Here is a 55,314-nt window from a genome sequence, read left to right as displayed (position 1 = left end):
CACACCCGTTCCCATACCGAACACGGAAGTTAAGCTCTTCAGCGCCGATGGTAGTTGGGGGTTTCCCCCTGTGAGAGTAGGACGCCGCCAAGCTTCTATAAAGATCAGTTCCAGTCGGAACTGGTCTTTTTTGTTTTTTAAGAAAAGGAACAAACACTCGATCTGACATGGATACATATACTAAACTACCATCTAAAACATTCTTAATTTTGTATACAATTGAAAGCGCTAGGGCATACTGAAGCTATAAGTGGAGGTGTCACAATGAGCAAAAAAGAGCGAGAAGCGATTTGTTTGATTTGTGAAGAGAAAAAAACAAAGGGAATTTATTTATATCATCAGTTTTTGTGCCGAGAATGTGAGAGAAAGTTAATTTCTACATCGACCTCGGATCCTAGCTATGCCGATTATGTTAGAAAGCTAAAAAATCTTCATACGCCGCCTTTGTATTCATAGACCATTAGATGGTCTTTTTTTATGAGCTATGGAGGATTGGGCCTGTTTTTTGGAACTTAGTTTGGACATCATCCGTAATTAATAATAAGATAAACAGAGAGCCTGATTATTCATAGGAGTCGATGAACATGAAATCAATCTTTTATACATTTATATGGGCCATCCTCTCTACTTTTTTTTCGCTTGTGATTTTAACCGTCAGTATTGGGGTTTTCCATCATCATGTTGGATTATCGATACTGTATGCGATGATGGGGTGGGGCGTGATGTTTGCAGGGAGCAGATGGGTTGCTTTCCAGTTGTTTTTAAAGAAACACGGACTGTCTCGTAGTGATTATGTATATATCAAACAGCATTTAAAAGAAGCAGGACAAAAGCTCGTACGTTTAAAGAAGGCTTTATTTGCTGTGAAGAACGTACAGACGATCAAACATAATTATGAAATTCTCCGACTTGCACGACGAATCTATACGATTACAAAAAAAGAGCCGACCCGGTTTTATGATGCACAACGTTTTTATTTTGAAAGCTTGGATTCTGTCGTTGAACTAACTGAAAAATATGCACTATTGTATAACCAGCCTGATCGCAGTCATGAGCTGGAAATGACACTAAGCCAAACTCGAGTGACGCTGACAGAACTGCAAAAGCAATTGACGAATGATTTGCAGCAAGTATTAGGAAGAGACATAGAAGCCCTTCATATTGAGCTTGAAGTGGCAGATAAAATGATAAAGAAATAATGAAAGGAGTCAAACGTAATGAAACCAGAAGATCACATCCCAACAGCACCTGCTTCCACTACAGATCTTCAGTTTCAGGTGTTTGATACCTTATCTGATGAGGAGAAACAAGTAGCCATACAGCGTGCTGAGCAGATCCCTGACAATCCGCAAAAGCTGCTTTTCTTTGGTACACGTGTTCAGGAACGATTATTGGAACAATCACAACAAATGATGAAATATGTTGAGAAAAAAGATATCGATCAAATAGGAGACGTGCTTGAGGCCTTTTTGCACCAGCTGCATGTAGTAGAACCGGAGGACTTACTGCCAAAGAAGCAGGGCTTTTTTTCGAAGTTATTTCGGCGGGAGAAGCGTTCTACTCAGGAAATCATATCGCGTTTTCAACATGCAAAATCACAGATCGAGAGATTATCAGCAAGGCTTCGTTACGCAAAAGGCGGATTAATTTCGGATCATATGTTATTAGAGCGTTTATTTGAAGAAAATCAAACTTTTTTCCAAGAGATGACGCTGCAGGTTGCAGCAGTTGAAGCGAAAATGACCACTTTAGAGAAGCAGATCATATCAGAACCGGAGCAGATTGGTAATCGGACTATAGAGGAGCAATTGATGAGTCAGGAAGTCAATGCAGAAGAATATATGGAGAGGTTGAAAGAACGGAAATATGATTTGCTGCTAAGCCGGCAAATTGCGTTGCAATGTAATGCCCAAATTCGAATGATCCAGCATACGAATCATACATTGGCCAATCACATTCAATCAACAGTTTCTGCATCTATTCCTCTATGGATCAACCAAATGTCGATTGCATTAACGCATATTCAACAGCGTGCCAATTCAGCTCTTGAGAATCGAATCCAAAAAACATATGAAAAGGTATCAAAGCAGCAGGGGGAGCTTCTTGAAGAGGCAGCTTTTGCACCTATAGATACGTTGAAAAAGGTTCAACGCCAATTAGCTGAAACCCTACAGGAAACGTTACAGGTAAAAGAGCATGGAAGCCAAGAGCGAGCCCAATTGAAAAACAGCATGTATGAGGCAGAACAGCAGCTGGCGAATCACCAGCCAATAAAGGAATGAGAATCCATCTTTCGGTTCCCTTGTATGAACGTTATAATAGACATAAGATATCGTTAAAGTGAAAAGGGTCGATTTGTTTGAAAACACCTTTATATACAGCATTAGCACAACATGCGGAAAAGAAACCTTATTCTTTCCATGTTCCAGGACATCACAATGGAGATGTCTTTTTTGATGAGGCACGGACTTATTATGACTCAATTCTTCAGCTGGATGTAACAGAACTTGAAGGATTAGATGATCTCCATCATCCAACTGGTGTGATTCAAGAGGCTGAACATTTATTGGCAAAGCTATATGGTTCAGATCAAAGCTTTTTTCTTGTGAATGGGACAACTGTCGGAAATTTAGCGATGGTGATGGCAGCCTGTCGTGCGGGAGATGAGATTTTCGTCCAGCGAAATTGTCATAAGTCTGTTTACCATGCAATTGAGCTTGCAGGAGCAACGCCTATTATGGTAGAAGCTGAGATAGATCAACACCTGCATGTTCCAACACATGTGACGGATGAAACAGTCAAAAAAGCCATTGCCAAACATCCTAATTGCCGGGCGATCGTTTTGACTTATCCAAACTACTACGGACATGCAGCTGATTTATCAAAGCTGATTGATATGTGCCACGAAGCAGGCATGATCGTTTTAGTTGATGAGGCACATGGTGCACATTTTGTATTAGGCGGCGCTTTTCCTCCATCTGCTCTTTCCTATGGAGCTGACGTGGTGGTACAATCAGCACATAAAACCCTTCCGGCCATGACGATGGGATCCTACCTTCATCTACAGGGGGAGCGAATGGATGCAAAACGTTTGAAAACATTCCTCGCGATGCTTCAAAGCAGTTCTCCATCCTATCCAATTATGGCCTCATTAGATGTGGCAAGAGCTTATGTCGAGGAGATCAAGAAAAAAGAGATCTTGGATGGAATCATGAAAGGGCTGGCAGAGCTGAAAAATGAGTTCAACCGTATACCTCAACTTGAAGTGGTCGAGTCTGAATTGCTTTCTAACGATCCATTAAAATGTGTGATTCGTTCAACAAAAGGGCTGACTGGCTATGAACTAAAACGAGTACTTGAATCAGTGGAGGTTCACCCAGAGCTTGCCGACGAACATCAGGTTTTACTTGTCTTTGGTTTAGAACAGAAGAAGGATATACCTTTTAAACGAATAGAGCAGGCCCTTAATCAAAGCAATTCATTGCTCAAAGGAAAAGATCATTTCCTAAGAGAGGCGCTGGCTGATGACAACGAGGAGCATAGACAGGATATAGAAGCCGTCCCATTTGAACATGCAGCAGGACGGGTTAGTGCAGAATCGGTGATTCCATATCCACCGGGTATTCCTTTGATCGTTAAGGGAGAGCGTATTGAAATCGATCAGATTGCGGCTTTAAGCCGTTTGCTTGGACATCAGGTTCATGTTCAAGCCAGTCAGGTGATTCATCAGAGAAAATTATATGTTTATATAGAAGAGGAGACACTATGAGCGGTATGTTTATTACGTTTGAAGGGCCAGAGGGTGCCGGAAAAACGACAGTGATTCGAAAAGTGTATGAAGAAATGGAACGCCAAGGATATGCAGTGATGGCGACACGTGAGCCTGGCGGCATTGACATTGCAGAGCAGATTCGTGAAGTCATTTTAAATGAAAAAAACACAAAAATGGATGCGAAAACAGAAGCTTTGCTGTATGCAGCCGCAAGAAGGCAGCATTTGGCTGAGAAGGTAGAACCGGCATTACAGCGCGGGCAGACAGTTTTATGTGATCGTTTTGTTGATAGCTCCCTTGCTTATCAAGGCTATGCGAGAGGGCTTGGGATTGAAGAAGTAAAGTCAATTAACGACTTTGCTATCAATGGCACGATGCCGCAAATGACCATTTATTTTTCAATTACACCTGAGGAAGGGCTAAAGCGAATTAATGCCAATCAGGGGAGAGAAAAGAATCGATTAGACATGGAGACGCTGAATTTCCATCAGCTTGTCAGAGAAGGCTATGAACTGCTTATTGCTCAATCGCCAGAACGATTTCGTGTAGTGGATGCGTCTCAGCCGATGCAGGCTGTCTATGAAGAAGTCCTTCAATTGATTCAGGACACATTAAAGCAAAATCAAATATGACCTAATTCCCAATCGTTGTTATAATATAGAGGAAGACATCGGCATGTCATCTGTGCCTAAAATAAAGGAGGCCAATCAAATGAAATTAATTGTTGCCGTTGTACAGGACCAAGATAGCAGCAAGTTGTTGAAAATATTGACTGAACATCATTTCGGCGTGACAAAATTAGCTTCAACTGGTGGGTTTTTAAAGTCTGGGAATACGACTTTTATTATTGGTTGTGATGATGTCCGAGTGGATAAAGCATTACAGCTTATAAAAGAAAATTGCCGTAAACGTGATCAAATGATCGCGCCTGTATCCCCAATGGGTGGAAATGCAGATTCATACGTACCATACCCTGTTGAGGTTGAAGTTGGCGGAGCTACTGTTTTTATTCTGCCAGTTGAACAATTTCATCAATTTTAAGGATGGGTTGCTGTGAAAATTAATCAAGATATGCGGCTGCGTCTAGAAAAGCGTGAACTTCAAGCATTGAAAGGAAACCAAACATCTGCTTCCTTTAAAGCTTCGATGGAGACGCAAAGCGGCAAACTGCGCTTAGAACAGCTGACGGTCATGCTCAGTGATATCGAAGTGTTCGGTAAAAAGCTCGCAAAGTCACGAAACCTAAAGGATTTGGCTAGGTTTAAAGGACTGGTGAAGCGCTTTGTGAAAGAGACAGTCGATAATGGTTTAAATATAGAAACATCAAGGAGCTTTGACATTTATGGCAACACACGTACACTTGCTTTGGTCAAAGCCTTAGATGAAAAGCTGATTGAATTAACCGAGGAAATGATGGATCAAGAGAAACCATCTATTGATTTGCTTGAACGTATTGGAGAAATAAAAGGTTTATTGATTAACCTTTACACATAGAGAGTGATAACATGGCAATTAGCTGGGATGACATGAATGATTTGCAGCCGCGCGTCATGCGGCTGATTTTTAATAGTATTGATAAAGACCGACTTGCGCATGCCTACTTATTTGAAGGAAAAAAAGGAACCGGAAAACTGGATGCAGCGATGCTTTTGGCTAAGAGCTTTTTTTGTTTGGAATCAGGAGTGAAACCATGTGAATCCTGTCAAAACTGCAAAAGGATTGCATCAGGAAACCATCCCGATTTACATCTTGTGCAGCCAGATGGCCAATCAATTAAGAAGGCGCAAGTGCAGGCATTGCAAGAGGAATTTACAAAAGCAGGTGTAGAATCTCACCGGAAAATGTATATTATTCTTCATGCGGACAAAATGACGGTCAATGCCGCGAACAGTTTATTGAAGTTCCTAGAGGAGCCTAATCGGGAAACGATGGCGGTTTTAATCACTGAGCAATCGCATAAAATGCTGGATACGATTATTTCAAGATGTCAGATGCTCAGCTTTCAGCCGCTGCAGCCACAATCCTTAGAGCAGCAGCTTTTACAAGAAGGCGTATCTCAGCATCTCGCAAGGCTTTTGTCGAATTTAACCAATAATTTAGCAGAAGCACTCGAATTAAGTCGAAATGATCAGTTTGCAGAGTCTAGAGCGAAAGTGATAAAATTGTATGAAGTCTTACACCAGCGAAAAGAACATGCATTTTTTTATATACAGGATCAATGGATGCCTTTTTTCAAAGAGAAAGACCTTCAAGAAACAGGTCTGGATATGCTTTTATTTATATATCGTGATGTATTGTCGATTCAAATAGGAAATGAAGATAAAGTCATTTATCAAGACTTATTCCAGACAATGAAGCAGCATGCGCTGCATTCCACACAGCAGATGGTGACCAGCCAGATCCTTGCTGTATTAGAAGCGAAAAAGAGACTTCAATCCAACGTGAATGCCCAAGGGCTGATGGAGCAATTGGTGTTGATGTTGCAGGAGGGATAAGCTTGTACAACGTAATTGGTGTTCGCTTTAAAAAAGCGGGCAAAATCTATTATTTCGATCCTAATGGATTTCATATAGAAAATGATAGTTGTGTCATTGTAGAAACGGTTAGAGGGGTTGAGTACGGACAAGTGGTCATCGCCAACAAAAAAGTAGATGAACACGATGTGGTTCTCCCTCTGCGTAAAGTCATTCGTGTAGCAGACGAACGTGACCGGCTCATCGTTGAGGAAAACAAAGAAGCAGCGATGACAGCCTTTGATACATGTCTTCAGAAAGTAAGTGAACATGGGCTGGAAATGAAATTGGTTGATGTTGAATTTACATTTGACCGAAACAAGGTCATCTTCTACTTCACAGCAGATGGGAGAGTTGATTTCCGTGAGCTAGTGAAGGATCTTGCATCAATCTTCAAAACGAGAATTGAACTTCGCCAGATTGGCGTAAGAGACGAGGCAAAAATGCTTGGCGGCATTGGTCCTTGCGGGCGAATGCTTTGCTGTTCGACATTCTTAGGAGACTTTGAACCAGTGTCGATTAAGATGGCAAAGGATCAAAACTTGTCGTTAAATCCGACAAAAATTTCAGGCCTATGCGGACGTTTGATGTGCTGCTTGAAATATGAGAATGATGAGTATGAAACAGCGAAGGAACAATTACCGGATATCGGCGAAACGATTCAGACGTCTAATGGCTCTGCAAAGGTAGTAGGGCTCAATATTTTAGAACGAATTTTGCAAGTCGAATTAACCGGGCAAGAAAAAGTGATAGAATATACATGGGAAGAATTATTACAAGAAGGCGTTGTATCTGCACAAACAACTGAGTAACGAGGTGTGCCACCTTGGATAAAAAGGAACTATTTGATACGGTGATTAATTTAGAAGAACAAATCGGTTCTCTTTATCGCCAGTTAGGTGATTTGAAAAATCATATCGGTGAAGTGATTGAAGAAAATCATCAGCTGCAGATGGAGAATCAGCACTTGCGTGAACGTCTGGATCAGTCCGATCGAGACAAATCGTCTGAGGCAGAGAATGATTCTGCCCAGAAGCCAAGTCATTCTGATATAGGAGAAGGTCATGATAACCTGGCCCGGTTATATCAGGAGGGCTTCCATATTTGTAATGTACATTATGGGAGCATTCGTAAAGAGGGAGACTGTTTGTTCTGTCTGTCATTTTTAAATAAAAAATGAGAAAAGGCTTCCGCTGAATCGGGAGCCTTTTTCACAGGAAAAGAAAGGATACATCATGGTTTCGTTAAGAGAAGATGAACGGTTAGATTACCTGCTCGCCGAAGATATGAAGATTATTCAAAGTAAAACTGTGTTTGCCTTTTCATTGGACGCAGTGTTATTAGCTAAATTTGCGTATGTGCCAATCCAAAAAGGAGAGATCATTGATCTTTGTACCGGAAATGGCATCGTGCCATTACTGCTTTCAACTCGTTCTAAGGCCTCGATTACGGGGGTTGAAATCCAAGAACGGCTGTTTGATATGGCAAAAAGAAGTGTGGAGTATAATCAACTTGCGCACCAGATCGAATTGATTCATGGTGATTTGAATGATATGCCGGAACGCTACGGTAACCATAAAGTTGATGTAATTACATGTAACCCGCCATATTTTAAGACACCCTCTAAGGATGAAATCAATGAAAATGAATATTTGGCGATTGCACGGCATGAAATTCATTGTACATTAGAAGATGTCATTCGTGTTTCTTCAACGCTGCTAAAGCAAGGGGGGAAACTGGCGATGGTTCATCGACCAGGACGGCTGCTTGAGATTGTGGAATTAATGAAGAAATACCGAATAGAGCCAAAACGAATTCAATTTGTTTATCCCAAACAAGGGAAAGAAGCCAATACCATCTTGGTAGAGGGTATAAAAGATGGAAAACCAGATCTGAAAATTCTCCCGCCTCTTTTTGTTTATGGGGAAGATCAGGAGTATACAGATGAAATCAGGACGATACTGTATGGAGAAGCATAATCATTATTTCTATGTATTAAAATGTGCAGATGGCAGCCTGTATGCGGGTTATACAAATGATTTAAAAAAAAGATTGATGACCCACAATAGTGGAAAGGGAGCAAAGTATACAAGAGCGAGACGGCCGGTTGAGCTTTTTTATCATGAATGTTTTGCAACCAAAAGAGAAGCCATGCAGCAAGAATATCGTTTCAAAACGTGGACGCGGAAAAAGAAAGACATTTATATAGAAGAAATGCGAATGGAAAAGGAGGCGGCACATGAAAAAGACACAGAAAAGCTTTGATGGTCAATCTGATATGGGCATTCTTTATCTCGTTCCAACCCCGATTGGAAATCTAGAAGATATGACGTTCCGAGCGATACAAACATTAAAAGATGTAGACCATATTGCCGCAGAAGATACAAGGCAAACGAAAAAGCTTTGTCATGTATACGAGATTGATACACCATTAACGAGTTATCATGAGCATAACAAAGACAGCAGCGGCCACAAGTTAATCGAATGGCTAAAAGAAGGGAAAAATATCGCACTCGTGAGTGATGCTGGTTTACCGACGATTTCAGATCCAGGGGCTGAAGTGGTTCGAGATTTTACTAGCATCGGAGGCTATGTCATTCCGTTACCTGGCGCAAATGCTGCACTAACGGCACTCATTGCATCAGGAATCGCACCTCAGCCATTTTTCTTTTACGGTTTTCTCGACCGTCAAAAAAAAGAAAAGAAAAAGCAGCTTGAAGCCTTGAAGAAACGCCAAGAAACGATCATTTTCTATGAAGCACCCCATCGATTAAAAGAAACGCTGACTTTGATAAAGGAAGTGTGGGGGAACCGGAACATCGCCATTACGAGAGAACTGACGAAAAAATTCGAAGAGTTTATTCGTGGAGATTTAGAGTCTGTGATGACATGGGCTGCGGAGAATCAAATCCGAGGTGAGTTCTGTCTTGTGGTACAAGGAAATGATCAAGCTGAAGAAGAGATGAATGAAGAAGCATGGTGGACGTCCTTATCTGAAAAAGAACATGTGATCCATTACATAGAAGAAGGATTAACGTCGAAGGAAGCCATTAAGCGTACAGCTGTCGAACGTGGTGTGCCAAAGCGCACGATATACGATGCCTATCATATTGAACAATAAAGAAAGGTTCTTGCAAACGGTGCAAGAACCTTTTTTATATGAACCTTATTTTTGTGATTGAAGTTGGTTTTGGATTTCGTTAATGATTTGCTCTGCACCTTCACGGCTAAGAACTAATTTACCATTAGCAAGTTTAAGGTTATCGTCTGATACTTCACCTGTTACTTGGCAAGTCATGTTTGGTTTATATTTTTTTAAGATAATTTTTTCATCATCAACATAAATTTCCAAAGCGTCTTTTTCAGCGATTCCTAGCGTACGGCGAAGTTCGATTGGAATCACCACGCGCCCTAATTCGTCAACTTTACGTACAATACCTGTAGATTTCATCTTCATTCTCCTCCCAAAAAGTTCTTATTCTTAAAATAATATTATCTTCGTCATTATTCGACAAATTCCTTACATTCCTAGCATAACAAGGTTTCCATAAATCGTCAATCATTTTGTTTACTATTGTTTGTAAAATATGACTCTTAAAGTCAAAAGACCTTGAAACTACTGGTGTATAAGGATTTTGTAGGCTTTTCCTATGAAAATATAAGAAATGACGAGATCAGATTAACAAGACTTTTGCCCTAATTTAGCCAATTGTAAATCTGGAAATAGATTTAATACGACAATATTCGACAAAATGTCGACGGGTTTGTCGTTTTTTTCGAAAAACTCATCTTTTTCGATCATTTCATCTTGTTCTATGTATATATGCTTGATCTTAAAGGCTAAGATGGTATCATAGAGAAAGCACAAGTGCAAAATTAAATGAATTGATCTGACACATTTTCATGTAATGATGATAACCGCTCTCGTCCATTGGGCGGGAGTTTTTGACATTTACACACACGCAGGAGGTTCCGACATGCCGGAAAAGAAAAAAACGTTTTATCTGACAACACCTATTTACTATCCGAGCGGAAAATTACATATTGGACATGCTTATACGACAGTAGCAGGAGATGCTATGGCTCGTTATAAACGTCTTCAAGGCTATGATGTGATGTATTTAACAGGTACAGATGAGCACGGACAAAAAATTCAGCAAAAAGCTGAAGAACAAAATATCACACCGATCGAGTATTTAGATCCAGTCGTTGAAGACATTAAATCATTATGGAAGAAACTCGACATTTCGAATGATGACTTCATCCGTACAACAGAAAAAAGACATACGAAAATCATTGAGCAAGTCTTCCAAAAATTGCTTGATCAAGGCGATATTTATTTAGATCAATATGAGGGCTGGTACAGTATTCCTGATGAGACATTCTATACGGAAACACAGCTTGTTGATGTTGAGCGTAATGAGAAAGGGGAAGTCATTGGCGGGAAAAGCCCTGACAGCGGCCACCCTGTTGAATTAATTAAAGAGGAATCATATTTCTTCCGTATGAGTAAGTATGCGGACCGTTTGCTCGATTATTACGAAAAGAATCCATCGTTTATTCAGCCTGAATCAAGAAAGAATGAAATGATTAATAACTTCATTAAACCAGGTTTAGAGGATTTAGCAGTATCAAGAACAACCTTTGATTGGGGAATTAAAGTTCCTAACAATCCAAAGCACGTCATTTATGTATGGATTGATGCGTTATTCAACTATTTAACTGCGATTGGCTATGGAACAGATCAAGATGAAAAATATAAAAAATATTGGCCAGCCAACGTACATCTCGTAGGAAAAGAAATTGTACGCTTCCATACGATTTATTGGCCGATTATGTTGATGGCATTAGATCTGCCTCTGCCGAAACAAATTTTCGCACACGGCTGGCTGCTCATGAAAGATGGCAAAATGTCTAAATCAAAAGGGAATGTGGTAGATCCGGTCACATTAATTGATCGCTATGGCCTCGATGCCCTTCGTTATTACCTGCTTCGCGAAGTACCATTTGGTGCAGATGGTGTGTTTACACCAGAAGGATTCGTGGAACGTGTAAACTATGACCTTGCCAATGATTTAGGTAACTTGCTTAATCGTACAGTTGCGATGGTCCAAAAATATTTTGACGGCACATTAAGCAGCTATAAAGGTCCTGTTAATGAGTTCGATGAAGAGCTGAAAGCAGTAGCTGAACAAACAGTCAAAGCCTATGAAGAAGCGATGGAAAATCTTGAATTCTCTGTGGCTCTTTCAAATGTTTGGACATTAATCAGCAGAACCAATAAATATATTGATCAAACAGCCCCGTGGGTGCTGGCAAAGGATGAAACAAAACGAAAAGAATTGCATTCTGTTATGTATCATTTAGCAGAATCACTTCGAATCACTGCAGTACTCTTAACGCCGTTCCTAACGAAAACACCTGAGAAAATCTTCTTCCAGCTTGGAATTGAAGAAGAGAAGCTCAAAAGCTGGGATAGTATCCTATCATTTGGTGCGATTCAACAAGCAACGGTACAAAAAGGAGAGCCTTTATTCCCGCGTTTAGAGGTTGAAGAAGAAGTAGCCTACATTAAAGAAAAAATGCAGGGAAGTGCACCTAAGGTAGAAGAAGAGAAAGTAGAAATCGAAGAAACGGAATTACCTGAGCTGGGAGCAGAAATTGCATTTGATGATTTCTCAAAAGTTGATCTTCGAGTTGCACAGGTATTGGAAGCAGCCCCAGTGAAAAAAGCGGATCGTCTTTTAAAGCTTCAGCTTGATTTTGGATTTGAAAAAAGACAAATCGTCTCTGGGATTGCCAAGCACTATCAACCAGAAGAATTAGTAGGGAAAAAGCTTGTTTGCGTAGCAAATCTTACCCCAGTTAAACTCAGAGGGGAAATTTCCCAGGGAATGATTTTAACTGGAGAAACAGGCGGGAAATTGCAGGTTCTTGAAGTAGATCAAACTCTAGCAAATGGAACAAAAATTTTATAAATCAACAAAGGTGTTCCACGTGTAACATTTCGTCGAACACCTTTTGTTTTTTAGCAGAATTGTCGAAAGGAGCAATCAACCATGTTATTTGATACACATGCCCACTTGAATGCAGAACAATACAATGAAGACTTAGAACAGGTGATCGAAAGAGCAAAAAGCGAAAAAGTTGAGAAAATCGTGGTGGTAGGGTTTGACCGCCCAACAATTACGAGAGCGATGGAATTAATTGAGGAGTATGATTTCATATATGCAGCTATCGGCTGGCATCCAGTCGATGCTATTGATATGACAGATGAGGATTTGGCTTGGATCAAAGATTTATCTCAACACGAAAAAGTGGTTGCGATTGGAGAAATGGGTCTGGATTACTATTGGGACAAGTCGCCAAAAGATGTGCAAAAGGAAGTCTTTAGACGCCAAATTGCTCTTGCGAAGGAAGTGAAGCTTCCAATCGTTATTCATAATCGTGACGCAACGGAAGATGTTGTGACGATTTTAAAGGAAGAGGGAGCAGCTGAAGTTGGAGGTATTATGCACTGCTTTACTGGCAGTCTAGAAACTGCAAAAGCGTGTATGGAGATGAACTTTTATATTTCATTCGGTGGACCCGTGACATTTAAAAATGCCAAAAAGCCAAAGGAAGTTGTAAAGGAGATACCGAGTGACAAACTTTTGATTGAAACAGACTGCCCATACTTAACGCCAGTGCCATTTAGAGGGAAACGTAATGAGCCAAGTTATGTCAAATATATTGCAGAACAGATTGCGGAGCTGAGAGAAATCAGATTTGAAGAGCTTGCTGAATTGACAACAAAAAATGCAAAAAAAGTTTTCCGTATAAACTGACAGTATATGATGTCAATCCTTGTTTAAGCTTGTCCAATTGTGAAACATAACGAAAAAGTTCTACACGTTTGCGCCTCCTCATAGGATAAGTTGTCGATAAGTCTTTCTTCCCTTCCTTCCATAAATCTCCCATAATAGGTTTACAATCGAGCATTTTTGTACAGTGGGTGGAAGGGTTGACAGGTTTTGAGATACTCTATATAATCTCTCCGAGGAGAAGGAGGCGTTTTTCATCGTACAAAAAATGAAAAATCTGTTTTCTGTGAAGCTAGGAAAAGGCAAGGTTTTATTACTAGTTGTTTGCTTGCTTTTAGCTGGAACTGGAACGGCTTACGGTGCGCATGAGCTCACTAAGCAGTCTATTACCATTTCAATCAATGGTAAAGAGAAGACAATTCGTACACATGAAGAGACAGTAGCTCAGCTGCTTTCAGACCTTGGCATAAGGACCAAGGCGGAGGATCATATCTCTCCAAGTCTAAATACAAAGATTCAAGACAACATGAACATTGTGTATGATGCGGCTATACCGGTTCATCTGACCCTAGATGGGAAAGAGAAAACGATATGGACAACAGATCAGACGGTTGGAGCATTATTGAAGAATGAGAAGATAGATATTGGGAAGCACGATCAAGTAACTCCAGGAAAGAATGACAAGTTAACAAAGGATATGAATCTTGTGGTTCAGCAGGCCTTCCAGGTCAGCTTAAATGATGGAGGAAAAGATAAAAAAGTGTGGACCACTTCGACTACGGTCGCTGACTTTTTAAAGCAACACGAGCTAAAGCTCAAGAAGCACGATAAGATCAAGCCTGCGTTACATAGTAACCTTTCTAAAAAGAGCGCAGATATAAAGATCACTCGGGTGGAAAAAGTCACCGATGTAGTGGAAGAGAAAATTGCTTTTGATACCAAACATAAAAAGGATCATTCTCTTGAAAAAGGGAAAGAGAAGGTACTTAAAAAAGGTGAAGAAGGTAAATTGAAGAAGCACTATGCCATTGTGAAAGAAAACGGCAAAGTGGTGTCTAAAGAATTGATTAAAGAAGTGACCGAAAAAGATAGTAAGGACCGATTAGTGGCTATTGGTACACAAGTGGCCAAAAAGGAGCCTACAGCGTCCCCTGCGGTTTCACGAAGCAATGAATCGTCAGGAAAAGAATTTTATGTGGCGTCAACAGCCTATACAGCGAGCTGTGCTGGATGTACGGGCAGAACGTCTACAGGCTTTAATTTAAAAGCAAATCCGGGTGCAAAGGTCATAGCAGTTGATCCGAGTGTCATTCCGCTGGGCTCAAAAGTGTATGTGGAAGGCTATGGATATGCCGTTGCATCAGACACTGGATCTGCTATAAAAGGGAATAAAATTGATGTGTTCGTCCCAAGTAAGTCGGCAGCTTATCAATGGGGAAATAAACGAGTGAAGATTAGAGTACTCAAATAAACACATCAAATCATTTATATGAACAGAGGGCTTTGCGCACCCTCTGTTTTTTTGGTTATAATAGAAGCACTGTTTTCTAATTAATTAGACGCAAAAGCAGCATGAAAGGTTTCGTTTTTTTAACCAAAAAATGTAGATTGTTTTTGCAAGCGGAGGAATACATGAAAATCAAAGAAATCATTGTGGTGGAGGGTCGTGATGACACTGCCAGAGTGAAGATGGCGGTTGATGCAGATACGATCGAAACAAACGGATCCGCCATTGGCGATACAGTCATTCAACAAGTGCGTCTTGCGCAGGAGACGAGAGGGGTCATTATTTTAACAGATCCTGATTTTCCTGGTGAGAAGATCCGTAAAACCATCGCAGAGGCAGTTCCTGGCTGTAAGCACGCTTTTTTGCCAAAACATCTTGCGAAGGCGAAGCGGGATAAAGGAATTGGTGTCGAGCATGCTTCCTTGGACAGTATTCGGGAATGTCTTGCCCATGTCCATGAAGAAATGGAAGAATCGGAAAGTGACATTACATTAGACGACTTATTTGACGCAGGCCTTATCGGTGGCGAAGCATCGAAACGCCGCCGCGAACGACTAGGAGTGCTTTTAAATATAGGATATACCAATGCGAAGCAGCTGCAAAAGCGCCTTCACATGTTCCAAATAACCAAACATGATTTTATTGCGGCCTTAAAGACCGTCATGCAGGAGGAAGCCGATGAATAAAGATATTGCGACACCCGTCAGAACGAAGGAAATACTGAAGAAGTACGGTTTCTCTTTTAAAAAGAGCTTAGGGCAGAACTTCTTAATTGATACAAATATTTTAGATCGCATTGTTGATCACGCGGAGGTTACAGATGAGACCGGCGTCATTGAAATTGGGCCTGGTATCGGCGCATTGACAGAGCAGCTCGCTAAACGTGCAAAGAAAGTCACCGCTTTTGAAATCGATCAGCGTTTATTGCCTATTTTAAACGATACGCTCTCTCCATATGATAATGTCACGATCATTCATCAAGATGTATTAAAGGCGGATGTGAGAAAGGTCATCGAGGAAAATTTTGCTGATTGTAAAGAAGTGATGGTCGTAGCCAACCTTCCATATTATGTGACAACACCGATTATTATGAAATTGCTTGAAGAAAACCTTCCATTGAAAGGGATTGTGGTCATGCTGCAAAAAGAAGTAGCAGATCGTATGGCAGCTGCCCCTTCATCTAAGGAATACAATTCACTGTCTATTGCAGTTCAATTTTATACGGAAGCAAAAACGGTGATGGTTGTGCCTAAAACGGTTTTTGTTCCTCAGCCAAATGTCGATTCGGCTGTGATTAAGCTGACTGTTCGTGAAACGCCTGCTGTCTCAGTAGAAAATGATGCGTTTTTCTTTCAATTGATCCGAGCGAGCTTTGGCCAGCGCCGGAAAACATTGATGAATAATTTGATGAATAATCTACCTGATGGAAAAAAACATAAAGCGATCATCGAAGAAGCACTTCAAACAGCAGATATTGATGGAAAGCGCCGCGGAGAATCATTATCCATTGAGGAATTTGCCCGTTTGTCGAATGTTTTACAAAAAGCCCTATCGTAAGGGCTTTTTTCTTTTGTTTTTCACCACTTCAACTGTTCGGGCATAGGCTAGAAAGAACAGCATATATGAAAGACGATCATGTGTAGTGCAAGACGATACCAACAGGATATGAGCCTGATTGTGGAGTGAACAGCATGCAATTTCAAATAGGAGATATGGTGACGAGGGCATCCTATCAAATGGATATTATGTTTCGAATCATTCGAATTGATGAGACAGATCAGCACGAAGCCACTGCCATATTGCATGGGAATGAAGTAAGGCTGATTGCTGATGCTAAGATGTCGGATCTCGTCTTAATTCAAAAAGAGGAGCAGCTGACAAGGGAGAAGGACGACGAACGGAAAATTAACGAATCGCTCGACTTACTAAGACAGGATTATCAGCTGCTGCGTGAAAAACAAGAGTATTATACTTCTGGACAATATCAGCATCAGGAGCAGTATTTTCACATGCCTGGAAAGGTCCTTCATTTAGATGGAGATGCTTCATACTTAAAGAAATGCTTAGATGTATATGAACGAATTGGTGTGCCTGTATATGGAGTGCATTGTCATGAGAAGAAAATGCCAAGCGTGATCGATTCGTTACTTGATCAATATCGGCCTGATATTTTGGTCATTACAGGGCATGATGCGTATTCCAAGCAAAAGGGCGGCGTAAATGATATCGGTGCCTATCGCCATTCTCGTCATTTCGTTGAGACGGTTCAAAAAGCAAGAAAGAAAATTCCTCATTTAGATCAGCTTGTGATCTTTGCAGGCGCCTGTCAATCTCATTTCGAATCATTGATCCAAGCAGGTGCCAATTTTGCAAGCTCACCTTCACGTGTGAACATCCATGCGCTCGATCCCGTCTATATCGTTGCGAAGATCAGCTTCACTCCATTTGTAGATCGAATCAACGTGTGGGATGTGCTTCGTAATACATTAACAAGAGAAAAAGGCCTTGGAGGCATCGAGACGAAGGGTGTTTTAAGGGTAGGTATGCCATATAAAAAAGACCATGAATCGACATAACCCGACTGATTTCAGTCTGGTTTTTTTTATGTGTAAAAAGAAATTTCAAACGGATACATAATTCACCGGAATTTGAGAAAAATAGGGAGGAGAAAAGGTAGAAGTTTGTCAAAATTATTTTGTTGACAATGGCTCGTGTTGGTTGATATAATTTAATTTTTATTTGACAAAAATGGGCCGTTGTTGTATAATTATCTCAGTGAGGTGGATGCAATGGCGAAGACTTTGTCCGACATCAAAAGATCGCTTGATGGTAACTTAGGTAAACGTTTGACGTTAAAGGCTAACGGAGGCCGCCGTAAAACAATTGAGCGTTCGGGCATTTTAGCTGAAACGTACCCTTCTGTATTTGTGATTCAATTAGATCAAGATGAGAATTCGTTTGAAAGAGTTTCTTACAGTTATGCAGATATACTGACTGAGACGGTCGAATTAACGTTCGATGATGCCGCTAGCTCAGTCGCCTATTAATGGGCAGTGAACTTCTTGTTTACTGCTTTTTGTTTTGCCTTTTTTTCTGAATGGGAGTCTGTCCATTTTTTGAAAGGGGTAAAAGAAAGGATTCGATACAAAATAAGAAAGCCACAAAAGCAGTGGCACTGATTCGAATTCTCGACTAAAGGGGCTGTTTCGTTTGGGTAGACGCCGAGGCATTATGTCAGATGAGTTCAAATACGAGCTGGCGAAGGATCTTGGATTTTATGATACCGTCAAAAATGGAGGCTGGGGAGAAATTCGTGCGCGTGACGCAGGGAATATGGTCAAACGTGCCATCGAATTAGCTCAGCAGCACATGGCTCAGGAAGAGAATCAACGATAGAAAAATGGTCAGGGATACCTCAGGTGTCTCTGGCTTTTTTTGTTGAAAAAGTGAGTGTGCTGGGCGTAAAAGCCAATATTCATCAGATCCATCAAATGTGATACAATATTGATACTTATGTTTAGATGGAGAAGTAGGTGAAATGTTTGCGTATTTTAGAAAAAGCACCGGCAAAAATTAATCTCTCACTTGATGTCCATGGAAAAAGACCGGATGGATATCACGAAGTAGAGATGGTGATGACAACAATAGACCTTGCAGATCGACTTGAGCTGACGGAGCTGGATAAAGACGAAATCCGTGTATCATCTCATAATCGATTTGTGCCAGATGATCAGCGTAACTTGGCTTATCAGGCGGCTAAATTACTCAAAACAAGGTTCGGTATTCAAAAAGGAGTATCGATTGTCATCACAAAAGCAATTCCTGTTGCAGCAGGTTTAGCTGGAGGCAGCAGTGATGCTGCAGCAGCGCTTCGCGGTTTAAACCGTTTGTGGAAGTTGAATCTCACGTTAGATGAACTGGCTGAGCTTGGAGCGGAGATCGGCTCAGATGTGTCTTTTTGTGTACACGGAGGCACAGCACTAGCGACAGGACGTGGAGAAAAACTGAAGCATATCGCGACACCGCCGCATTGCTGGGTGATTTTAGCGAAGCCGGTGATTGGGGTATCTACAGCTGAAGTTTATAGACAATATGACGCAAGCAAAGTAGAACACCCAAATGTACAGCGTATGATTGAAGCCATTGAGGCGAAAGATTATAAAGAGATGTGCGGCTCACTCGGTAATGTTCTGGAGTCTGTGACATTAAAGATGTATCCAGAAGTAGATATGATCAAAAGACAGATGAAGCGTTTCGGTGCTGATGCTGTATTAATGAGTGGAAGCGGCCCAACGGTATTTGGCTTGATTCAATATGAATCGAAGGTACAAAGAATATATAACGGACTGAGAGGATTTTGTGATCAAGTATACGCTGTCCGCATGATCGGCGAACAAAATGCCCTTGATTAAATCCGTATATTAAGTTATATTATTCATAAATTATTCGGGTTCTGGGGGGTAAGTTCATGAAGTTTCGTCGAAGCGGCAGATTGGTGGACTTAACAAATTATTTGTTAGCCCACCCGCACGTACTAGTACCTTTAACTTTTTTTGCAGAACGTTATCAATCTGCAAAGTCCTCCATTAGTGAAGACTTAACGATTATCAAACAGACCTTCGAACAGCAGGGAATAGGCACATTGCTTACTGTACCTGGCGCTGCTGGCGGAGTGAAATATATTCCAAAAATACACCTAAAAGAAGCAGATGACGTAGTAAACGATATCGGAGAGGCATTATCAACTCCTGAACGTGTACTTCCTGGCGGTTATTTATATTTAACCGATGTTTTAGGCAATCCATCGATACTTGCGAAAATCGGTAAGCTGTTTGCGACCATCTTTGCGGACCGTGCGATTGATGTCGTCATGACCGTTGCGACAAAAGGTATTCCGATTGCCTATTCTGTTGCGGGTTATTTAAATGTGCCTGTTGTGATCGTTAGAAAAGATAATAAGGTAACCGAAGGATCAACTGTCAGTATTAATTATGCGTCAGGTTCTTCTAACCGAATTCAAACCATGTCCCTTGCAAAGCGAAGCTTAGATAAAGGCTCCAATGTGTTGATCATTGATGACTTTATGAAAGCGGGCGGAACCATTAACGGCATGATGAATTTGCTTGAGGAATTTAATGCAAATGTTGCAGGGATCGGTGTTCTTTTAGAAGATGAAGGCGTAGATGAACGTCTTGTCGATGAATATGTCTCGTTGTTAAAGCTTTCTACCATTGATATGAAGCAAAAAATCATTGAGATCAATGAAGGCAATTTCCACGAGTTTTTTCATTCGAAAGCGTAAGCTTTGATTAAACATGTATTTGAATGGGAGAGATTAATATGACAAAAGTTGTTCAAACCAAACATGCACCAGCAGCCATTGGACCTTACTCTCAAGGAATTATTGTCAATAACATGTTTTACAGCTCAGGGCAAATTCCATTAACCCCAGCTGGAGATTTTGTAAATGGAGATATTAAAGAACAAACACATCAAGTATTCCGTAATCTTGAGGCTGTACTTGAAGCAGCAGGTGCTTCCTTTGAAACAGTCGTGAAAGCAACTGTTTTCATTAAAGATATGGAACAATTCGCTGAAGTGAATGAAGTGTACGGTGAGTATTTCCATACACATAAGCCAGCTCGTTCATGTGTGGAAGTGGCAAGACTTCCAAAGGATGCGCTTGTAGAAATAGAAGTAGTTGCATTAGTTAAATAAACAGGCACTCTCAATGAAAGCCGTTTGGTTTCATCATATGCAGGGAAAGACATCATCATGATGTCTTTTTTTATGCTGAGAATGTAAGCGTCGTCACGAATATGACAAATAATGTATTAATATCCCGATATTTCAAAAAAGTTTAAAAAAAGAGCAGGAGAATCACCACGATCGTTGAATACCTAAGTAATGCTTTTATATTGGGAAAAGGTGGTGAACTACTGTGGAAGTTACTGACGTAAGATTACGCCGCGTGAATACCGATGGTCGCATGAGGGCGATTGCATCCATCACGCTGGACCACGAATTTGTTGTTCATGATATTCGTGTGATTGATGGAAACAATGGGTTGTTTGTAGCAATGCCTAGCAAACGCACGCCTGATGGAGAGTTTCGCGATATTGCACATCCAATTAATTCAAGCACTCGGGGTAAAATCCAAGATGCTGTATTAAATGAATATCATCGCTTAGGCGAAGAGGAAGAAACAATTGAATATGAAGAAGCTGGAGCTTCTTAATCATACGTGAACCTAAAAAGACGGCTTTAAGAGAAAATGAATGTTTTCTTTTAAATGCTGTCTTTTTTGCGTTCTTTCTCTTGTTTCTTAAGTCTTTCATCTGTTAGAAAATTATTGTACTTCCTTATGTATCCTTGAAATCACTCTTTATTTAGGATATATTTTTCTATGGATAATAGGGATATTGGAGGCCAATCAATGGATAAGCGGTTCGCAGTGATTTTAGCAGCGGGAAAAGGAACGAGAATGAAGTCAAAGCTATATAAAGTACTTCATCCAGTTTGCGGAAAGCCAATGGTCGAGCATGTGGCAGATGAAGCGTTAAAGCTTTCTTTAGCCAAGCTGGTGACGATTGTCGGTCATGGTGCAGAGGACGTGAAAGAGCAGCTTGGAGACAGAAGTGAGTATGCACTTCAAGAAGAACAGCTGGGAACAGCCCATGCCGTCAAACAAGCAAAGTCGTTCCTCGCGCAGGAAAAGGGAACAACCATTGTCATTTGTGGTGATACGCCATTATTGACAGCGGAAACAATGGAAGCCATGTTAAGCGAGCATCAAAAACATCAAGCGAAAGTCACTATTTTAACAGCACATGCGGATGATCCGACAGGCTATGGCCGTATTATTCGTGACGAAACAGGTGCTGTCGTGAAAATTGTGGAGCATAAAGATGCGAACGATGCAGAGCGTCAAGTGAATGAAATTAATACAGGGACTTATTGCTTTTCAAATGAAGATCTCTTCCGTGTGATTGAGCAAGTGTCGAATGAAAATGCACAGGGTGAATACTACTTGCCAGACGTTATTGAAATTCTAAAAAATGAAGGGCAAACAGTTGCAGCTTATCAAACACCGCATTTTGAAGAAACACTTGGAGTTAACGATCGTATCGCTCTATCACAAGCAGAGCAATTCATGAAGCGACGTATTAATCATCAGCATATGAAGAATGGTGTGACCTTGATTGATCCTGAGAACACGTATATTTCGCCAGATGCTGTCATCGGTGAAGATACAGTTATTTATCCTGGGACGGTCATCAAAGGGAATGTAAAAATCGGTGCAGACGCCACGATTGGGCCAAACACTGAAATTGTTGACAGCATCATCGGAGATCGAACAGTCATTAAGCAATCTGTCGTCTGCGATAGTGAGGTTGGAGTTGATGTGACAATTGGACCGTTTGCTCATATTCGCCCGTTGTCGAAAATTGGCGATGAAGTAAAAATCGGGAATTTTGTCGAAATCAAGAAAACAGTTTTCGGAGACCGCAGCAAAGCATCTCATCTAAGCTACATTGGAGACGCAGAGGTCGGAACTGATGTAAACCTTGGCTGTGGTTCCATTACAGTCAACTATGATGGGAAAAACAAATTCTTAACGAAGATTGAAGACGGCGCATTTATTGGCTGTAATTCAAATCTGGTTGCACCAGTCACTGTCGGAAAAGGGGCATATGTTGCAGCCGGTTCAACGGTTACAGAAGATGTACCGCAGGATGCATTGTCTATTGCTAGAGCAAGACAAGTCAATAAAGAAGATTATGTGAAAAATATTCATAAAAAATAATCCAAATACCCGGAGGTTTACCATACCATGTCTAATCGTTATGCTGATGCGAATTTAAAGATATTCTCTTTGAATTCAAACCCTGAACTTGCCAAAGAAATTGCCGATCGTATCGGAGTTGATGTAGGAAAGAGCTCTGTTAAACGCTTTAGTGACGGTGAAGTCCAAATCAATATTGAAGAAAGTATCCGCGGCTGTGATTGTTATGTCATTCAATCAACAAGTGCGCCAGTCAATGAGCATATTATGGAACTGCTCATTATGGTGGATGCACTAAAACGCGCTTCTGCGAAAACTGTCAATATTGTGATCCCTTATTACGGATATGCACGTCAAGATCGTAAGGCAAAACCTCGTGAGCCAATCACTGCGAAGCTTTTTGCGAACTTGCTTGAAACAGCAGGTGCTACACGTGTGATTGCACTTGATCTTCATGCGCCGCAAATCCAAGGTTTCTTCGATATTCCAATCGATAACTTAATGGCTGTACCAATCTTAACAAACTATTTCGAACAGAAGAACTTGAATGATATCGTTGTTGTGTCTCCTGACCACGGTGGTGTGACACGTGCGCGTAAAATGGCAGACCGCCTGAAAGCGCCAATCGCAATTATCGACAAACGCCGTCCAAAGCCAAACGTTGCTGAAGTCATGAACATTATTGGTAACATTGAAGGCAAAACGGCGATTCTGATCGATGATATCATTGATACAGCTGGTACTATTACACTTGCAGCAAATGCGCTAGTCGAAAATGGAGCAGCTGAAGTATATGCTTGCTGTACGCACCCAGTATTGTCTGGACCAGCAGTAGAACGCATCACAAACTCTAAAATTAAAGAATTGGTTGTGACAAACAGTATTCAATTAACTGATGACAAGAAAGTTGGAAAATTCATTCCGCTTTCGGTTGGGCCTTTGCTTGCAGAAGCCATCATCCGTGTACATGAAGAAGAATCTGTGAGCTACCTTTTCAGCTAATTTTCTGATTAAAAAAGGCCCTAGGCATCAAGCTTGGGGTCTTTTTGCTATCATCATTCACGGCAAATAGGTTTAAAATGATTCGGTTATGGGTAATTATGAGAGTAGTGACAAAAAAGAAATAGGATGGTGCTGAATATGGCAACTTTAAAAGCAAATAAAAGAACTGATTTCAAACGTTCCACACTGCAAAAAATCCGTCATTCAGGACACGTTCCTGGTGTCATATACGGAAAAAATACAGACAGCCTGGCTGTTTCATTAGACAGCATCGATTTATTAAAAACCTTACGTGATGAAGGGAAGAATACAATTATCACCTTAGATGTGGGTGGTGAAACGAAATCTGTGATGGTGACAGAATTACAAACAGATCCGTTGAAAAACGAGCTTGTCCATGCTGATTTCCAAGTCGTTGACTTACAGCGTGAAATTGAGGCAGATGTACCAATACAGCTGATTGGCGAGTCTAAAGGGGTAAAAGATGGCGGTGTGCTTCAGCAGCCACTATTTGAACTATCTGTTACAGCCAAACCAAAAGATATCCCGCAGAATATTGAAGCTGATATTACAAACTTAGAAGTCAATGATGTCTTAACAGTTGCTGATCTGCCTGTTCAGTCATCTTATCAAATCAATAACGATCCAGAAGAAGTCGTTGCTTCCATTCTGCCGCCTCAGCAATCAGAGGTTCCTGAGCCGGATAGCGAAGAAGAGCCGCAAGAGCCTGAGGCCATTAAAGAAAAGGATGACGATGGAGAATAACTGGTCATTTAAAGACGTAACCCTCCCGCGGTTGCGTCTTTTGTGCTAGAATGAAAAGAATTCATACGTTTTTACATGAGGCAATCTGATTGGCTCATTTTTTAGGCGTGTGCTGTGTGACAAAGGAGGTTATTGGTTTCATGATTGCATTCGTTGGATTAGGCAATCCAGGAAAAGAATATGAAAAAACAAGACATAATGTCGGGTTTATGACAATAGATGAATTATCGAAAAAATGGGACATTCCTTTAAATCAATCAAAATTCCATGGACAATTTGGAACTGGGTTTGTTTCGGGGCAAAAGGTTCTACTTGTAAAGCCGCTTACATATATGAACTTATCAGGAGAATGTGTGCGTCCGCTGATGGACTATTACGATATTCCCCTCGAACATTTGAAAGTGATCTATGATGATCTTGATTTGCCAACTGGGCGGATTCGCCTACGTACAAAAGGAAGTGCAGGCGGGCATAATGGAATCAAATCATTGATTCAGCATTTAGGTTCACCTGAATTTGACCGATTCCGTATCGGCATTGGACGTCCTCAAAACGGCATGAAGGTCGTTGATTACGTGCTAGGACGTTTCTCAGAAGAAGAACAGCCTGACATCGCATCAGCCATTCAATCGTCTGTCGAGGCTTGTGAAGCGGCTTTAAAAAAGCCATTTTTAGAAGTGATGAATGATTTTAACAAGAAGGTATAAGAATGATAAGCGAAGCACATACTGATCATAAAATCTCAGCATGGGAGGATCACGTATGGCTTTGCATTATTACTGCCGCCACTGTGGTGTAAAGGTTGGCAGTCTAGATGAATCCGCTGTCCAAAGTGAAGCACTTGGATTTCATCACTTAACAAATGAGGAAAGAAACGATATGATTTCTTATAGGGAAAATGGTGATTTACATGTACAAACCATTTGTGAGGATTGCCAAGAGGCGCTCGAAAGAAATCCTGATTACCATCAGTATCATACTTTTATTCAATAAAAAAGCTTTGGTGTAGATATTAGACCAAAGCGTTTTTCTGTTTTAAACAAACAGGGAGGAGGAGCCAAATGAAAAACATACAATCATTTATCAAACAAAGTGATGATTTTCAGTCCATTTTTAATGGGCTAAAGGAAGGGTTAAAAGAACAGCTGCTTGCCGGACTATCAGGCTCCGTCAGATCTTTATTTACAGCCGCGATATCAGACGAACTGAAGCGGCCAATGTTTATTGTGACTCACAATTTATATCAGGCGCAGAAAGTTACAGATGATCTAGCAAGTGTGATGCCGGATCGCTCGGTCCTTCTTTATCCTGTCAATGAACTCATCGCTTCAGAAATTGCAGTGGCCAGTCCTGAGCTGAGAGCACAGCGTTTGGATGTCTTGAATCGACTTGCGAATGGAGAAAACCCCATTATCGTCACTCCCGCTGCTGCGGTGCGCAGGATGCTTCCGCCAGTTGAGCTCTGGAAGGAGAGTCAGGTCCATTTAAAGATCGGTGAAGAAATTGATTTGGAGGCGTTTTCAAAACAACTCGTACAAATTGGTTATGACCGGACGTCGATGGTTGCAGCGCCCGGAGACTTTAGTGTGCGCGGAGGAATCATCGACATCTATGCGTTAACGGAAGATCATCCAATCCGTATTGAACTGTTTGATACAGAAGTAGACTCGATTCGAACGTTTCATTCAGATACACAGCGTTCATTAGAAACCCTTCAAGAAATCAAAATAGGTCCTGCAAAAGAGTTAATTGTGAGAGGTCCTGAACGAGTGAGAGCCATTGAACAGCTTGATCAAGGGCTGGCGAAGAGCTTAAAGAAATTCAACTCAGATCAGCAAAAAGAACTGCTTCATCAAAATATATCTGCTGATCGCGAGAAGCTGCTAGAAGGCATCGTGACACAGGAAATGACGAAGTACTTGTCCTATTTCTATGAAAAGCCTGCTAGTTTGCTAGATTACACATCGCAGGATACGATTATTATTTTAGATGAAATCAGCAGAATTCAGGAGATGGAAGAACAGCTTGAACAGGAAGAAGCCGATTGGACAATTAGTCTGCTTGAAGAAGGCAATATTCTTCATGATTTATCTCTATCTTTCCCGTTCCAAGAACTGATCAATCAGCAATCGAGATCCATTCTGTACTACTCTTTGTTCCTGAGACATGTCCAGCAGACAAATCCGCAAAATATCGTCAATGTATCTAGTAAGCAAATGCAGAATTTCCACGGACAGATGAATGTGCTGGCGAGTGAAATTGAACGCTATAAAAAACAGCAGTACACGGTTGTCTTCTTAGGTGCTGATGAAGAGCGGACAGAAAAGCTGTCGTCTGTTCTGCATGATTATGACATTGAAGCCGCTCTTGCTAAACCGGACGCTGAGCTTGTGAGCGGACAGGTGTATATTTTACAAGGTGAGCTGCAAACAGGCTTTGAACTGCCGTTATCAAAAATTGCTGTAATCACAGAAGGTGAACTCTTCAAGAAACGTGTGAAAAAACAGGCGCGTAAGCAAAAGCTGACCAATGCAGAGCGGATCAAGAGCTATTCAGAGCTTCAAGTCGGTGATTATGTGGTGCACATTAACCACGGGATCGGTAAATATTTAGGAATTGAAACGCTTGAAATCGGCGGCATTCATAAAGATTATTTAAATATTCATTATCAAGGAAGCGACAAGCTTTATGTACCGGTTGAACAAATTGATCAGGTGCAGAAATATGTAGGATCAGAAGGTAAAGAACCAAAGCTGTACAAACTAGGCGGCAGCGATTGGAAACGCGTGAAGAAAAAAGTCGAAACATCTGTACAGGACATCGCAGATGATCTGATTAAACTGTACGCAGAACGCGAGGCAAGCAAAGGATATGCTTTCTCGCCTGATCATGAGATGCAGCGCCAGTTTGAATCTGCGTTCCCTTACCAGGAAACAGATGATCAAATCCGTTCGATTCACGAAATTAAACAGGATATGGAGCGGGAACGTCCAATGGACCGTCTGCTTTGTGGAGATGTGGGTTACGGAAAAACGGAGGTGGCTATTCGTGCGGCCTTCAAAGCGATTGCTGACGGGAAGCAGGTAGCCCTGCTTGTTCCGACAACCATCTTAGCACAGCAGCATTTTGACACAATCATGGACCGATTCCAAGACTACCCTGTCAAAATTGCGCAGCTGAGCCGTTTCCGTACAAGAAAAGAGACAACTGAAACGTTAAAAGGGCTGAAAAACGGAACGATCGATATGGTTATCGGCACACACCGCCTTCTTTCAAAAGACATCGTCTACAAGGATTTAGGACTGTTGATCATTGATGAGGAACAGCGTTTTGGTGTGACGCATAAAGAGAAAATTAAGCAGATGAAAGCCAATATCGACGTACTGACATTAACGGCTACCCCAATTCCGCGTACGCTTCATATGTCCATGCTTGGCGTACGGGATTTATCAGTGATTGAAACACCGCCTGAAAACCGTTTCCCTGTTCAAACCTATGTGGTTGAGTACAATGGCGCTCTAGTCAGAGAAGCGATAGAGCGAGAATTAGCACGCGGCGGTCAAGTGTACTTCCTTTACAACCGTGTTGAGGATATTGAACGAAAAGCAGATGAAATCTCCATGCTAGTCCCAGACGCAAAAGTCAGTTATGCGCACGGGAAAATGAGTGAGAACGAGCTGGAATCAGTGATGATCAATTTCCTTGAAGGTGAATCAGATGTATTGGTTAGTACCACCATCATTGAAACGGGAGTCGATATTCCAAATGTGAACACACTCATCGTCCACGATGCCGATAAAATGGGGCTTTCTCAGCTGTACCAGCTAAGAGGACGAGTCGGGCGTTCGAACCGTGTTGCTTATGCTTATTTCACGTATCGAAAAGATAAAGTTCTTTCTGAAGTTGCGGAGAAAAGACTTCAAGCTATTAAAGAATTCACAGAGCTCGGATCTGGGTTTAAAATTGCGATGCGTGATTTAACAATTCGAGGAGCAGGGAACTTACTTGGTGCTCAGCAGCATGGCTTCATTGATTCGGTTGGATTCGACCTCTATTCTCAAATGCTGAAAGAAGCCATTGAGGAAAGAAGAGGCGATACAACGGCTCAAGATAAATTCGAGCCAGAAATTGATCTGCAAATTGATGCTTACATCCCAGACACTTATATTTCGGATGGCAAGCAAAAGATTGAAATGTATAAACAGTTCAGAGCAATTGGATCGATTGAAGAGAGAAAAGAGCTTCAGGATGAAATGATCGACCGATTTGGTGAATATCCGCAAGAAGTGGCTGACTTGTTTACGATTGCGACAATGAAGGTGTACGCTGTCCAGGAACGTGTCGAGCTGATCAAGATGGAGAAAGGCATTGTCAGAATGACTCTTGATGAGAAAGCAAGCAGTGAAATCGACGGTCAAAAATTATTTGAGCTCGGCAGTAAATATGGACGTGAAATCGGGTTAGGAATGGAAGGCAGCAAGCTGATTATTTCTGTCCAAACGAAAGGCAAGAAGACGGAGGAATGGCTTGAGGTTGTTCTTAACATGCTTCGAGGCCTTCAAGATGTGAAAAAAGAAACCATTCCATCTTCATAAAATTTTGTTTGTCTCTCGTGTATATTACGTTTGATGTGACGGATACTAAACTCAGGGTCAAGTGGTGAATGTTGCATAAAGTGGACGCTTTTGTTCCATTCACCCAACACATCATCAAACGAAAGAGAGGCAGCAGTGAATGAAAGCAACTGGAATTGTACGCCGCATCGATGATTTAGGTAGAGTGGTTATTCCGAAGGAGATTCGCAGAACATTGCGCATCCGGGAAGGAGATCCGCTTGAGATTTTCGTCGACCGCGATGGAGAAGTGATTTTGAAGAAGTATTCGCCGATTAGTGAGCTAGGAGACTTTGCGAAGGAATATGCTGATGCATTATTCGACAGTTTGGGTCATTCCATCCTGATCTGTGATCGAGATACGTATATTGCTGTATCCGGCAGTTCGAAAAAAGAGTACTTGAACAAATCCATCAGTGATTTACTTGAACGAACAATGGATCAGCGTAATTCTGTGTTAGAAGAAAATAAAAAAGAAATTCAACTTGTCGATGGTATTGATGATGACGTATCTGCTTATACCATTGCACCTATTGTTGCGAACGGAGATCCAATTGGCGCCGTCGTCTTATTTTCTAAAGAGCGTTCAATGGGGGAAGTGGAGCATAAAGCGGCAGAAACGGCAGCTGGCTTCTTAGCCCGTCAAATGGAACATTAGGTCTAATAACTCTATATCATCTTGATAAAATGAAAGAATGCCGATGAAATCATTTGATTTTGTCGGCTTTTTATATGGGATGAAACAAAACGAGACATGTGCCGTCTACTCCTTAGAAAGAAACGCCTTTTCATTCACGTATGTTATAATGAGTGCGTTTAACTGTAGATTTATTTTAAAGGAGTCATCCATGAAAAATGCTGTGAATCAGCCGCATTGGCTTTTCCAGGGTGCGGTGATTTTGACCATCGCAGGCTTGTTATCAAAGATATTAAGTGCCGTTTACCGTGTCCCGTTTCAAAACATCGTAGGGGACACAGGGTTTTATATTTATCAGCAGGTATATCCTTTCCTTGGCATTGCCATCATGCTTGGTACAACAGGTTTTCCTGTCATGGTGTCCAAGCTTTTGAGTGAGCATGGGGAAGAGAATCGACGGATCATTACAAGGGTATCCTTGGTCTATATCACTTTACTGAGCCTAGTCTTATTTCTTTGTCTTTACATAGGAGCAGGCACAATTGCGAGTCTTATGGCAGACAGTCAATTAATTCTGCTCATCCAGATGAGTGCTTTTGTGTTTCTATTTCTGCCGTTCACTGTGATGCTGAGGGGAGTTTTTCAGAGTGACGGTCTGATGCTTCCAACAGCTGTTTCTCAATTGGTTGAGCAGCTCATCAGGGTAGGTGTCCTGCTTGTTTTATCCTTCTATTTCGTGAGGCACGGCTATTCGCTTTATGAAACAGGGGCGGGTGCGGTGTTCTCTTCTATCGTAGGAAGTGCGGCCTCGCTCATTTTGCTTCTTTTCCTTTGGCTGACCTATCGAAAGCAGTCTGCTACAAGTATGTCAGGCAAACAGGCGACACTTCGAAAAAAAGATGTTATGAAGAGTTTGGTGCTGTATACATTGACGATTTGTGTCAGCGGTTTGCTCATTTTATGGATGCAAATGATTGATGCTTTTCATCTGTATGCGTTGCTGCGCAGCGAGGGTCTCAGTGAAGCGGCGGCAAAGGCGGCGAAAGGTGTATATGACCGAGGCCAGCCTTTCTTACAGCTCGGAACGGTGTTTGCCATCAGCATCGGAACCTCTCTTGTACCATTTTTATCGGCAGCCATGAGGAATGGAGAGCATGAAACGATACGGCAAAAAGTTCGCTCATCGGTTAAGACCACGTCAGTATTAGGGATAGGGTCAGCGGTTGGACTGATTTGTATTTTAGCACCAGTCAATACAATGCTTTTTCGTAATGACTTAGGCACCGATGCTTTGCAAATATTCTGTATATCGATCGTCTTTACGTCGATTGCCATTACGCAGGCGGCTTTACTGCAAGGGCTCGGGCATACTGTATATCCTGCTGTTGTGGTGGTTCTCAGCGTGCTGGTGAAATGGATTCTAACGATTGCGCTTGTACCGTTATTTGGCATCCACGGTGCCGCATGGTCAACTGTATGTGGTTTTCTCACAGCAGCCGTGCTCAATGCCGTTTATTTGAAGCATAAAGGATGGATTTCGTTGAGAGAGCTGTTCCCGGTGAAAATTCTTTTATCAGCCGCCTTCATGGCTGTGGTCTTAATAGGATATCAGGCTCTGTTTTCATGGGTGATTCCCTTTGAAAAACGTCCGTTTTCCGTTTTAGAGAGCCTGACATCAGTTTTTATTGGTGGTTTCGCCTTTTTATATAGTATTCTTAAGCTAGAAGTATTTACGGACGAGGAATGGAGACTCATTCCATTAGGAGAAAAGATTTTATATTTTAAACAGATGAGAGGGAATCAAAATGGCAGGTAAGATTACCGTCGTCGGTCTCGGGGCAGGCGACATGGATCAGCTGACGCTCGGTGTATATAAGCAGCTGAAGCAGGCGAAAGAAGTATTTATGAGAACGCAGGATCATCCGCTTACCGCAGAGTTAATGCAGGAGGTCCCATCTCTCACCTTTTTTGATGAAATTTATGAAAAGCATGATCAGTTTGATCAGGTGTATCAGGAAATTACCGAAATATTATTTGCAGAGGCAGCGGAAAAAGACATTGTGTATGCTGTACCTGGTCATCCATTTGTGGCAGAAAAGACCGTACAGCTGCTCGTCGCTGGGCAGAAAGAGCGCGGGATTGAGGTGTCTGTCGCTGGTGGACAAAGCTTTCTAGATGCGACATTCAACTCCTTGCAGATTGACCCCATCGAGGGATTACAATTCGTTGATGCAGGGGATATGAGAGCGGATGATCTGAAATTAACCCAGCACGTCCTGATTTGTCAGGTATATGATCAGATGACAGCTTCGAATGTGAAACTCACGCTGATGGAAAAGCTCCCCGACGATTATGAAGTTTATATTGTGACTGCAGCTGGAAGCGGTCAGGAACAGATTACTGCCGTTCCTTTATTTGAACTTGATCGAGATGTGTCGATAAATAACTTAACGAGTGTTTATGTTCCTCCAATTCAAGATGAACAGCTGCTTTATCAACAATTTGACACCTTCCGTGACGTCATACGTACATTAAGAGGTCCGGGCGGCTGTCCATGGGATCAAAAACAAACCAATGAATCACTCAAACCATATTTAATTGAAGAATGCTATGAACTGCTTGAAGCGATAGATGAAGATGACCCAGATCATATGGTGGAAGAGCTTGGCGATGTGCTGCTGCAGGTGTTACTTCACGCTCAAATTGGCGAAGATGACGGTTATTTCTCAATTGATGACGTCATTCAGCATGTCACAGAAAAAATGATTCGGCGCCACCCCCATGTGTTTGGTGACACGAATGTTTCTGAGGCAGCAGATGTGGTGGCCAACTGGGAAAAAATCAAACAGCAGGAGAAGCCAGAGCGGACCGGTTCTATTTTGCAATCGATTCCGGCGACACTTCCGGCACTAACAAAGGCATATAAGCTCCAAAAGAAAGCTGCCAAAGTAGGCTTTGATTGGGCAGATGTTCAAGATATTTGGAACAAATACGAAGAAGAAAAGCAGGAATTTCTCGTTGAAGTGGCAGAGAAGACGGACGAAGGTGCAACGAAGCAGATGAAAGATGAATTTGGAGATCTTTTGTTTGTTCTCGTCAATATTGGCAGGTTCTATCACCTAGAGCCTGAAACGGCACTCGCTTCTGCCAACACAAAATTCATACGGCGCTTTCAGCATATCGAACAAAAAGCAAAGGACATGGGCCGTTCATTAGATGACTTAACGCTAGAGGAAATGGACGATCTATGGAACGATGCGAAACGCATAGAAAGAGGTGAACACACATGAGACTAGATAAATTTTTAAAAGTGTCCCGTTTAATTAAAAGAAGAACATTGGCAAAAGAAGTAGCTGATCAAGGCAGGATATCTATTAACGGAACACAGGCGAAAGCAAGCTCTGACGTGAAAGAAGGAGATGAGCTGCAAATCCGTTTTGGTCAAAAACTAGTGACTGTTCAAGTCAACGAGTTAAAGGACACGACGAAAAAAGAAGAAGCGGCTGGCATGTATACTGTGCTAAAAGAAGAAAAAACAGCAGAATAGGGCTTGTTCTAAAAGACCCTCTTATCACATACAATGCAGTAACATGCAAGTATGAGATATGGGGGATGTATAGATGAATCAATATTATAATCAACCTCAAGGTACGAAGCTGTCATCAGACGCGGAGCACAATGTCACAATGCGAAACAGAAAGCATTTAGATATTACTGGTGTCAAACAAGTGGAAAGCTTTGATAGTGAGGAATTTCTGCTGGAGACGGTCATGGGGATTCTCGCCATCCGCGGAGAAAATCTGCAAATGAAAAACCTAGACGTCGAAAAGGGCGTTGTGTCGATCAAAGGGCGTGTCTTTGATTTAATCTATGTTGATGAGCAGCACGGGGAGAAAGCTAAAGGATTTTTTAGCAAGCTGTTTAAATGACGCTGACAGTCCAGTTTTATACGATGCTTTCCATGGCGGCGATGGGCATCTGGCTGGGCGCATCGCTTGATACGTACAAGCTGTTTGTGAACCGGGAAAAAACAGCAAAATGGCTTTTGGTTATCCACGATCTCCTTTTTTGGATGGTACAGGGTCTCTTATTCTTTTACGTCCTGTTGCTGACAAATGAGGGAGAATTTAGGCTTTATATTTTTCTAGCCGTTGCTCTAGGTTTCTCGATGTATCAGGCATTGATGAAACATTTGTATCTCAAGATTCTCAAGTTTATCATGATGTGTGTATATCAGACTGTTCTCTTCCTAAAAAGGCTGGTCATGTCGGTTGTCTTCCAGCCGATCCGCTGGATGATCACATTGGTCATAAGTGCTTTTCTATTCTTGCTCCACTCGCTCTTACGTCTAGTTCGTTTTACGTTTCGGCTCGTGTGGAAGGTGCTGTCGATTGTTTGTTATCCGCTCATCTGGTTACTCAATGTGACCATTATTCATCGGATTCCCGAAAAATGGCGAACATCAATGAGATTGTTTTTCTCAAAAGGAGCAGGAATTTTACAAGGGGCCAAGAAATTATCTGGTACCATCAAAACGAAATGGAAACAATTCTGGACAAAGTAAGAGAGGAGGCCTTCAATCTTGAACAAGAGAAAAAGAAATATCGCACAAATTCAAAATGATTACCAAAAACAAATGGAACAGCAAGCGCAGCGCTTAAAACGCAAACGTCGCGGACTCCTTAGAAGGCTTACCGTGTTTGGTGTAATCGTGCTCATGTTTGCTGTCTTGGTGACAAGTGCCCTCTGGTCGCAATCGTCTTCACTAAAGGAAAAAGAAGAGAAGAAGGTTGCGCTCGAAAAAGAGTTGAAGCAATTAAAAACAAAGCAGGAAGATATTTCTGATGAAATTAAGAAGCTGAAAAGCAAGGAATACGTACTCGAACTGGCACGACGGGACTATTATATGTCCAAAAAAGGCGAAAAAATCTTTGATGTGGGCAATAAGAGCGATTAGCCTTGTTGACACTTAAAATTCAGTTTATGTATAATTGAACAAATGAGATTTTTTTATAAGTCTAAGGAGGAGCACTTTTTTTATGTCGATTGAAGTTGGCAGCAAGTTACAAGGGAAAGTTACGGGCATTACAAATTTTGGAGCTTTTGTGGAGTTGCCAGGCGGTTCAACTGGTCTCGTTCATATCAGTGAGGTAGCCGATAACTATGTAAAAGATATTAATGAGCATTTAAAAGTCGGTGAACAAGTTGAAGTGAAAGTGATTAACGTTGAAAAAGACGGTAAAATCGGCTTGTCCATTAAAAAAGCAAAAGATCGTCCTCAACAACAATCAAGACCAAGCAGAAATGATTTCCGTCCGAAGGAATCGTTTGAACAAAAAATGAACAAATTCTTAAAAGATAGCGAAGATCGCTTAACATCTTTAAAACGTAACACGGAATCAAAACGTGGGGGGCGCGGAGCAAGAAGAGGTTAACTTGTTGCTGCTTTCTATATATTTTCACAACAAAGCATCTGCTGTTCAGCAGGTGCTTTTTTTCATGATCCATCCGACATTTTTTGAGATTTCGTCATTTAATTTAAAACTTTCTATTGACGGACAAGCGAATCCTTTGTATTATAGTTCTTGTGCTTCTTAGCGCATTTTCATTATGGCGGTGTAGCTCAGCTGGCTAGAGCGTACGGTTCATACCCGTGAGGTCGGGGGTTCGATCCCCTCCGCCGCTATCCTTTTAACTAGAACATAAAGCAAGGCCCGTTGGTCAAGCGGTTAAGACACCGCCCTTTCACGGCGGTAACACGGGTTCGAATCCCGTACGGGTCATCTTCGAAACAGCTTTCTATAGGAAAGCTGTTTTTTTGTGCCTTCGTAAAATTCTGATGAAAGACATCGACTTTCATGAAAGTATGCCTCTTTGACGAATAAAGCGTCGAACGTTTTATGGAAACGACAACTTCTTTTGACAAAATTTCATTTTCACCTTCGCTATAATGACAAGCAACGAATATCAGGTGGGGGATGAGAAGATGGAAAAACTAGAAAGAAGAACTGATTTAACAGGAGCGGGGTTTGAAAGAATCAGTGCGGGGTTAAAAAAGATGAAAAATCTGTTTCTTCATCACACGCATTCTCTTTTTTTCTATAAAGGGTTTATTTATGTTGTTCTAGGCTTTTTATTAGGACGAGCCTTTATATTATCTGAAATTATGCCGTTTGCTCTGCCTTTCTTTGGCTCCATGCTGCTTATTAAAAGAGATAAGGCGATGCTTGCTTGTCTAGCATTACTCGCTGGGGCGATGACGATATCACCTCAAAATGCATTGTTTGTGTTTGCGTCGCTGCTCATGTTTCTCCTTATGTCAAAGGTGGTTTCATTCATCATCAAAGACCCAGTGAAAACATTACCGGTTGTCATTGTTCTCTCAATGCTGATCACCCGAGGAGCGTTTGTTTACTTAGAGCAAGGTGCTGTGCAAAGTTATGATTACGTCATGGCGGGTGTCGAAGCAGGACTTGCCTTCATTTTGACTCTGATTTTTCTTCAAAGCCTGCCGATTTTTACAGTCAGGAAAATTAAACACTCTTTAAAGGTCGAAGAAATTATTTGTTTTATGATTTTAATTGCCTCAGTTTTAACTGGTCTTGCTGGGATCACATTTCAAGGAATGCAGGCAGAGCATATTTTGTCACGTTATGTAGTGCTGACATTTGCCTTTATTGGCGGAGCCAGTATTGGTTGTACGGTCGGTGTTGTGACAGGATTAATTCTTGGTCTCGCTAACATCGGAAACCTTTATCAGATGAGTCTTCTTGCCTTTTCAGGCTTATTAGGCGGATTGCTGAAAGAAGGGAAGAAAGCAGGGGCAGCCATCGGCTTAATTGTGGGTTCCTTACTCATTTCACTGTACGGGGAAGGGTCAGCAGGTCTCATGACCACACTGTATGAATCACTTATAGCGGTTGCGCTCTTTTTACTCACGCCGCAATCAGTTACTTCCAAGGTAGCGAAATACATTCCTGGTACGGTAGAGCATGTACAAGAGCAGCAGCAATATGCTCGGAAGGTACGAGACGTGACAGCAAAAAAGGTAGATCAGTTCTCTCATGTATTTCATGCGCTGTCTGAGAGTTTTGCGACATTTTACGAATCCATTCCTGAAGAGAAGAAGCAGGAAGAGGATGTAGATCTTTTTTTAAGTACGATCACAGAACGATCCTGTCAAACGTGCTATAAGAAAAATAAATGCTGGGTGCAGAACTTTGATACAACCTATGAACTAATGAAACAAGTTATGCATGAATCTGATGAAAAAACGTATGAGCATAACCGGAAATTGAAAAAGAAATTTAGTCAGCACTGCTCAAAATCAAAACATGTTGAGGAATTGATCGAAGAGGAGATCGCTTACTATAAAGCCAACCAGACACTGAAGAAAAAAGTCCAAGACAGCAGGCGTCTTGTGGCTGAACAGCTGATGGGGGTCTCACAAGTGATGGAGGATTTTTCCCGGGAAATAAAACGAGAAAGAGAGCAGCATTTTATTCAGGAAGAGCAGATGATAGAAGCACTTCAGCACTTTGGCATTGAAATTCAGCAAGTTGAAATCTATAGCTTGGAGCAGGGAAATGTCGATATTGAAATGAGAATCCCATATTGCCAAGGGCATGGGGAATGTGAAAAAATCATTGCGCCAATGCTTTCAGATATATTAGAAGAACAGATTTTAGTCAAAGCAGAACAGTGTGCAGAGCATCCAACAGGCTATTGCCACGTTGTATTTGGCTCTGCTAAATCATACCGAGTGGCTACAGGCGTGGCACATGCAGCAAAAGGCGGAGGACTGGTATCTGGAGACAGTTACAGCATGATGGAGCTTGGAGCAGGCAAGTATGCCGCAGCTATTAGTGATGGAATGGGCAACGGAGCACGTGCTCATTTTGAAAGCAATGAAACGATTAAGCTGTTAGAAAAAATATTGGCGTCAGGTATCAATGAAAAAGTGGCGATTAAAACCATTAATAGTATTTTATCTTTACGAACGACGGACGAGATCTATTCAACATTGGATTTATCGATCATTGATTTACAGGATGCAAGCTGTAAGTTCCTCAAGATTGGTTCAACACCCAGCTTTATTAAACGGGGTGATCAGGTGATGAAGGTACAAGCAAGCAACTTGCCAATCGGTATTATTGATGAATTCGAGGTCGAGGTTGTGAGCGAACAGATGAAGGCAGGAGACCTATTGATTATGATGAGTGACGGTATTTTTGAGGGGCCAAAGCATATTGAAAATCATGATCTGTGGGTGAAACGGAAAATGAAAAGCTTTAAAACAGAAGATCCCCAAGAAATTGCTGATTTATTAATGGAAGAGGTTATTCGAACAAGAGCAGGCCAAATTGACGACGATATGACAGTTGTTGTCATCAGGCTCGACCACAACACACCAAAATGGGCTTCCATTCCGACCGGTACATTCTATCTTGAGAAACAAGAGATTTCTTAAAATATCGTATAATATGAATTTCTTCTGGCGATGATGGGGATATAAGCATTCAGTTACAATCCCAGGAGGAATGAAGATGCGAAAAGGTCACGTCAACCAAATCTTATTGATTACAGATGGCTGCTCAAATCACGGGGAGGATCCGCTTGCGATTGCCTCATTGGCAAAGGAACAAGGGATTACAGTCAATGTCATTGGCATTATGGAAGAAAACAGACACGATCATGAAGCAATGAAGGAAGTAGAGGGGATTGCTCTCGCAGGCGGAGGCATCCATCAAGTTGTCTACGTCCAGCAGTTATCTCAAACAGTACAAATGGTCACGAAAAAAGCAATGACACAAACCCTGCAAGGTGTTGTGAATAAAGAATTGCAGCAAATACTCGGCAAAGACACTGAAATTGAAGAGCTTCCACCTGATAAGCGCGGGGAAGTAATGGAGGTTGTCGATGAGTTAGGAGAAACGGTTCATCTTCAAGTACTCGTGCTTGTTGATACAAGTGCAAGTATGAAACCGAAGCTGCCAACCGTCAAAGAGGCACTTATCGACCTTTCCATCAGTTTAAATTCAAGAATTGGAGAAAATCAGTTTGGGATGTGTGTATTTCCCGGGAAAAACTCAGATGCTGAAATTGTGTTGAATTGGACGCCTCGATTCGATTCATTATCATCTATTTTCCCAAAACTGACCACTGGAGGCATCACCCCAACGGGACCAGCGCTTCGGGAAGCACTTCAGCATTTCAAATTAGTTCGTTCACGCAAAGGGCTGCTTGAAGCAAAGGAAGAGCATAATGATGAATTCGGCTTCTAACATCCCGTTAGGCACGGTGATTCAAGGGAAATGGCACCACCATCATTACCGTATTGTAAAAGAGCTTGGAAAAGGGGCGAACGGTGTTGTCTATTTGGCCGAATCGCCACATGGGCAAGCGGCCCTTAAAGTGAGTGATGACAGTATGCTCATTGCATCTGAAGTCAATGTATTAAAATCCTTTTCAAAGGCTCCTGTGAAAACCATGGGGCCTTCTTTTTATGATATGGATGATGCAATTTATCCCGGTATGCCTCAAAAACGCTCTTTTTATGTGATGGAATATGTCAGAGGCCCATTACTGCTTGAATTTGTGAAACAAAAGGGTGATGAGTGGATTGTGGTTTTAATGATTCAGCTTTTATCTAGCTTGGCTCATTTACATCAGGAAGGATGGATTTTTGGTGATTTAAAGCCGGATAATCTTATTGTTTCTGGTCCCCCTGCCACAATCCGGTGCATTGATGTGGGAGGAACGACGAAAGCGGGCAGGGCAATTAAAGAGTATACCGAGTTTTTTGATCGAGGCTATTGGGGATTCGGTACACGAAAAGCTGAACCAACCTATGATTTATTTGCCCTGACCATGGTGATGGTCAACTGTGCGTATAAGAAAGAATTCAAAAAAGGAGCAGAACCAGAAAAGCAGCTTTATCGAGCCATTGAAGGACATCCTTTATTAAAGCGATATGAAAGGGTGTTAAAGGCTGCTCTACAAGGTAAATATCAATCAGCAGCAGACATGAAAAGTGCGATGCTGAAAGAAGGACAGTTGATTGCATCAAGAAAATCGCGCCAAAAGAAGCAGCAGCCAAAACCCGCGCCAAAACCCGCTGTTAATCAAAATCAACAAGTGACTTCACGATCGCGGGCTGCAGCAGCAAAAAGAACGTCAGTACGTAAAAAATCAGGCGGGCTTTTTGAAACCATTCTTATCGTATGCAGTGTACTCGCCCTTTACTGTGCATATGTGGTTTTGTTCCTGTTGTAGAGCTGTAAAAAAGCAGGCTTCTTCTTTGCTTGGAGCTACTGAAAGTGATAGGATATGTATATCTTTAAATTACCTGCTCTTTGTGAGGAGGAAGTTGTGAATAGAATTGAATCTTTTTTGAAAAAACATGATGTTTACCTTGAAAATACGACAGTCATTGTCGGGGTTTCCGGCGGACCGGATTCCATGCTCTTACTGCATGAACTTAACAAGCGTCGCAAAAGTTCCTATCAGCTGATTGCAGCCCATGTAGATCACATGTTCAGAGGAGAAGAGTCCTTTGCTGATTTGGCATTTGTTGAGGCTTATTGTAAGGAGCACGAGATCCCTTTTGAATCGTCCCGCATACAGGTCACCCAATATGCAAAAGAAAACCGCTTAAACAAACAGGCAGCTGCAAGGGAGTGCAGATATGCTTTCTTTCGTCAATTGATGGAGCAATACAACGCTCAATTTATAGCGCTTGCACATCATGGAGACGACCAAGTAGAAACAATGTTGATGAGACTTGCGAGAGGGACTGTTGGTATAGGACTCGCAGGTATCCAAGCAAAACGTCCTTTTCAAAATGGGTGGCTGATTCGTCCGCTCATTGGATACTCTAAGGACGACGTACTAAAAGCTTGTGAAAAAGAACATGTCCCCTATGTCATTGATCAAAGCAATCATACGGATGACTACTTGAGAAACCGGGTAAGAAGACACATTCTTCCCGTGTTAAAAGAAGAGGCACCTCATGTACATGAAAGCTTTCAGTTTGTAAGTGACATGCTGACTGAGGATGAGCAATACTTGCAGGCTTTAACAAAGGAACAAATGAACCAAGTGATAACGAGTCAATCGCCTAAGCAAATTGAGATTAAAACGAAGCCTTTGCTTGACCTGCCTTTGCCTTTACAAAGAAGAGGCATTCAACTAATATTAAACTATCTTTATGAAAACACTCAATCAGCGTTTTCAAACCAGCATATTCTAGGGACTTTAGACTGGTTATCTCATACCGATCAACCGTCTGGATCATTAGATTTGCCAAAAGGTTTACAAGCTGTCAAGTCTTATGATCACTGTATGTTTACCTTTGAGCGATCGCATGTATTAGACCAGTCTTATGCTCTTCACTTAAAGGTTGAGCTCGGAGAAGAGCTTTTTCTCCCAAATGGACAGTCTATCGCCGTATCAAATCATGTTCCGAAGGATGCACGGAACGGAAACCATTTTTTCTTGCTTCAAAAAGATCATGTTCGTCTCCCTTTGATCATTCGCTCACGAAAAAATGGTGATCGAATCAAACTTAAAGGGATGAATGGATCAAAAAAGGTGAAGGATATATTTATTGATAAAAAAGTGCCTCTTGCAGAAAGAGACAGCTGGCCGATCGTCACTGACTCGGATCATCAAATCATCTGGATCCCAGGTCTGAAAAAATCCGTTTTTGAAGAAATTGATATGACAAACAGCGATCTCATTGTATTACAATATAGACAGCACGAAAATTTGTAGGGGGCAAGCAAAAGCATGAAACAAGATATTGAAAAGATTTTGATCTCAGAAGAAGAGATCCAGCAAAAAGTGAAGGAACTGGGTGCAACATTAACCAGTGATTATGATGGTAAATTTCCCCTGGCTATTGGTGTTTTGAAAGGGGCTCTTCCATTCATGGCAGACCTGATCAAACACATTGATACATATTTAGAACTTGATTTTATGGATGTATCTAGCTACGGAAAGTCTACCGTATCTTCTGGAGAAGTAAAGATCATTAAGGATCTAGATACTTCTGTTGAAGGAAGAGATATTTTGATTATGGAAGATATCATCGACAGTGGGTTAACTTTGAGCTATCTGGTAGAGCTTTTCCGATACCGTAAAGCAAATTCCATTAAAATTGTGACATTGCTTGATAAACCAAGCGGCCGCAAAGCAGACATCAAAGCAGATTATGTTGGATTTGAAGTACCAGATGCATTTGTTGTCGGCTATGGATTGGATTTCGCTGAACGTTACCGAAACCTCCCGTATATTGGAGTGTTAAAACCATCTGTTTACGAAGGCTGATCAGCATACGTATACATGAGGTTATTGGTTGTGTTGGAATGATTTTCTATGATACTATTGAACATAGTTGTGCTTACTGTGGGAGGAGGTAAGGAATGAATCGGGTTTTTCGTAATACGATTTTTTATATACTTATTTTATTACTTGTGATAGGGGTCGTCAGTTGGTTAGGATCCCCAAATCAAAAGCCTGAGAACATGTCTTACAGCAAATTTTCGCAAAATCTAAGTGCGGGAAAAGTGGAGAGTATCTCCATTCAGCCTGTAAGAGGGGTTTATGAAATTCGTGGTCAATTAGATGGCGCGAAGAAAGATCAATACTTCATTACCCATGTTCCAGATGGTCAAGGTGTTGACCAAATTTACAGTGCACTGAAGAATACAGATGTAAAAGTAGAACCAGCACCTGAAACAAATGGATGGCTGCAAGTTCTGACAACCATCATTCCGTTTATCATCATCTTTATCCTGTTCTTCTTCTTATTGAACCAAGCTCAGGGCGGCGGAAGCCGAGTCATGAACTTCGGTAAGAGTAAGGCGAAGCTTTACACAGAAGAGAAGAAACGTGTGAAATTTAAAGATGTTGCCGGTGCAGATGAAGAAAAGCAAGAGCTTGTAGAAGTGGTTGAATTCCTGAAGGACCCACGTAAATTTGCGGAGCTTGGCGCAAGAATCCCTAAAGGGGTTTTACTAGTAGGACCTCCAGGTACAGGTAAAACATTGCTTGCGAGAGCATCTGCAGGAGAAGCAGGCGTTCCTTTCTTCAGTATCAGTGGTTCTGACTTCGTCGAGATGTTCGTCGGTGTCGGTGCATCACGTGTACGTGATTTATTCGAAAATGCGAAAAAGAATGCACCTTGCTTAATCTTTATTGATGAGATTGATGCAGTGGGTCGTCAGCGTGGAGCCGGTCTTGGCGGTGGTCATGACGAGCGTGAACAAACGCTTAACCAGCTTCTTGTTGAAATGGATGGTTTTAGTGCCAACGAAGGTATTATTATCATTGCTGCGACAAACCGTGCAGATATTCTAGACCCTGCATTGCTGCGTCCGGGACGTTTTGACCGTCAAATTACGGTTGACCGCCCAGATGTTATTGGCCGTGAAGAAGTACTGAAAGTTCATGCGAAAAACAAACCGCTTGACGAGTCAGTTAACTTAAAAGCCATTGCAAGCAGAACACCAGGGTTCTCTGGAGCAGATCTTGAGAATTTACTAAACGAAGCAGCACTTGTTGCTGCCCGTCATAACAAAAAGAAAATCGATATGCGTGATATTGACGAAGCGACTGACCGTGTCATCGCTGGGCCGGCGAAGAAAAGCCGTGTCATTTCGAAGAAAGAACGTAATATCGTGGCTTACCATGAAGCAGGTCATACCGTCATTGGTCTTATCCTAGACGAAGCGGACATGGTGCATAAAGTAACGATCGTTCCTCGTGGTCAGGCAGGCGGATATGCGGTCATGCTTCCAAGAGAAGACCGTTATTTCCAAACGAAGCCAGAGCTTCTTGATAAGATTGTCGGCTTGCTCGGCGGTCGTGTTGCAGAGGAAATTACGTTTGGTGAAGTAAGTACAGGCGCTCACAACGACTTCCAGCGTGCAACAGGCATTGCAAGAAGAATGGTCACAGAGTTTGGTATGTCTGATAAACTTGGTCCGCTTCAATTCGGTCAATCACAAGGAGGTCAAGTCTTCCTTGGACGTGATTTCAACAATGAACCGAATTATAGTGAAGCGATCGCTTACGAAATTGACCAAGAAGTTCAGCGTTTCATTAAGGAGAGCTACGAACGTGCGAAACAAATTCTCACTGAGAATAAAGATAAGCTAGAAATCATCGCACAAGCCCTTCTAGAAGTTGAAACATTAGATGCTGAACAAATTAAATCTCTTTACGAAACTGGAAAGCTTCCAGAGCGTGTATACGCAGATGACGAAGAGAAAAACGATGATGTGAAAGTAAACATCAAGAAAAAAGAAGATGAGGAGATCTAATCTCCTTCTGTGAAAGCTGTCGGGATCACCGGCAGCTTTTTTTATTTCGATTCATGAATGGATCGGTTTCGAATTGTTTACAAATGGAACTCAATTCGTGTATGGTATGATAGAAAGTCGAAAAATGCTCTTTTTGAGAAACTATTCAAAGTGGTGATGAAGTTGTTACTCGTGATAGATGTAGGAAATACAAATACCGTTTTAGGTGTTTATCATAATGGCGATCTAAACTACCATTGGCGAATTGAAACAAGCCGTCATAAAACAGAAGATGAATTTGGTATGTCCATTAGGGCCTTATTCGATTATGTGGGGCTGATGTTTGACCAAATAGAAGGAATTATCATCTCCTCTGTTGTCCCGCCAATGATGTTCGCACTTGAAAGAATGTGCGAAAAGTATTTTCACATAACACCCCAAATTGTAGGGCCTGGAATGAAGACTGGATTAAACATTATGTGTGACAATCCAAAGGAAGTCGGGGCAGATCGAATTGTCAATGCAGTAGCAGCAATTCATCTATATGGGGCACCTCTAATTGTGGTAGACTTTGGAACAGCAACAACCTACTGTTATATCAATGAACAAAAACAATACATGGGTGGAGCGATTGCACCGGGTATTACCATTTCAACTGAGGCTTTATATACAAGAGCGGCGAAGCTGCCGAGAATTGAAATTGTCCGTCCTGATCACATTGTTGGAAAAAACACCATCAGTGCGATGCAATCCGGCATCCTTTATGGATATGTTGGCCAAGTCGAGGGAATAGTGAAACGGATGAAGCAGCAAGCCAAACAAACACCGAAAGTCATTGCAACAGGCGGTTTGTCTACATTGATTGGAAATGAATCAGACTGTATTGATATTGTCGATCCGTTCCTTACATTAAAAGGACTGCAGCTCATTTATGAACGTAATCGTGTCGGTGTATTATAGGAGGTTTAAATCAAATGGATTATTTAGTTAAAGCGTTAGCATATGACGGAAAAGTCCGCGCATATGCTGCAAACACAACAGATACAATCAACGAAGCACAAAGAAGACATCATACGTGGCCGACTGCATCAGCAGCCATCGGCAGAACGATGACAGCAACAGTCATGATGGGTGCTATGCTGAAAGGTGAGAATAAGCTAACTGTCAAAATAGAAGGCGGTGGACCAATCGGGGCCATTATTGCTGATGGAAATGCAAAAGGCCAGGTACGAGGATATGTCTCAAACCCACAAGTTCACTTTGACTTAAATGAACATGGCAAGCTGGATGTTAGACGTGCAGTCGGAACATATGGAACATTAAGTGTTGTCAAAGATATCGGGCTGAAGGACCACTTTACAGGACAAACAGAAATTGTCTCAGGTGAAATTGGAGATGACTTCACTTATTATCTTGTTTCTTCTGAGCAAGTGCCTTCCTCTGTAGGCGTAGGCGTCCTTGTCAACCCAGATAATTCGATTCTCGCAGCAGGCGGTTTCATCATTCAATTGCTGCCTGGTACAGAAGATGCTGTCATTGAAAGACTAGAAAAGCGCCTGTCAACCATTGAACCAATCTCTAAACTCATTGAAAAAGGGATGACACCAGAAGAAATATTAGAAGAAGTACTTGGTGAAAAGCCTCAAATTTTAGAAACTGTACCTGTCGAATTTTCTTGTAACTGCTCAAAAGAACGGTTTGCAAATGGCATTATCAGCCTAGGGAAAGCCGAAATTGATGATATGATTGAACAAGACGGACAAGCAGAAGCTCAATGCCATTTTTGTAACGAAACGTATGTCTTTACAAAAGAAGAGCTAGAAGAGCTACGTGAAGAATTAACCCGCTAAGCTCTAAGCAGCGGGTTTTCTTTTTAGAATGGAAAGGAGACGAAAGATGAGACTAAAAGCAAGAGTGGTATGGACATTTATTCTCGTGTTGCTCATGATTAATGCCGTTGTCATTGCATATGTATTAACAAAGTCACAAATGTCACAGGCTTCTTCTAACGGGAAGAGTGGTGAAGAAATTGCGTCGATTGGAAAAGAGAAGGTGACGCGTCAAGAATGGCTAAAGAAAATGGAAGACCGCTACGGAAAGGCGACTCTTGAGCAAATGATCAATCAGAAAGTGGTCAATCAGCTTGCCAAGCAAAACAAGCTGGAAGTGTCTTCAAAAGAGATCAATCGTGAATTGCTCATGCTCAAAGCGGTGTCTAATAATTTCTATGAAGATGGACATACAAGTGAGAAGGAATGGAAAGAACAGATTCGTTATCAAATTTTATTAGAGCAGCTTTTAACAAGAGATGCCGTCGTTTCTGAAAAAGAAGCGAAATCGTTTTATGAAAAAAACAAGGACTTATATCAATATGATGATTCATACCGCATTCGCCATATCGTCGTGAAGACAAAGAGCGAGGCTGAAAATGTATTAAAAGATTTAAAAGGTGGGTCTAGCTTCGAAGCCGTGGCAGCTGAACGTTCAATCGACCGTTACACCTCACCATACGGCGGAGATCTTGGATTTGTGACAGAAGAGCAGGAAAGTATCCCAGCCCTATACATACAAGAAGCTCAAAAGCTTCAGCCAGATGAATGGACGAAAGAGCCGATTCAGACCAAAAACGGGTATGCCATTATTCAGTTAAAAGAAAAATTAAATGGCCGCTCTTTCTCCTATGACGAAGTCAAAGACCAGATTAAAAGGCAGATCGCCATGGAAGATCTAGGTGAAAAGGCGAATGTCAAAACCCTGTGGAAAGAAGCAAAAGTCACATGGTTTTACGATGGAGAGCAGGACTAAAAGCATTGACAAAATTTTTTGAAATTGATAATTTAATATTAATACAATAAAATTACTCGGAGATAGAGGTGTTAGTGATGGCTCGTATTGCAAATTCAGTTTTTGAACTAATAGGAAATACACCAGTCGTTAAATTAAACCGTTTAGTAGATGAAGACAGTGCGGATGTCTACTTGAAACTTGAATATATGAACCCGGGCAGCAGTGTCAAAGATCGTATTGCTTTAGCGATGATCGAAGATGCTGAAGCAAAAGGTACATTAAAAGCCGGCGATACGCTTATTGAACCAACAAGCGGAAATACAGGAATCGGCCTTGCAATGGTAGCGGCTGCTAAAGGAATCAATGCGATTTTGGTTATGCCGGACACAATGAGTCAGGAGCGTCGCAACCTTTTACGCGCTTATGGTGCGGAACTTGTCTTAACACCAGGTGCAGAAGGAATGAAAGGTGCCATCAAAAAAGCAGAAGAATTGGCAGAGGAGCATGGTTACTTCATGCCTCAGCAATTTAGCAACGAAGCCAATGCAGAGATTCACCGTCGTACAACTGGGAAAGAAATCCTTGAACAGTTTGACGGCGAGCTTGATGCATTTATTGCAGGTGTTGGTACGGGCGGTACGATTACAGGAGCTGGTGAAGTCCTAAAAGAAGCCATCCCATCCATCCAGCTTTATGCAGTAGAGCCGACAGATTCTCCTGTATTGTCAGGCGGTAAGCCGGGTCCGCATAAAATTCAAGGAATTGGAGCAGGTTTTGTTCCTTCAATCTTGAACACAGAAATATATGACGGCATCATCCAAGTGAAAAACGAAGATGCATTTGAGCTTGCAAGAAAAGCAGCGAAAGAAGAAGGAATCCTTGGCGGTATTTCTTCTGGAGCAGCTATTTACGCAGCGCTTCAAACAGCGAAGAAGCTTGGTAAAGGGAAAAAGGTTCTGGCCATCATCCCAAGTAATGGTGAGCGTTACCTCAGTACACCTCTTTATCAATTCGATTAAACCAATCACCCCAGCATTTGCTGGGGTTTTTTTATGAATTCTGAAGATGGAAAGCAAATACTATTTTCTAAATAAAATGGATTGCATTACAATAAGGTTAATGAAAATGAAAAAGGATGATAACATGACACAACGCAGGCCGATGGGCATCAAAATTCCTTTTACGAAAGATGCATTTTTGAAAAGATACGAACAATTAACTGCTCGTGAAACACATCATGTGCTTCTTGAAAGTGCGCGCGGCGGTTCTTATAGCATCGCTGGTATTCACCCGATCGCAAAAGCGAAGGGGAAAGATGGAATGACGACTATCCATTATCAAGATGAGGTGCTGTTCAAAGAAGGTGATCCATTCAGAGCATTTACGGATTGGTTTCAAACCCTTCGAACTGAAACGAACGACGAATATCCCGACTTTCAAGGCGGAGCCATTGGGTTTTTAAGCTACGATTATGCTAGATACATCGAACATTTTAAGATGCTGTCAATTGATGATCTTCAAACACCAGACCTTTATTTCCTCGTATTTAACGATGTTGCAGTTTTTGATCATAAAGAGCACGCGCTGTGGCTGATTACGCACATAGAGGAAGCGGAATCAGGGAGTGAAGCGAACCAAAGGCTTGAAGAATGGAAGCAAAAATGGACAAGCTCTTCAGAAGAATCAGCACAATCACCTGTCAGTGAACCTTCTACAGAATTTGTACCAGCAGCACCATTCACTGAAGAAACCTTTGGGGAAGCAGTAGAGAAAATTAAGCAGTATATCGCAAACGGTGATGTGTTCCAAGTGAACTTATCCATCAGACAAGATGAACAGCTTCACACTCATCCGTATGATTTATACAAAACGTTACGTCAGGTAAATCCATCTCCTTACATGTCTTACTTGCATACGCCTGACTTCCAGATTGTTTGTGGATCTCCAGAGTTGCTAATTAAGAAAAAAGGAACTCAGCTAGAAACAAGACCAATTGCCGGAACAAGATCACGAGGCAAAGACGACGCTGAGGATCAAGCTCTGGCAAAAGAGCTCATTGAAAATGAAAAAGAACGCGCAGAGCATGTGATGCTCGTTGATCTTGAGCGGAATGACCTTGGACGCGTATCCACTTATGGATCCGTAAAAGTGAACGAATTTATGGCGATTGAGAAATATTCACACGTGATGCATATTGTATCCAATGTACAAGGAGAGCTGCGTGATGAATGTGACGCGGTAGATGTCATGAGAGCTGTATTCCCAGGTGGAACGATTACAGGTGCTCCAAAAGTAAGGACGATGGAAATCATAGAAGAACTTGAGCCAACAAGACGTGGGCTTTATACTGGATCTATAGGCTGGTTTGGATTCAATCACGATATGCACTTTAATATCGTCATTCGTACTGCGTATTGTACAGAAGGAAAGGCCTTTATGCAGTCAGGGGCGGGGATCGTCATAGATTCTGTCCCAAAACACGAATACAAAGAATCAATTAAAAAAGCCTATGCAGTGAAAAAAGCATTACAGCTGAGCAAAGAAGAGACTATTTTGAGTTAGAGGTGAGCAGAGTATGATTTTAATGATTGATAATTATGATTCATTTACGTACAACCTGGTCCAGTATTTAGGTGAGCTTGGAGAAGAATTGATCGTAAAACGGAATGATCAAGTAACCATTCAAGAAATTGAAGAGCTCAAGCCGGATTTCCTCATGATTTCTCCAGGGCCATGCAGTCCTGATGAAGCGGGGATTAGTATGGAAGCCATCAAGCACTTTGCAGGAAGTATTCCGATCTTCGGTGTGTGTCTAGGTCACCAATCCATCGCACAAGTCTTTGGCGGGGATGTCGTTCGAGCAGAGCGCTTAATGCACGGTAAAACGTCAGAGATTAAACATGACGGAAAAGGTGTCTTCACAGGACTTCAAAATCCGCTCGTTGCAACGAGATATCATTCGTTAATTGTCAAAAACGAGACATTGCCAGAGTGCTTTGACGCAACAGCCAGCACAAAAGAAGGCGAGCTCATGGCGATTCGCCATAAAGAACTGCCGATTGAAAGTGTGCAATTCCATCCTGAATCGATTATGACATCCTTCGGAAAAGAAATGCTGAAAAATTTCATTGAAACCTATCGAAAAAAGGGGCATGAAGTAAACGCATGATCATTTATCTGAACGGTCAGTATATAGAGGAGAAAGACGCGACTCTTTCTCCTTTTGATCATGGTTTTCTATATGGCATCGGTGTATTCGAAACATTTACCAGCCTGGCAGGACAAGTCTTCCTGTTAGATTGGCATCTTGAAAGGCTCAATCAATCATTACGTGACCTTTGCATCGAATCCACAATAGAGAAACCATTTGTACTCGACATCATTCATACTTTACTGAATAAAAACCAAATAGCCGGCGGCCATGCGAGAATTCGCTTGAATGTTTCTGCGGGCAGAGGCAATGGGTTTTCTGCAGATCCTTATGAAGAGCCTGTCGTTTTTGTCATGATCTCTCCATTCCGTCCAGAATCTATTTTGGATGAGAAAAAGGGAGTCATTCTTCAAACAAGAAGAAATACACCAGAAGGGCCAAGGCGCCTCAAGTCTCATCACTATATGAACAACCTGCTCGCGAAAAGAGAAGTGGGGAACGACCCGGCGTTAGAAGGCATCTTTTTAACGAAAGAAGATGATGTGGCAGAAGGTATTACCTCGAATGTTTTTTGGCGGAAAGATGATGTGGTCTATACACCGTCACTTGATACAGGCATTTTAAATGGGGTCACTCGTCGATACTGTATGGAAACGCTCCACGCGATGGGGGTCTCGCTAAAGGAAGGACGATACCCAGTCTCACATTTGCTCTCAGCTGATGAGGTATGGATGACTAATTCTGTTCAGGGAGTTGTACCTTTCGGGAGTATAGGAGACATCCACTTGCCCAAAAACAGCCGGACCATCTCAACAAAGTTAAGAATGCAATACACAAAAGAACGTCAAGACCATAAAGAGTAGGTGGACACAATGACACAACAATTGATAAAACAGCCTAAAATCATACAGGCCAAGCATCACACCCTTAGTTATGAAGAAAAGACATTGGTCATGGGCATTTTAAATGTCACTCCTGACTCTTTTTCAGATGGAGGAAAGTTTAATCAAGTAGATAAAGCGCTGGCTCATGCAGCGCAGCTGATAGAAGACGGGGCGCATATTATTGATATTGGCGGAGAATCGACTCGCCCGGGAGCGGCACTTGTCTCGGAAGAAGAGGAGCTTTCGAGGGTCATTCCTGTCATTGAGAAGATCACAAAAGAATTAGATGTACCTATCTCTATTGATACGTATAAAGCCCGTGTCGCAGATGAAGCGGTGAAAGCTGGAGCCTCCATCATTAATGATGTATGGGGAGCGAAGGCAGATCCCCAAATGGCACATGTGGCAGCGAAGCACAATGTCCCAATCATTTTAATGCACAATCGGCCAGAACGAAACTACACACATCTGATTTCAGATATGATCGCCGATTTGAAAGAAAGTGTCCAAATTGCCCAGCAAGCGGGTGTCCGTGATGACATGATCATATTAGACCCAGGGGTAGGATTTGCGAAAAATAAAGAGGACAACCTGAAGGTCATGAATGAACTTGAACATTTTTGTCACCTTGGGTATCCACTGCTGCTAGCTACATCACGAAAACGATTCATTGGTGCTGTCTTAGACCTGCCCCCTGAAGAACGTACTGAAGGAACAGGTGCGACAGTTTGCCTTGGGATTCAAAAGGGCAGTGCGATGGTCCGTGTACATGATGTAAAAGAAATAACAAGAATGGCAAAAATGATGGATGCCATGCTGAATAAGGGAGGCGCTTATCATCGATAAAGTATATGTAAATGGAATGGAATTTTACGGGTACCATGGTGTATTTGCAGAAGAAAATAAATTAGGGCAGCGATTCCGCGTGGACTTAACAGCTTCACTTGATTTAAGTAAAGCCGGACAAACTGATGACCTCAATGAGACCATTAACTATGCAGAGCTTTACCAAATCTGCAAAAGCATTGTAGAAGGTAAGCCGGTCAATCTCGTTGAAACACTGACAGAAAGAATTGCAAACCAAGTGTTAAAGGACTTTCCGACAGTTCAGGAATGTACAGTGAAGGTGATCAAACCAGATCCGCCAATTCCAGGACACTATCAGTCCGTTGCAATTGAAATGACGAGATCGCGCACATGAACAATACAGCATACATCGCATTAGGCTCAAACATAGGTAAAAAAGAAACCTATTTAAAAGAAGCCGTCAAAAAACTGCATGAACATCCAGAGGTTCAAGTGGAATTAATCTCATCGATATATGAAACAGCACCTGTAGGATATGAAAACCAAGATGACTTTTTAAACATGGCCGTGAAAATTACCACTTCACTTCGTCCGGAGGAACTACTATCTCTTACTCAGAAAATCGAGCAGGAGTTAGGCAGAACAAGAGAAGTGAGATGGGGACCACGAACGGCTGACCTTGACATTTTACTTTATAATCGTGAAAATATTGAAACAGAACAACTTGTAGTACCGCATCCTAGAATGTACGAACGTTTATTCGTTCTTGTCCCGATGAGTGAGATTTGCCCAGAAATCGGCGAAGTACAAATAAATGCCGTAACAGACCAAGAAGGTGTAAGCATATGGAAAAAGACATGTGGGGTAGAAGAATTCGTGCATACCGAAAGCTAAAAGGGTATACTCAGGAAGGGTTCGCGAAAAGACTGGGCATCTCTGTCTCTGTCTTAGGAGAAATTGAGCGAGGCAATCGATTACCAAAAAACCAATTGGTTGGTCAAATAGCAGATGCTTTAAATATAACGGTGGAAGAACTTTCGCCAATTCTTGAGGAAGAAAGGAGGGGGAAAAATGTTTAAAATCGGAGATATCGAGATTAAAAACAAAGTAGTGCTCGCACCAATGGCGGGTGTGTGCAACTCTGCCTTCAGACTGACGGTGAAAGAGTTTGGAGCGGGCTTAGTCTGCGCTGAAATGGTCAGTGACAAAGCGATCCTGATCAACAACGCGAGAACAATGGGTATGCTATACATTGATGAACGGGAAAAGCCTTTGAGCCTTCAGATATTTGGAGGGGAAAAAGACACACTCGTCGAAGCGGCAAAGTTCGTAGACCAGAATACCACAGCTGATATTATTGATATTAACATGGGCTGTCCTGTACCAAAGATTACGAAATGTGATGCAGGAGCGAAATGGCTCCTTGATCCAAACAAGATTTATGAAATGGTCTCTGCTGTCGTAGAAGCTGTAGACAAACCAGTTACTGTGAAAATGAGAATGGGCTGGGACGAAGACCATATATTTGCTATCGACAATGCCCGTGCTGTTGAACGAGCAGGTGGACAAGCGGTTGCGCTTCACGGACGGACACGCGTGCAAATGTACGAAGGAACAGCGAATTGGGATATTATTAAAGAGGTGAAACAATCTGTTTCAATTCCTGTCATCGGCAATGGCGATGTCAAAACCCCTCAAGATGCAAAACGTATGCTTGATGAAACAGGCGTGGACGCTGTCATGATCGGAAGAGCTGCACTAGGAAACCCGTGGATGATTTATCGAACGGTTCATTATTTAGAAACGGGTGAACTGAAAGAAGAGCCAAACGTGCGTGAGAAAATGTCAGTGTGCAAGCTTCACTTAGACAGACTCATCGATCTAAAAGGCGAGCATGTGGCTGTTAGAGAAATGAGAAAGCACGCAGCATGGTACTTAAAAGGTGTCCGAGGCAATGCGGACGTAAGAAATCAAATCAATCAAAGTGAAACGAGAGCGGAGCTTGTACAAGTTCTTGATGACTTTACGATCGAAGCCGAGGCAAAAGAGCTTCAAAGTATAAAAGTAGGATAAGATTATCTTTCTTTTTGTAGCTCACTGCTAGTGCATGTACTGGCAGTTTTTCTGCTTTTCTCTGCAAAATACATTATTGGAGTGATATAAATGAGTAATGAAGGGCTTAATAACGAAGAATTAAATGACCAATTCCAGGTCAGACGTGACAAAATGAATAAAATGAGAGAAGAGGGTATCGATCCATTCGGTGAACGATATGACCGTTCTCATCAATCTGCGCAAATTATCGCTGAATATGACGAGTTTTCTAAAGAAGACTTAGAAGGAAAAGCGGCTCAAGTAACAATCGCTGGACGTATGATGACAAAGCGCGGAAAAGGTAAAGCTGGCTTTGCGCATATTCAAGACTTAGAAGGACAAATTCAAATCTACGTTCGTAAAGATAGTGTAGGGGAAGAAGCTTACGAATTATTTAAAAGCTCAGACCTAGGCGATATCATCGGTGTAACAGGAACTGTTTTTAAAACAAATGTAGGAGAACTTTCTATTAAAGCGACTAGCTTTGAGGTTCTGACAAAAGCACTTCGCCCGCTTCCTGATAAATATCATGGATTAAAAGATGTTGAACAACGCTATCGTCAGCGCTACCTTGACCTCATTGTAAATCCAGAAAGTAAGCAGACATTCATTATGCGAAGCAAAATCATTCAATCCATGAGAAGATACTTAGATTCTAAAGGATACTTAGAAGTTGAAACACCAACAATGCACAGCATTCCTGGTGGTGCATCAGCGCGTCCTTTCATTACTCATCACAATGCACTTGATATGCCGCTTTATATGCGTATTGCGATCGAGCTGCACTTAAAACGCCTAATTGTCGGTGGTCTAGAGAAAGTATACGAGATTGGCCGCGTATTCCGTAATGAAGGTGTATCGACTCGTCATAACCCAGAATTCACTATGATCGAGCTGTATGAAGCATACGCAGACTACAAAGACATCATGAATCTGACTGAAAACTTGATTGCCCATATTGCCCAAGAGGTGCTGGGAACAACAACCATTCAATATGGAGAAGATGAAATAGATCTCAAACCTGAATGGAAGAGACTGCATATGGTTGAAGCGGTCAAAGAAGCAACAGGTGTAGACTTCTGGCAGGAGATGTCTATAGAAGAAGCAAAACAGCATGCTGCTGATCATGGTGTTGAAATCACGAAAAATATGACAGTAGGTCATATTATCAATGAGTTCTTCGAGCAAAAAGTAGAAGAAACATTGGTTCAGCCTACATTCATTTACGGACATCCAGTGGAGATTTCTCCATTAGCTAAGAAAAATCCTGAAGATCCTCGCTTCACAGATCGCTTTGAGCTGTTTATCGTGCGCCGTGAGCATGCAAATGCATTCACAGAGCTAAACGATCCAATTGATCAAAGAGAACGCTTTGAAGCTCAATTAAAAGAACGTGAAGAAGGAAATGACGAAGCACATCTAATGGATGACGATTTTGTTGAAGCATTAGAATACGGCATGCCTCCAACAGGTGGTTTAGGAATCGGGATCGACCGATTAATCATGCTTTTAACAAATTCTCCATCAATCAGAGATGTACTGCTTTTCCCGCAAATGAGAAACCGCTAATACATCAATCAAAGCGCCATTTTATCTATGGCGCTTTTTATTTTTCATAAAATGAAACTTTTTTTAAAAAAACTATTGCAAGGAAAGATTCCAGGTGGTATATTATTATTCGTTGCCGCAAAACAGCAACGAGGTTAAAAAAAGAAATTGAAAAAAGTTCTTGACTTTAACCGATGTAAAATGGTAAGATATTAAAGTCGCTTACGAGCGATAACGAACATGATCTTTGAAAACTAAACAAGACAAAACGTACCTGTTAATTCGAGTTTTTATAAAAAAATCCTATGATACTTCATAGGTAGTCAGTCAAACTGGCGA

58 protein-coding genes, 2 tRNA genes, 1 rRNA gene and 1 pseudogene are annotated in these 55,314 nt (G+C 41.7%); 61 read left to right on the top strand and 1 reads right to left on the bottom strand.

Going from position 1 to position 55,314, the window contains the following annotated elements:
- From rrf to rsmI, 14 genes are all read left to right on the top strand, one after another.
- A 5S ribosomal RNA gene (gene rrf, locus EV579_RS18330) occupies window positions 1–93 on the top strand; the annotation flags it as partial.
- 171 nt (window positions 94–264) lie between these two features.
- Window positions 265–456 carry a sigma factor G inhibitor Gin gene (locus EV579_RS18325; RefSeq protein ID WP_024425620.1) on the top strand — a complete coding sequence of 64 codons (192 nt, stop codon included), beginning with the start codon at window positions 265–267 and terminating at the stop codon, window positions 454–456.
- 128 nt (window positions 457–584) lie between these two features.
- The gene (locus EV579_RS18320) at window positions 585–1,199 is read left to right on the top strand and encodes a 5-bromo-4-chloroindolyl phosphate hydrolysis family protein (RefSeq protein WP_024425621.1); all 615 of its coding nucleotides are present in this window, start codon (window positions 585–587) and stop codon (window positions 1,197–1,199) included.
- 18 nt (window positions 1,200–1,217) lie between these two features.
- The gene (locus EV579_RS18315) at window positions 1,218–2,282 is read left to right on the top strand and encodes a toxic anion resistance protein (RefSeq protein ID WP_133744997.1); all 1,065 of its coding nucleotides are present in this window, start codon (window positions 1,218–1,220) and stop codon (window positions 2,280–2,282) included.
- A gap of 77 nt (window positions 2,283–2,359) precedes the next feature.
- Complete coding sequence (locus EV579_RS18310; protein ID WP_133744996.1) at window positions 2,360–3,769, top strand: aminotransferase class I/II-fold pyridoxal phosphate-dependent enzyme; 1,410 nt, start codon at window positions 2,360–2,362, stop codon at window positions 3,767–3,769.
- Window positions 3,766–4,404 (top strand): dTMP kinase, encoded by a 639-nt coding sequence (tmk, locus tag EV579_RS18305; protein ID WP_025093510.1) that lies wholly within the window; start codon window positions 3,766–3,768, stop codon window positions 4,402–4,404. The genes EV579_RS18310 and tmk overlap by 4 nt, the downstream gene beginning before the upstream one ends.
- Before the next feature lie 79 nt (window positions 4,405–4,483).
- Window positions 4,484–4,813, top strand: coding sequence for a cyclic-di-AMP receptor (locus EV579_RS18300; protein WP_024425625.1), 330 nt, complete (start codon window positions 4,484–4,486; stop codon window positions 4,811–4,813).
- Window positions 4,814–4,825: 12 nt separating this feature from the next.
- A complete protein-coding gene (locus tag EV579_RS18295; RefSeq protein ID WP_039175878.1) occupies window positions 4,826–5,266 on the top strand; it encodes a YaaR family protein in 441 nt (146 codons plus the stop codon).
- An 11-nt stretch (window positions 5,267–5,277) separates the two neighbouring features.
- Entirely contained in the window at window positions 5,278–6,267 is a 990-nt protein-coding gene (holB, locus tag EV579_RS18290) for a DNA polymerase III subunit delta' (RefSeq protein ID WP_024425627.1), read from the top strand.
- 2 nt (window positions 6,268–6,269) lie between these two features.
- Window positions 6,270–7,097: a competence/sporulation regulator complex protein RicT gene (gene ricT / locus EV579_RS18285; protein WP_024425628.1), complete on the top strand. Its 828-nt coding sequence runs from the start codon at window positions 6,270–6,272 to the stop codon at window positions 7,095–7,097.
- 14 nt (window positions 7,098–7,111) lie between these two features.
- The gene (gene yabA / locus EV579_RS18280) at window positions 7,112–7,465 is read left to right on the top strand and encodes a DNA replication initiation control protein YabA (protein ID WP_024425629.1); all 354 of its coding nucleotides are present in this window, start codon (window positions 7,112–7,114) and stop codon (window positions 7,463–7,465) included.
- A 55-nt stretch (window positions 7,466–7,520) separates the two neighbouring features.
- Window positions 7,521–8,264, top strand: a complete 744-nt coding sequence (locus EV579_RS18275) for a tRNA1(Val) (adenine(37)-N6)-methyltransferase (RefSeq protein WP_024427205.1) — start codon at window positions 7,521–7,523, stop codon at window positions 8,262–8,264.
- Complete coding sequence (locus EV579_RS18270; protein WP_133744998.1) at window positions 8,251–8,550, top strand: GIY-YIG nuclease family protein; 300 nt, start codon at window positions 8,251–8,253, stop codon at window positions 8,548–8,550. Before EV579_RS18275 ends, EV579_RS18270 begins: the two co-directional genes overlap by 14 nt.
- Complete coding sequence (gene rsmI, locus EV579_RS18265) at window positions 8,525–9,406, top strand: 16S rRNA (cytidine(1402)-2'-O)-methyltransferase (RefSeq protein ID WP_133744995.1); 882 nt, start codon at window positions 8,525–8,527, stop codon at window positions 9,404–9,406. The genes EV579_RS18270 and rsmI overlap by 26 nt, the downstream gene beginning before the upstream one ends.
- Window positions 9,407–9,451: 45 nt before the next feature.
- On the opposite strand, the gene EV579_RS18260 is transcribed toward rsmI, so the two are convergent.
- Complete coding sequence (locus tag EV579_RS18260) at window positions 9,452–9,742, bottom strand: AbrB/MazE/SpoVT family DNA-binding domain-containing protein (RefSeq protein WP_087975202.1); 291 nt, start codon at window positions 9,740–9,742, stop codon at window positions 9,452–9,454.
- Window positions 9,743–10,262: 520 nt separating this feature from the next.
- On the opposite strand from EV579_RS18260, the gene metG reads away from it, so the two are divergent.
- The 47 genes and pseudogenes from metG (at window position 10,263) to lysS (ending at window position 54,996) form a co-directional block, all read left to right on the top strand.
- A complete protein-coding gene (gene metG, locus EV579_RS18250; RefSeq protein ID WP_024427203.1) occupies window positions 10,263–12,263 on the top strand; it encodes a methionine--tRNA ligase in 2,001 nt (666 codons plus the stop codon).
- Window positions 12,264–12,344: 81 nt separating this feature from the next.
- Window positions 12,345–13,112 (top strand): TatD family hydrolase, encoded by a 768-nt coding sequence (locus tag EV579_RS18245; protein ID WP_133744993.1) that lies wholly within the window; start codon window positions 12,345–12,347, stop codon window positions 13,110–13,112.
- 244 nt (window positions 13,113–13,356) lie between these two features.
- Window positions 13,357–14,559 carry a G5 and 3D domain-containing protein gene (locus tag EV579_RS18240; RefSeq protein WP_133744992.1) on the top strand — a complete coding sequence of 401 codons (1,203 nt, stop codon included), beginning with the start codon at window positions 13,357–13,359 and terminating at the stop codon, window positions 14,557–14,559.
- Window positions 14,560–14,720: 161 nt separating this feature from the next.
- Window positions 14,721–15,281: a ribonuclease M5 gene (rnmV, locus tag EV579_RS18235; RefSeq protein WP_017359323.1), complete on the top strand. Its 561-nt coding sequence runs from the start codon at window positions 14,721–14,723 to the stop codon at window positions 15,279–15,281.
- On the top strand, window positions 15,274–16,152 hold the full coding sequence (rsmA, locus tag EV579_RS18230) for a 16S rRNA (adenine(1518)-N(6)/adenine(1519)-N(6))-dimethyltransferase RsmA (protein WP_034284149.1): 879 nt from the start codon (window positions 15,274–15,276) through the stop codon (window positions 16,150–16,152). Before rnmV ends, rsmA begins: the two co-directional genes overlap by 8 nt.
- 134 nt (window positions 16,153–16,286) lie before the next feature.
- Window positions 16,287–17,171 (top strand): sporulation peptidase YabG, encoded by an 885-nt coding sequence (gene yabG / locus EV579_RS18225; RefSeq protein WP_024427198.1) that lies wholly within the window; start codon window positions 16,287–16,289, stop codon window positions 17,169–17,171.
- 213 nt (window positions 17,172–17,384) lie between these two features.
- Window positions 17,385–17,642, top strand: coding sequence for a biofilm formation stimulator Veg (gene veg / locus EV579_RS18220; RefSeq protein WP_024425637.1), 258 nt, complete (start codon window positions 17,385–17,387; stop codon window positions 17,640–17,642).
- A 163-nt stretch (window positions 17,643–17,805) separates the two neighbouring features.
- Complete coding sequence (locus EV579_RS18215; protein ID WP_017366434.1) at window positions 17,806–17,991, top strand: small, acid-soluble spore protein, alpha/beta type; 186 nt, start codon at window positions 17,806–17,808, stop codon at window positions 17,989–17,991.
- Between the two features lie 146 nt (window positions 17,992–18,137).
- Window positions 18,138–19,007: a 4-(cytidine 5'-diphospho)-2-C-methyl-D-erythritol kinase gene (gene ispE / locus EV579_RS18210; RefSeq protein WP_019743558.1), complete on the top strand. Its 870-nt coding sequence runs from the start codon at window positions 18,138–18,140 to the stop codon at window positions 19,005–19,007.
- A gap of 56 nt (window positions 19,008–19,063) precedes the next feature.
- Window positions 19,064–19,897, top strand: a complete 834-nt coding sequence (gene purR, locus EV579_RS18205) for a pur operon repressor (protein WP_024425638.1) — start codon at window positions 19,064–19,066, stop codon at window positions 19,895–19,897.
- Window positions 19,898–19,935: 38 nt separating this feature from the next.
- Complete coding sequence (gene ridA / locus EV579_RS18200; RefSeq protein ID WP_024425639.1) at window positions 19,936–20,313, top strand: 2-iminobutanoate/2-iminopropanoate deaminase; 378 nt, start codon at window positions 19,936–19,938, stop codon at window positions 20,311–20,313.
- A 223-nt stretch (window positions 20,314–20,536) separates the two neighbouring features.
- Window positions 20,537–20,833: a septation regulator SpoVG gene (gene spoVG, locus EV579_RS18195; protein WP_008357439.1), complete on the top strand. Its 297-nt coding sequence runs from the start codon at window positions 20,537–20,539 to the stop codon at window positions 20,831–20,833.
- Between the two features lie 198 nt (window positions 20,834–21,031).
- A complete protein-coding gene (glmU, locus tag EV579_RS18190; protein ID WP_024425640.1) occupies window positions 21,032–22,402 on the top strand; it encodes a bifunctional UDP-N-acetylglucosamine diphosphorylase/glucosamine-1-phosphate N-acetyltransferase GlmU in 1,371 nt (456 codons plus the stop codon).
- 27 nt (window positions 22,403–22,429) lie between these two features.
- Window positions 22,430–23,383: a ribose-phosphate diphosphokinase gene (locus tag EV579_RS18185; protein WP_024425641.1), complete on the top strand. Its 954-nt coding sequence runs from the start codon at window positions 22,430–22,432 to the stop codon at window positions 23,381–23,383.
- A 138-nt stretch (window positions 23,384–23,521) separates the two neighbouring features.
- Window positions 23,522–24,148, top strand: coding sequence for a 50S ribosomal protein L25/general stress protein Ctc (locus EV579_RS18180; protein WP_024425642.1), 627 nt, complete (start codon window positions 23,522–23,524; stop codon window positions 24,146–24,148).
- A gap of 140 nt (window positions 24,149–24,288) precedes the next feature.
- Window positions 24,289–24,855 carry an aminoacyl-tRNA hydrolase gene (gene pth / locus EV579_RS18175; protein WP_024425643.1) on the top strand — a complete coding sequence of 189 codons (567 nt, stop codon included), beginning with the start codon at window positions 24,289–24,291 and terminating at the stop codon, window positions 24,853–24,855.
- A gap of 55 nt (window positions 24,856–24,910) precedes the next feature.
- Window positions 24,911–25,141 carry an anti-sigma-F factor Fin gene (gene fin, locus EV579_RS18170; RefSeq protein ID WP_003217967.1) on the top strand — a complete coding sequence of 77 codons (231 nt, stop codon included), beginning with the start codon at window positions 24,911–24,913 and terminating at the stop codon, window positions 25,139–25,141.
- A 68-nt stretch (window positions 25,142–25,209) separates the two neighbouring features.
- The gene (mfd, locus tag EV579_RS18165; protein WP_133744991.1) at window positions 25,210–28,743 is read left to right on the top strand and encodes a transcription-repair coupling factor; all 3,534 of its coding nucleotides are present in this window, start codon (window positions 25,210–25,212) and stop codon (window positions 28,741–28,743) included.
- A gap of 139 nt (window positions 28,744–28,882) precedes the next feature.
- On the top strand, window positions 28,883–29,419 hold the full coding sequence (spoVT, locus tag EV579_RS18160; protein WP_024427194.1) for a stage V sporulation protein T: 537 nt from the start codon (window positions 28,883–28,885) through the stop codon (window positions 29,417–29,419).
- A 190-nt stretch (window positions 29,420–29,609) separates the two neighbouring features.
- A complete protein-coding gene (locus EV579_RS18155; RefSeq protein ID WP_133744990.1) occupies window positions 29,610–31,214 on the top strand; it encodes a putative polysaccharide biosynthesis protein in 1,605 nt (534 codons plus the stop codon).
- Entirely contained in the window at window positions 31,204–32,688 is a 1,485-nt protein-coding gene (yabN, locus tag EV579_RS18150) for a bifunctional methyltransferase/pyrophosphohydrolase YabN (RefSeq protein ID WP_133744989.1), read from the top strand. The genes EV579_RS18155 and yabN overlap by 11 nt, the downstream gene beginning before the upstream one ends.
- Window positions 32,685–32,945: an RNA-binding S4 domain-containing protein gene (locus EV579_RS18145; RefSeq protein ID WP_008341839.1), complete on the top strand. Its 261-nt coding sequence runs from the start codon at window positions 32,685–32,687 to the stop codon at window positions 32,943–32,945. Before yabN ends, EV579_RS18145 begins: the two co-directional genes overlap by 4 nt.
- 73 nt (window positions 32,946–33,018) lie before the next feature.
- Window positions 33,019–33,327: a sporulation protein YabP gene (yabP, locus tag EV579_RS18140; RefSeq protein ID WP_024425646.1), complete on the top strand. Its 309-nt coding sequence runs from the start codon at window positions 33,019–33,021 to the stop codon at window positions 33,325–33,327.
- A complete protein-coding gene (gene yabQ / locus EV579_RS18135; protein ID WP_034624421.1) occupies window positions 33,324–33,962 on the top strand; it encodes a spore cortex biosynthesis protein YabQ in 639 nt (212 codons plus the stop codon). Before yabP ends, yabQ begins: the two co-directional genes overlap by 4 nt.
- A gap of 18 nt (window positions 33,963–33,980) precedes the next feature.
- A complete protein-coding gene (locus EV579_RS18130) occupies window positions 33,981–34,355 on the top strand; it encodes an FtsB family cell division protein (protein WP_024427190.1) in 375 nt (124 codons plus the stop codon).
- 82 nt (window positions 34,356–34,437) lie between these two features.
- Entirely contained in the window at window positions 34,438–34,833 is a 396-nt protein-coding gene (locus EV579_RS18125; RefSeq protein ID WP_008357409.1) for a S1 domain-containing RNA-binding protein, read from the top strand.
- A gap of 177 nt (window positions 34,834–35,010) precedes the next feature.
- A tRNA-Met gene (locus EV579_RS18120) sits at window positions 35,011–35,084 on the top strand.
- Window positions 35,085–35,109: 25 nt separating this feature from the next.
- Window positions 35,110–35,181: transfer RNA gene (locus EV579_RS18115), tRNA-Glu, on the top strand.
- A gap of 203 nt (window positions 35,182–35,384) precedes the next feature.
- Window positions 35,385–37,868, top strand: coding sequence for a stage II sporulation protein E (spoIIE, locus tag EV579_RS18110; protein WP_024425648.1), 2,484 nt, complete (start codon window positions 35,385–35,387; stop codon window positions 37,866–37,868).
- Window positions 37,869–37,944: 76 nt separating this feature from the next.
- Window positions 37,945–38,682 (top strand): vWA domain-containing protein, encoded by a 738-nt coding sequence (locus tag EV579_RS18105; RefSeq protein WP_133744988.1) that lies wholly within the window; start codon window positions 37,945–37,947, stop codon window positions 38,680–38,682.
- The gene (locus tag EV579_RS18100) at window positions 38,666–39,673 is read left to right on the top strand and encodes a protein kinase domain-containing protein (RefSeq protein ID WP_133744987.1); all 1,008 of its coding nucleotides are present in this window, start codon (window positions 38,666–38,668) and stop codon (window positions 39,671–39,673) included. Before EV579_RS18105 ends, EV579_RS18100 begins: the two co-directional genes overlap by 17 nt.
- Window positions 39,674–39,769: 96 nt before the next feature.
- Window positions 39,770–41,192: pseudogene (tilS, locus tag EV579_RS18095) on the top strand (tRNA lysidine(34) synthetase TilS).
- On the top strand, window positions 41,189–41,728 hold the full coding sequence (hpt, locus tag EV579_RS18090) for a hypoxanthine phosphoribosyltransferase (protein ID WP_008357399.1): 540 nt from the start codon (window positions 41,189–41,191) through the stop codon (window positions 41,726–41,728). The pseudogene tilS and the gene hpt overlap by 4 nt, the downstream one beginning before the upstream one ends.
- A 95-nt stretch (window positions 41,729–41,823) precedes the next feature.
- Window positions 41,824–43,725, top strand: coding sequence for an ATP-dependent zinc metalloprotease FtsH (ftsH, locus tag EV579_RS18085; protein ID WP_024427186.1), 1,902 nt, complete (start codon window positions 41,824–41,826; stop codon window positions 43,723–43,725).
- 162 nt (window positions 43,726–43,887) lie between these two features.
- Window positions 43,888–44,664 carry a type III pantothenate kinase gene (locus EV579_RS18080; RefSeq protein ID WP_024427185.1) on the top strand — a complete coding sequence of 259 codons (777 nt, stop codon included), beginning with the start codon at window positions 43,888–43,890 and terminating at the stop codon, window positions 44,662–44,664.
- A gap of 14 nt (window positions 44,665–44,678) precedes the next feature.
- Window positions 44,679–45,554, top strand: coding sequence for an Hsp33 family molecular chaperone HslO (hslO, locus tag EV579_RS18075; protein WP_133744985.1), 876 nt, complete (start codon window positions 44,679–44,681; stop codon window positions 45,552–45,554).
- 46 nt (window positions 45,555–45,600) lie between these two features.
- Window positions 45,601–46,509, top strand: a complete 909-nt coding sequence (locus EV579_RS18070; protein WP_024425654.1) for a peptidyl-prolyl cis-trans isomerase — start codon at window positions 45,601–45,603, stop codon at window positions 46,507–46,509.
- Between the two features lie 77 nt (window positions 46,510–46,586).
- Window positions 46,587–47,510 carry a cysteine synthase A gene (gene cysK, locus EV579_RS18065; RefSeq protein WP_024425655.1) on the top strand — a complete coding sequence of 308 codons (924 nt, stop codon included), beginning with the start codon at window positions 46,587–46,589 and terminating at the stop codon, window positions 47,508–47,510.
- A gap of 124 nt (window positions 47,511–47,634) precedes the next feature.
- Window positions 47,635–49,053 carry an anthranilate synthase component I family protein gene (locus EV579_RS18060; RefSeq protein ID WP_133744984.1) on the top strand — a complete coding sequence of 473 codons (1,419 nt, stop codon included), beginning with the start codon at window positions 47,635–47,637 and terminating at the stop codon, window positions 49,051–49,053.
- 13 nt (window positions 49,054–49,066) lie between these two features.
- Window positions 49,067–49,660, top strand: coding sequence for an aminodeoxychorismate/anthranilate synthase component II (gene pabA, locus EV579_RS18055; RefSeq protein WP_024425656.1), 594 nt, complete (start codon window positions 49,067–49,069; stop codon window positions 49,658–49,660).
- Window positions 49,657–50,505 carry an aminodeoxychorismate lyase gene (gene pabC / locus EV579_RS18050; protein WP_073203477.1) on the top strand — a complete coding sequence of 283 codons (849 nt, stop codon included), beginning with the start codon at window positions 49,657–49,659 and terminating at the stop codon, window positions 50,503–50,505. The genes pabA and pabC overlap by 4 nt, the downstream gene beginning before the upstream one ends.
- 9 nt (window positions 50,506–50,514) lie before the next feature.
- Window positions 50,515–51,372, top strand: coding sequence for a dihydropteroate synthase (gene folP, locus EV579_RS18045; protein WP_133744983.1), 858 nt, complete (start codon window positions 50,515–50,517; stop codon window positions 51,370–51,372).
- Window positions 51,365–51,727: a dihydroneopterin aldolase gene (gene folB, locus EV579_RS18040; protein WP_080780838.1), complete on the top strand. Its 363-nt coding sequence runs from the start codon at window positions 51,365–51,367 to the stop codon at window positions 51,725–51,727. Before folP ends, folB begins: the two co-directional genes overlap by 8 nt.
- Window positions 51,724–52,227, top strand: coding sequence for a 2-amino-4-hydroxy-6-hydroxymethyldihydropteridine diphosphokinase (gene folK / locus EV579_RS18035; RefSeq protein ID WP_024425660.1), 504 nt, complete (start codon window positions 51,724–51,726; stop codon window positions 52,225–52,227). Before folB ends, folK begins: the two co-directional genes overlap by 4 nt.
- Window positions 52,179–52,412, top strand: a complete 234-nt coding sequence (locus EV579_RS18030; RefSeq protein WP_133744982.1) for a helix-turn-helix domain-containing protein — start codon at window positions 52,179–52,181, stop codon at window positions 52,410–52,412. Before folK ends, EV579_RS18030 begins: the two co-directional genes overlap by 49 nt.
- Window positions 52,405–53,406, top strand: coding sequence for a tRNA dihydrouridine synthase DusB (gene dusB / locus EV579_RS18025; RefSeq protein ID WP_024425662.1), 1,002 nt, complete (start codon window positions 52,405–52,407; stop codon window positions 53,404–53,406). Before EV579_RS18030 ends, dusB begins: the two co-directional genes overlap by 8 nt.
- Window positions 53,407–53,496: 90 nt before the next feature.
- Window positions 53,497–54,996, top strand: coding sequence for a lysine--tRNA ligase (gene lysS / locus EV579_RS18020; RefSeq protein ID WP_024427180.1), 1,500 nt, complete (start codon window positions 53,497–53,499; stop codon window positions 54,994–54,996).
- Window positions 54,997–55,314 lie beyond the last annotated feature (318 nt).

Source organism: Bacillus sp. BK450, from assembly GCF_004364885.1.
Taxonomy (GTDB): Bacteria; Bacillota; Bacilli; order Bacillales; family Bacillaceae; genus Bacillus; species Bacillus safensis.
The sequence above is the reverse complement of the archived record's forward strand: the minus strand, read 5'-3'. Positions and strand labels throughout refer to the sequence as shown.

Coding starts and splice junctions, on each gene's coding strand:
- EV579_RS18325 (WP_024425620.1), top strand. CDS start 265: ATGAGCAAAAAAGAGCGAGAAGCGATTTGTTTGATTTGTGAAGAGAAA.
- EV579_RS18320 (WP_024425621.1), top strand. CDS start 585: ATGAAATCAATCTTTTATACATTTATATGGGCCATCCTCTCTACTTTT.
- EV579_RS18315 (WP_133744997.1), top strand. CDS start 1,218: ATGAAACCAGAAGATCACATCCCAACAGCACCTGCTTCCACTACAGAT.
- tmk (WP_025093510.1), top strand. CDS start 3,766: ATGAGCGGTATGTTTATTACGTTTGAAGGGCCAGAGGGTGCCGGAAAA.
- EV579_RS18300 (WP_024425625.1), top strand. CDS start 4,484: ATGAAATTAATTGTTGCCGTTGTACAGGACCAAGATAGCAGCAAGTTG.
- holB (WP_024425627.1), top strand. CDS start 5,278: ATGGCAATTAGCTGGGATGACATGAATGATTTGCAGCCGCGCGTCATG.
- EV579_RS18275 (WP_024427205.1), top strand. CDS start 7,521: ATGGTTTCGTTAAGAGAAGATGAACGGTTAGATTACCTGCTCGCCGAA.
- EV579_RS18270 (WP_133744998.1), top strand. CDS start 8,251: ATGGAGAAGCATAATCATTATTTCTATGTATTAAAATGTGCAGATGGC.
- rsmI (WP_133744995.1), top strand. CDS start 8,525: ATGAAAAAGACACAGAAAAGCTTTGATGGTCAATCTGATATGGGCATT.
- EV579_RS18260 (WP_087975202.1), bottom strand. CDS start 9,742: ATGAAGATGAAATCTACAGGTATTGTACGTAAAGTTGACGAATTAGGG.
- metG (WP_024427203.1), top strand. CDS start 10,263: ATGCCGGAAAAGAAAAAAACGTTTTATCTGACAACACCTATTTACTAT.
- EV579_RS18245 (WP_133744993.1), top strand. CDS start 12,345: ATGTTATTTGATACACATGCCCACTTGAATGCAGAACAATACAATGAA.
- EV579_RS18240 (WP_133744992.1), top strand. CDS start 13,357: ATGAAAAATCTGTTTTCTGTGAAGCTAGGAAAAGGCAAGGTTTTATTA.
- rnmV (WP_017359323.1), top strand. CDS start 14,721: ATGAAAATCAAAGAAATCATTGTGGTGGAGGGTCGTGATGACACTGCC.
- rsmA (WP_034284149.1), top strand. CDS start 15,274: ATGAATAAAGATATTGCGACACCCGTCAGAACGAAGGAAATACTGAAG.
- yabG (WP_024427198.1), top strand. CDS start 16,287: ATGCAATTTCAAATAGGAGATATGGTGACGAGGGCATCCTATCAAATG.
- veg (WP_024425637.1), top strand. CDS start 17,385: ATGGCGAAGACTTTGTCCGACATCAAAAGATCGCTTGATGGTAACTTA.
- purR (WP_024425638.1), top strand. CDS start 19,064: ATGAAGTTTCGTCGAAGCGGCAGATTGGTGGACTTAACAAATTATTTG.
- ridA (WP_024425639.1), top strand. CDS start 19,936: ATGACAAAAGTTGTTCAAACCAAACATGCACCAGCAGCCATTGGACCT.
- glmU (WP_024425640.1), top strand. CDS start 21,032: ATGGATAAGCGGTTCGCAGTGATTTTAGCAGCGGGAAAAGGAACGAGA.
- EV579_RS18185 (WP_024425641.1), top strand. CDS start 22,430: ATGTCTAATCGTTATGCTGATGCGAATTTAAAGATATTCTCTTTGAAT.
- EV579_RS18180 (WP_024425642.1), top strand. CDS start 23,522: ATGGCAACTTTAAAAGCAAATAAAAGAACTGATTTCAAACGTTCCACA.
- pth (WP_024425643.1), top strand. CDS start 24,289: ATGATTGCATTCGTTGGATTAGGCAATCCAGGAAAAGAATATGAAAAA.
- fin (WP_003217967.1), top strand. CDS start 24,911: ATGGCTTTGCATTATTACTGCCGCCACTGTGGTGTAAAGGTTGGCAGT.
- mfd (WP_133744991.1), top strand. CDS start 25,210: ATGAAAAACATACAATCATTTATCAAACAAAGTGATGATTTTCAGTCC.
- spoVT (WP_024427194.1), top strand. CDS start 28,883: ATGAAAGCAACTGGAATTGTACGCCGCATCGATGATTTAGGTAGAGTG.
- EV579_RS18155 (WP_133744990.1), top strand. CDS start 29,610: ATGAAAAATGCTGTGAATCAGCCGCATTGGCTTTTCCAGGGTGCGGTG.
- yabN (WP_133744989.1), top strand. CDS start 31,204: ATGGCAGGTAAGATTACCGTCGTCGGTCTCGGGGCAGGCGACATGGAT.
- EV579_RS18145 (WP_008341839.1), top strand. CDS start 32,685: ATGAGACTAGATAAATTTTTAAAAGTGTCCCGTTTAATTAAAAGAAGA.
- yabP (WP_024425646.1), top strand. CDS start 33,019: ATGAATCAATATTATAATCAACCTCAAGGTACGAAGCTGTCATCAGAC.
- yabQ (WP_034624421.1), top strand. CDS start 33,324: ATGACGCTGACAGTCCAGTTTTATACGATGCTTTCCATGGCGGCGATG.
- EV579_RS18125 (WP_008357409.1), top strand. CDS start 34,438: ATGTCGATTGAAGTTGGCAGCAAGTTACAAGGGAAAGTTACGGGCATT.
- spoIIE (WP_024425648.1), top strand. CDS start 35,385: ATGGAAAAACTAGAAAGAAGAACTGATTTAACAGGAGCGGGGTTTGAA.
- EV579_RS18105 (WP_133744988.1), top strand. CDS start 37,945: ATGCGAAAAGGTCACGTCAACCAAATCTTATTGATTACAGATGGCTGC.
- EV579_RS18100 (WP_133744987.1), top strand. CDS start 38,666: ATGAATTCGGCTTCTAACATCCCGTTAGGCACGGTGATTCAAGGGAAA.
- hpt (WP_008357399.1), top strand. CDS start 41,189: ATGAAACAAGATATTGAAAAGATTTTGATCTCAGAAGAAGAGATCCAG.
- ftsH (WP_024427186.1), top strand. CDS start 41,824: ATGAATCGGGTTTTTCGTAATACGATTTTTTATATACTTATTTTATTA.
- hslO (WP_133744985.1), top strand. CDS start 44,679: ATGGATTATTTAGTTAAAGCGTTAGCATATGACGGAAAAGTCCGCGCA.
- EV579_RS18070 (WP_024425654.1), top strand. CDS start 45,601: ATGAGACTAAAAGCAAGAGTGGTATGGACATTTATTCTCGTGTTGCTC.
- cysK (WP_024425655.1), top strand. CDS start 46,587: ATGGCTCGTATTGCAAATTCAGTTTTTGAACTAATAGGAAATACACCA.
- EV579_RS18060 (WP_133744984.1), top strand. CDS start 47,635: ATGACACAACGCAGGCCGATGGGCATCAAAATTCCTTTTACGAAAGAT.
- pabA (WP_024425656.1), top strand. CDS start 49,067: ATGATTTTAATGATTGATAATTATGATTCATTTACGTACAACCTGGTC.
- pabC (WP_073203477.1), top strand. CDS start 49,657: ATGATCATTTATCTGAACGGTCAGTATATAGAGGAGAAAGACGCGACT.
- folP (WP_133744983.1), top strand. CDS start 50,515: ATGACACAACAATTGATAAAACAGCCTAAAATCATACAGGCCAAGCAT.
- folK (WP_024425660.1), top strand. CDS start 51,724: ATGAACAATACAGCATACATCGCATTAGGCTCAAACATAGGTAAAAAA.
- EV579_RS18030 (WP_133744982.1), top strand. CDS start 52,179: ATGGAAAAAGACATGTGGGGTAGAAGAATTCGTGCATACCGAAAGCTA.
- dusB (WP_024425662.1), top strand. CDS start 52,405: ATGTTTAAAATCGGAGATATCGAGATTAAAAACAAAGTAGTGCTCGCA.
- lysS (WP_024427180.1), top strand. CDS start 53,497: ATGAGTAATGAAGGGCTTAATAACGAAGAATTAAATGACCAATTCCAG.